Source organism: Thermochromatium tepidum ATCC 43061, assembly GCF_009664085.1.
GTDB classification, from domain to species: domain Bacteria; phylum Pseudomonadota; class Gammaproteobacteria; order Chromatiales; family Chromatiaceae; genus Thermochromatium; species Thermochromatium tepidum.
Map to the genome: position 1 here is coordinate 290281 of NZ_CP039268.1, position 55598 is coordinate 345878.

General features: G+C 61.2%; 55 protein-coding genes, 1 tRNA gene and 2 pseudogenes (2 of these 58 only partly in view). 15 read left to right on the forward strand and 43 right to left on the reverse strand.

Features of this window, described 5'->3' with window-relative positions:
- The 5 genes in view from E6P07_RS01345 to E6P07_RS01365 are tightly spaced (each overlapping or abutting the next) and all read left to right on the forward strand, a layout consistent with a single transcriptional unit that may run on beyond the window.
- Nucleotides 1-831: the 3' portion of a glycosyltransferase family 4 protein gene (locus E6P07_RS01345; protein ID WP_246172882.1), read on the forward strand. 423 nt of this gene lie to the left of the window's left edge; 831 of the gene's 1254 nt are visible here — the last part of the coding sequence; its start codon lies beyond the left edge, outside the window; it ends in the stop codon at nt 829-831.
- A complete protein-coding gene (locus E6P07_RS01350; RefSeq protein ID WP_153973956.1) occupies nt 779-1822 on the forward strand; it encodes an AAA family ATPase in 1044 nt (347 codons plus the stop codon). Before E6P07_RS01345 ends, E6P07_RS01350 begins: the two co-directional genes overlap by 53 nt.
- Nucleotides 1822-2355: a hypothetical protein gene (locus tag E6P07_RS01355; protein ID WP_211363149.1), complete on the forward strand. Its 534-nt coding sequence runs from the start codon at nt 1822-1824 to the stop codon at nt 2353-2355. The genes E6P07_RS01350 and E6P07_RS01355 overlap by 1 nt, the downstream gene beginning before the upstream one ends.
- A complete protein-coding gene (locus E6P07_RS01360; protein ID WP_153973957.1) occupies nt 2342-3397 on the forward strand; it encodes a glycosyltransferase family 4 protein in 1056 nt (351 codons plus the stop codon). Before E6P07_RS01355 ends, E6P07_RS01360 begins: the two co-directional genes overlap by 14 nt.
- Complete coding sequence (locus E6P07_RS01365) at nt 3390-4250, forward strand: glycosyltransferase (protein ID WP_153973958.1); 861 nt, start codon at nt 3390-3392, stop codon at nt 4248-4250. The genes E6P07_RS01360 and E6P07_RS01365 overlap by 8 nt, the downstream gene beginning before the upstream one ends.
- Before the next feature lie 37 nt (nt 4251-4287).
- Here the strand turns inward: E6P07_RS01365 and E6P07_RS01370 are convergent, their stop codons facing one another.
- The 4 genes from E6P07_RS01370 to E6P07_RS14110 all read right to left on the reverse strand — a co-directional run bounded on the left by E6P07_RS01370 (nt 4288) and on the right by E6P07_RS14110 (nt 8739).
- Entirely contained in the window at nt 4288-5334 is a 1047-nt protein-coding gene (locus E6P07_RS01370) for a hypothetical protein (protein ID WP_153973959.1), read from the reverse strand.
- Nucleotides 5331-6437, reverse strand: a complete 1107-nt coding sequence (gene glf / locus E6P07_RS01375) for a UDP-galactopyranose mutase (RefSeq protein WP_153973960.1) — start codon at nt 6435-6437, stop codon at nt 5331-5333. The genes E6P07_RS01370 and glf overlap by 4 nt, the downstream gene beginning before the upstream one ends.
- The gene (locus E6P07_RS01380; protein WP_153973961.1) at nt 6434-7693 is read right to left on the reverse strand and encodes a flippase; all 1260 of its coding nucleotides are present in this window, start codon (nt 7691-7693) and stop codon (nt 6434-6436) included. Before E6P07_RS01380 ends, glf begins: the two co-directional genes overlap by 4 nt.
- Before the next feature lie 794 nt (nt 7694-8487).
- Nucleotides 8488-8739, reverse strand: a complete 252-nt coding sequence (locus E6P07_RS14110) for a DUF5615 family PIN-like protein (protein WP_162008648.1) — start codon at nt 8737-8739, stop codon at nt 8488-8490.
- Between the two features lie 264 nt (nt 8740-9003).
- Here E6P07_RS14110 and E6P07_RS01385 point away from each other — a divergent pair, with 264 nt between their 5' ends.
- On the forward strand, nt 9004-10239 hold the full coding sequence (locus tag E6P07_RS01385; RefSeq protein WP_153973962.1) for an RNA-guided endonuclease InsQ/TnpB family protein: 1236 nt from the start codon (nt 9004-9006) through the stop codon (nt 10237-10239).
- Between the two features lie 27 nt (nt 10240-10266).
- Here E6P07_RS01385 and E6P07_RS01390 read toward each other — a convergent pair.
- The 3 genes and pseudogenes from E6P07_RS01390 to E6P07_RS13790 all read right to left on the reverse strand — a co-directional run.
- Nucleotides 10267-10410 (reverse strand): annotated as a pseudogene (locus tag E6P07_RS01390) (DUF433 domain-containing protein); the annotation flags it as partial.
- Between the two features lie 121 nt (nt 10411-10531).
- Entirely contained in the window at nt 10532-10789 is a 258-nt protein-coding gene (locus tag E6P07_RS01395; RefSeq protein WP_153973963.1) for a hypothetical protein, read from the reverse strand.
- A complete protein-coding gene (locus E6P07_RS13790) occupies nt 10786-11046 on the reverse strand; it encodes a hypothetical protein (RefSeq protein WP_246172883.1) in 261 nt (86 codons plus the stop codon). Before E6P07_RS13790 ends, E6P07_RS01395 begins: the two co-directional genes overlap by 4 nt.
- Before the next feature lie 248 nt (nt 11047-11294).
- Here E6P07_RS13790 and E6P07_RS01405 point away from each other — a divergent pair, with 248 nt between their 5' ends.
- On the forward strand, nt 11295-12083 hold the full coding sequence (locus E6P07_RS01405) for a DUF2189 domain-containing protein (protein WP_153973964.1): 789 nt from the start codon (nt 11295-11297) through the stop codon (nt 12081-12083).
- Nucleotides 12084-12085: 2 nt separating this feature from the next.
- Here the strand turns inward: E6P07_RS01405 and E6P07_RS01410 are convergent, their stop codons facing one another.
- From E6P07_RS01410 to E6P07_RS01490, 17 genes are all read right to left on the reverse strand, one after another.
- Entirely contained in the window at nt 12086-12745 is a 660-nt protein-coding gene (locus E6P07_RS01410) for a sulfotransferase family 2 domain-containing protein (RefSeq protein ID WP_153973965.1), read from the reverse strand.
- Nucleotides 12746-13020: 275 nt separating this feature from the next.
- On the reverse strand, nt 13021-13983 hold the full coding sequence (xerC, locus tag E6P07_RS01415) for a tyrosine recombinase XerC (protein WP_153973966.1): 963 nt from the start codon (nt 13981-13983) through the stop codon (nt 13021-13023).
- A 13-nt stretch (nt 13984-13996) separates the two neighbouring features.
- Nucleotides 13997-14692, reverse strand: a complete 696-nt coding sequence (locus E6P07_RS01420) for a DUF484 family protein (RefSeq protein ID WP_246172884.1) — start codon at nt 14690-14692, stop codon at nt 13997-13999.
- Nucleotides 14693-14702: 10 nt separating this feature from the next.
- A complete protein-coding gene (gene dapF / locus E6P07_RS01425) occupies nt 14703-15539 on the reverse strand; it encodes a diaminopimelate epimerase (protein WP_153973968.1) in 837 nt (278 codons plus the stop codon).
- On the reverse strand, nt 15536-16210 hold the full coding sequence (locus E6P07_RS01430) for a class I SAM-dependent methyltransferase (RefSeq protein ID WP_153973969.1): 675 nt from the start codon (nt 16208-16210) through the stop codon (nt 15536-15538). Before E6P07_RS01430 ends, dapF begins: the two co-directional genes overlap by 4 nt.
- Nucleotides 16207-17478 carry a diaminopimelate decarboxylase gene (gene lysA / locus E6P07_RS01435; protein ID WP_153973970.1) on the reverse strand — a complete coding sequence of 424 codons (1272 nt, stop codon included), beginning with the start codon at nt 17476-17478 and terminating at the stop codon, nt 16207-16209. Before lysA ends, E6P07_RS01430 begins: the two co-directional genes overlap by 4 nt.
- Nucleotides 17479-17506: 28 nt before the next feature.
- Nucleotides 17507-17698, reverse strand: a complete 192-nt coding sequence (lptM, locus tag E6P07_RS01440; RefSeq protein WP_153973971.1) for an LPS translocon maturation chaperone LptM — start codon at nt 17696-17698, stop codon at nt 17507-17509.
- Between the two features lie 133 nt (nt 17699-17831).
- Nucleotides 17832-18143 carry a zinc ribbon domain-containing protein gene (locus tag E6P07_RS14115; protein ID WP_425505140.1) on the reverse strand — a complete coding sequence of 104 codons (312 nt, stop codon included), beginning with the start codon at nt 18141-18143 and terminating at the stop codon, nt 17832-17834.
- Nucleotides 18144-18410: 267 nt separating this feature from the next.
- Nucleotides 18411-19181 carry a bacteriorhodopsin gene (locus E6P07_RS01450; protein WP_153973972.1) on the reverse strand — a complete coding sequence of 257 codons (771 nt, stop codon included), beginning with the start codon at nt 19179-19181 and terminating at the stop codon, nt 18411-18413.
- Nucleotides 19178-19792 (reverse strand): COG4315 family predicted lipoprotein, encoded by a 615-nt coding sequence (locus E6P07_RS01455; RefSeq protein ID WP_153973973.1) that lies wholly within the window; start codon nt 19790-19792, stop codon nt 19178-19180. Before E6P07_RS01455 ends, E6P07_RS01450 begins: the two co-directional genes overlap by 4 nt.
- Entirely contained in the window at nt 19792-23193 is a 3402-nt protein-coding gene (locus tag E6P07_RS01460) for a hybrid sensor histidine kinase/response regulator (RefSeq protein ID WP_153973974.1), read from the reverse strand. Before E6P07_RS01460 ends, E6P07_RS01455 begins: the two co-directional genes overlap by 1 nt.
- Before the next feature lie 85 nt (nt 23194-23278).
- Nucleotides 23279-24550: a methyl-accepting chemotaxis protein gene (locus tag E6P07_RS01465; RefSeq protein WP_153973975.1), complete on the reverse strand. Its 1272-nt coding sequence runs from the start codon at nt 24548-24550 to the stop codon at nt 23279-23281.
- A 53-nt stretch (nt 24551-24603) separates the two neighbouring features.
- Nucleotides 24604-25092 (reverse strand): hypothetical protein, encoded by a 489-nt coding sequence (locus E6P07_RS01470; RefSeq protein WP_153973976.1) that lies wholly within the window; start codon nt 25090-25092, stop codon nt 24604-24606.
- Nucleotides 25089-25658 carry a chemotaxis protein CheW gene (locus E6P07_RS01475; RefSeq protein WP_153973977.1) on the reverse strand — a complete coding sequence of 190 codons (570 nt, stop codon included), beginning with the start codon at nt 25656-25658 and terminating at the stop codon, nt 25089-25091. Before E6P07_RS01475 ends, E6P07_RS01470 begins: the two co-directional genes overlap by 4 nt.
- Nucleotides 25655-26032: a response regulator gene (locus E6P07_RS01480; protein ID WP_153973978.1), complete on the reverse strand. Its 378-nt coding sequence runs from the start codon at nt 26030-26032 to the stop codon at nt 25655-25657. The genes E6P07_RS01475 and E6P07_RS01480 overlap by 4 nt, the downstream gene beginning before the upstream one ends.
- A gap of 22 nt (nt 26033-26054) precedes the next feature.
- The gene (locus E6P07_RS01485) at nt 26055-26873 is read right to left on the reverse strand and encodes a response regulator (protein WP_153973979.1); all 819 of its coding nucleotides are present in this window, start codon (nt 26871-26873) and stop codon (nt 26055-26057) included.
- A 523-nt stretch (nt 26874-27396) separates the two neighbouring features.
- Nucleotides 27397-28290, reverse strand: a complete 894-nt coding sequence (locus E6P07_RS01490) for an META domain-containing protein (RefSeq protein WP_162008586.1) — start codon at nt 28288-28290, stop codon at nt 27397-27399.
- 170 nt (nt 28291-28460) lie between these two features.
- Between E6P07_RS01490 and E6P07_RS01495 the strand changes: the two genes are divergently transcribed.
- Nucleotides 28461-29585, forward strand: a complete 1125-nt coding sequence (locus E6P07_RS01495; protein ID WP_153973981.1) for a DegT/DnrJ/EryC1/StrS family aminotransferase — start codon at nt 28461-28463, stop codon at nt 29583-29585.
- A gap of 82 nt (nt 29586-29667) precedes the next feature.
- On the forward strand, nt 29668-30978 hold the full coding sequence (locus E6P07_RS01500; protein WP_246172885.1) for a GGDEF domain-containing response regulator: 1311 nt from the start codon (nt 29668-29670) through the stop codon (nt 30976-30978).
- Between the two features lie 19 nt (nt 30979-30997).
- Here the strand turns inward: E6P07_RS01500 and hrpA are convergent, their stop codons facing one another.
- Nucleotides 30998-35110 carry an ATP-dependent RNA helicase HrpA gene (gene hrpA, locus E6P07_RS01505; RefSeq protein WP_153973982.1) on the reverse strand — a complete coding sequence of 1371 codons (4113 nt, stop codon included), beginning with the start codon at nt 35108-35110 and terminating at the stop codon, nt 30998-31000.
- A gap of 351 nt (nt 35111-35461) precedes the next feature.
- Here hrpA and E6P07_RS01510 point away from each other — a divergent pair, with 351 nt between their 5' ends.
- The gene (locus tag E6P07_RS01510; RefSeq protein WP_153973983.1) at nt 35462-36451 is read left to right on the forward strand and encodes a bile acid:sodium symporter family protein; all 990 of its coding nucleotides are present in this window, start codon (nt 35462-35464) and stop codon (nt 36449-36451) included.
- A gap of 249 nt (nt 36452-36700) precedes the next feature.
- Here E6P07_RS01510 and E6P07_RS01515 read toward each other — a convergent pair.
- Both E6P07_RS01515 and E6P07_RS01520 read right to left on the reverse strand, forming a co-directional pair.
- A tRNA-Thr gene (locus E6P07_RS01515) sits at nt 36701-36776 on the reverse strand.
- Between the two features lie 83 nt (nt 36777-36859).
- Nucleotides 36860-38689 carry a bifunctional diguanylate cyclase/phosphodiesterase gene (locus E6P07_RS01520; protein ID WP_246172886.1) on the reverse strand — a complete coding sequence of 610 codons (1830 nt, stop codon included), beginning with the start codon at nt 38687-38689 and terminating at the stop codon, nt 36860-36862.
- Between the two features lie 258 nt (nt 38690-38947).
- On the opposite strand from E6P07_RS01520, the gene E6P07_RS01525 reads away from it, so the two are divergent.
- Nucleotides 38948-39970, forward strand: a complete 1023-nt coding sequence (locus E6P07_RS01525) for a glycosyltransferase family 2 protein (protein WP_153973984.1) — start codon at nt 38948-38950, stop codon at nt 39968-39970.
- Between the two features lie 51 nt (nt 39971-40021).
- On the opposite strand, the gene E6P07_RS01530 is transcribed toward E6P07_RS01525, so the two are convergent.
- Genes E6P07_RS01530 through E6P07_RS01545 form a run of 4 tightly spaced genes read right to left on the reverse strand, consistent with a single transcriptional unit; the run spans nt 40022 to nt 42422 of the window.
- Nucleotides 40022-40441 carry a 4Fe-4S binding protein gene (locus E6P07_RS01530; protein ID WP_153973985.1) on the reverse strand — a complete coding sequence of 140 codons (420 nt, stop codon included), beginning with the start codon at nt 40439-40441 and terminating at the stop codon, nt 40022-40024.
- 7 nt (nt 40442-40448) lie between these two features.
- The gene (locus E6P07_RS01535; protein ID WP_153973986.1) at nt 40449-41531 is read right to left on the reverse strand and encodes a hydrogenase large subunit; all 1083 of its coding nucleotides are present in this window, start codon (nt 41529-41531) and stop codon (nt 40449-40451) included.
- 4 nt (nt 41532-41535) lie between these two features.
- Nucleotides 41536-41940: an NADH-quinone oxidoreductase subunit C gene (locus tag E6P07_RS01540; protein ID WP_153973987.1), complete on the reverse strand. Its 405-nt coding sequence runs from the start codon at nt 41938-41940 to the stop codon at nt 41536-41538.
- A complete protein-coding gene (locus E6P07_RS01545) occupies nt 41937-42422 on the reverse strand; it encodes an NADH-quinone oxidoreductase subunit B family protein (RefSeq protein ID WP_153973988.1) in 486 nt (161 codons plus the stop codon). Before E6P07_RS01545 ends, E6P07_RS01540 begins: the two co-directional genes overlap by 4 nt.
- Before the next feature lie 644 nt (nt 42423-43066).
- Here E6P07_RS01545 and E6P07_RS01550 point away from each other — a divergent pair.
- Nucleotides 43067-43705 carry a hypothetical protein gene (locus E6P07_RS01550; RefSeq protein ID WP_153973989.1) on the forward strand — a complete coding sequence of 213 codons (639 nt, stop codon included), beginning with the start codon at nt 43067-43069 and terminating at the stop codon, nt 43703-43705.
- A 182-nt stretch (nt 43706-43887) separates the two neighbouring features.
- Nucleotides 43888-44040, forward strand: a complete 153-nt coding sequence (locus tag E6P07_RS01555; RefSeq protein ID WP_153973990.1) for a Dabb family protein — start codon at nt 43888-43890, stop codon at nt 44038-44040.
- Nucleotides 44041-44409: 369 nt separating this feature from the next.
- Here E6P07_RS01555 and E6P07_RS01560 read toward each other — a convergent pair whose 3' ends face one another.
- From E6P07_RS01560 to ampD, 8 genes are all read right to left on the reverse strand, one after another.
- The gene (locus E6P07_RS01560; RefSeq protein ID WP_153973991.1) at nt 44410-45273 is read right to left on the reverse strand and encodes a respiratory chain complex I subunit 1 family protein; all 864 of its coding nucleotides are present in this window, start codon (nt 45271-45273) and stop codon (nt 44410-44412) included.
- Nucleotides 45270-47204, reverse strand: a complete 1935-nt coding sequence (locus E6P07_RS01565) for a proton-conducting transporter transmembrane domain-containing protein (protein ID WP_153973992.1) — start codon at nt 47202-47204, stop codon at nt 45270-45272. The genes E6P07_RS01560 and E6P07_RS01565 overlap by 4 nt, the downstream gene beginning before the upstream one ends.
- Before the next feature lie 78 nt (nt 47205-47282).
- Complete coding sequence (locus tag E6P07_RS13795; RefSeq protein ID WP_246172887.1) at nt 47283-47744, reverse strand: SLC13 family permease; 462 nt, start codon at nt 47742-47744, stop codon at nt 47283-47285.
- Nucleotides 47741-48544 carry an ArsB/NhaD family transporter gene (locus E6P07_RS13800; RefSeq protein ID WP_246172888.1) on the reverse strand — a complete coding sequence of 268 codons (804 nt, stop codon included), beginning with the start codon at nt 48542-48544 and terminating at the stop codon, nt 47741-47743. Before E6P07_RS13800 ends, E6P07_RS13795 begins: the two co-directional genes overlap by 4 nt.
- Nucleotides 48545-48846: 302 nt before the next feature.
- Nucleotides 48847-49149, reverse strand: coding sequence for a TusE/DsrC/DsvC family sulfur relay protein (locus E6P07_RS01575; protein ID WP_153973993.1), 303 nt, complete (start codon nt 49147-49149; stop codon nt 48847-48849).
- Nucleotides 49150-49229: 80 nt separating this feature from the next.
- Complete coding sequence (locus E6P07_RS01580) at nt 49230-50012, reverse strand: DUF3050 domain-containing protein (RefSeq protein ID WP_153973994.1); 783 nt, start codon at nt 50010-50012, stop codon at nt 49230-49232.
- Nucleotides 50013-50130: 118 nt separating this feature from the next.
- Nucleotides 50131-50685, reverse strand: coding sequence for a pseudouridine synthase (locus E6P07_RS01585; RefSeq protein WP_153973995.1), 555 nt, complete (start codon nt 50683-50685; stop codon nt 50131-50133).
- 52 nt (nt 50686-50737) lie between these two features.
- Nucleotides 50738-51334: a 1,6-anhydro-N-acetylmuramyl-L-alanine amidase AmpD gene (gene ampD / locus E6P07_RS01590; RefSeq protein ID WP_153973996.1), complete on the reverse strand. Its 597-nt coding sequence runs from the start codon at nt 51332-51334 to the stop codon at nt 50738-50740.
- A 15-nt stretch (nt 51335-51349) separates the two neighbouring features.
- Between ampD and nadC the strand changes: the two genes are divergently transcribed.
- The gene (gene nadC, locus E6P07_RS01595) at nt 51350-52228 is read left to right on the forward strand and encodes a carboxylating nicotinate-nucleotide diphosphorylase (protein WP_153973997.1); all 879 of its coding nucleotides are present in this window, start codon (nt 51350-51352) and stop codon (nt 52226-52228) included.
- 99 nt (nt 52229-52327) lie between these two features.
- On the opposite strand, the gene E6P07_RS01600 is transcribed toward nadC, so the two are convergent.
- Together E6P07_RS01600 and E6P07_RS01605 are read right to left on the reverse strand one after the other, a co-directional pair.
- On the reverse strand, nt 52328-53260 hold the full coding sequence (locus E6P07_RS01600) for a DnaJ C-terminal domain-containing protein (protein ID WP_153973998.1): 933 nt from the start codon (nt 53258-53260) through the stop codon (nt 52328-52330).
- A gap of 112 nt (nt 53261-53372) precedes the next feature.
- A complete protein-coding gene (locus E6P07_RS01605) occupies nt 53373-53924 on the reverse strand; it encodes an RNA-guided endonuclease InsQ/TnpB family protein (protein WP_211363151.1) in 552 nt (183 codons plus the stop codon).
- 14 nt (nt 53925-53938) lie between these two features.
- On the opposite strand from E6P07_RS01605, the pseudogene E6P07_RS01610 reads away from it, so the two are divergent.
- A pseudogene (locus E6P07_RS01610) lies at nt 53939-54040 on the forward strand (transposase); the annotation flags it as partial.
- A gap of 27 nt (nt 54041-54067) precedes the next feature.
- Here E6P07_RS01610 and E6P07_RS01615 read toward each other — a convergent pair.
- Both E6P07_RS01615 and E6P07_RS01620 read right to left on the reverse strand, forming a co-directional pair.
- Nucleotides 54068-54988 carry an alpha/beta fold hydrolase gene (locus E6P07_RS01615; RefSeq protein WP_153973999.1) on the reverse strand — a complete coding sequence of 307 codons (921 nt, stop codon included), beginning with the start codon at nt 54986-54988 and terminating at the stop codon, nt 54068-54070.
- Between the two features lie 137 nt (nt 54989-55125).
- Nucleotides 55126-55598 carry the 3' portion of a YMGG-like glycine zipper-containing protein gene (locus tag E6P07_RS01620; RefSeq protein ID WP_153974000.1) on the reverse strand. The gene runs 22 nt beyond the window's last position, so only the last 473 of its 495 coding nucleotides appear in the window; its start codon lies off the right edge, out of view — the gene reads right to left on this strand; it ends in the stop codon at nt 55126-55128.

The following is a 55598-nucleotide window of genomic DNA, read 5'->3' on the forward strand; positions in this document are numbered from 1 at the left end:
GCGCTGCGTCGCATGGACCGGGTGATCGCCAACAGCACGGCCACCGCCGAACTTGCCCGAAAAGCGGGCGTCCGCGACGAACGGCTGAGCATCGTGCATCCGGGCGTGGATATCCCCGTACCGGACCCCAGCGCACGCGCCCGTTTCCGCCAGCGCTGGAACCTGCCCCCGGATGCCCCGGTGCTGCTATCGGTGGGCAGGCTCACCGCGCGCAAGGGCCTGCGCGAGTTTGTGCAAGAGGTTCTGCCCACGGTCGTCAAGGCCCGACCCGACGTGGTGCTCGCAATCGTGGGCAATGCGCCAAAGCAGGCGCTCTACGCGCAGGCGCAAACACCGGAAAGCATCCTTGAGGCCGCTCATGCTCGGGGCATGGCCCCCAACGTCCGCTGGATAGGAACGCTATTCGGCCAAGACCTGACCGACGCCTACTTCGGTGCCGACCTCCACGTCTTCCCGGTGCGCAAGATCCCGGGCGACCCAGAAGGATTTGGCATGGTGGCGGTGGAAGCGGCGGCGCATGGCCTACCGACCGTGGCCTATGCAACCGGCGGCGTGGTCGATGCGGTGCGCGAGGGCCAGTCCGGCCGCCTGATACCCCCGGGCGATGCAGCCGGTTTCGCGCAGGCCGTGCTGGCGACGCTTGCCGCGCCCTTTGCTCCCGAAGGCTGCCGCACGTTTGCCCAGCGGTTTGCGTGGGTTGAGTTCGGGCATCGAATCATGGACGCGCTGCTCGCTGATTCTGAAAGCAATGTTGTCTTTCGATGCCTTGGGAGGAGCCATGAGTGTGATTCAAACCCTCGACATCCAAAATTTCACGACCCTGCCCAATGACACCTGGCGCTTTGCCAGCGGGCTCAATGTGGTCGTGGGAGAAAACGGACTGGGCAAGACCCATCTGCTCAAGCTGCTCTATGCATTGCTCAAAACCCACGCCGACGCCAAGGAACTCACCAAAGGCACCCTCGAGCGCGCCTATGCCGAAAAGTTGATCCGGGTCTTTCGGCCTGAAAGTCTTGGCCGCTTGGTCAAACGGCAACAAGGTCGTAACCGCTGCGAATGGCAGCTGACCCTGCAGCAAGGCACCCACAACGTGACTGGAGCCTTTGCCACCAACGCCAAATCTCAGATCGAACTGCGCCAGTCTCCGAGCGCCCCCTTGGGCAAATCGCCTGCCTACCTACCCACCCGCGAACTCGTGACGCTGTGCCCGTGGTTTCTGCCCCTGTACGAAAACTATCATCTGGAATTCGAGGAAACCTGGCGGGATACCGTGGCACTGCTCGGAAGCCCCCTGCTGCGGGGCCCGAAAGAAAAACGGGTGGCCGAGCTGCTCAAGCCACTGGAAGAGGCGATGGGCGGAAGAGTCGTCGTCGATACCGGGACCGGCCGCTTTTATCTGCACATCCCTGGCGAAGGGAATATGGAGATGCCCCTGGTGGCCGAGGGCTTGCGCAAAATGGCGATGCTCGCGCGCCTCATCAGTTCGGGCACGCTGCTGGAACACGGCTATCTTTTCTGGGACGAGCCGGAGAGCAATCTCAATCCAAAACTGATCAAGGTCATCGCAGCCAGCATCCTCGCCATCGCTGCAAGTGGCGTGCAGGTGTTCCTTGCCACCCATTCCCTGTTCCTGCTGCGCGAGCTGCACCTGCTCTTGCAAGATAAGCGCTACCAAAACCTATCCAGCCGCTGGTTTGCCCTGGCGGTCAGGAATGACGCCATCGTTCTGGAACAAAGCGATCGGCTCGACGACATTCAAACATTGGTCATGCTGGACGAGGAGCTGGCCCAGTCCGACCGCCATCTGGCCGGAGCACAGTAATGAGTGGCTGCAAGCTGACCGAAGGGGCGCTTGCATTCACGTTTGCGCCTGGGGCGATCGCCGGCCATTACGATCGCTGGTCTTTCTATCGCAACCAGTTCCAGAATGGCTGCGCCCAAGACAACATGGCGGTTGACCTCGTGTGCCGGTTCCGGCAAGAAAGCTGGCTGATCGAAGTGAAAGACTATCGCCATCACGCCCGCACCAAGGCGATCGACCTTGCCGACGAAGTCGCCACCAAAGCGCGCGATACGCTGGCCGGACTCGTCGCCGCCCGCTGCAATGCCAATGATGCCAAAGAGCGCGACCTTGCGCGCCGGCTCCTGAGCGCCGAGAGAATTCGCGTGGTCCTTCATCTCGAACAGCCGGTTATCAAAAGCCGCCTTTATCCCCGCGGCATCATCGAGCCAGACAAGCTCACACAGAAACTGCGTTGCAAACTCAAGGCGCTGGACCCGCATCCTATGATCGCGAGCACCCGTAACCCTGCGCCTGGCGCGCCTTGGAATGTTCAGAGAAATGGAGACATCTGACGGCGGCGCTGGCCAAATCCCCCACGGGCTCGGCGTCTGGTTTCCCGCCATCCGCGCCGGCAGCGGTGCGGATGTGTTCACCGAACGGCTGTGCGCGGCGCTGATTGCGCGCGGCGTGCGCGCCGAGATCACTTGGCTGCCGCTGCGCGCCGAGTATGCGCCCTGGTCGGTCGCCGTGCCCCCGCCGCCCGAGTGGGCCACCGTGGCGCACGTCAATTCCTGGCTGCCGCAGCGCTTTTGGCCGCGGGATTTGCAGGTCGTCTGCACAGTGCATCACTCCGTCCACGACCCAGCGCTTGAACCCTTTAAAAGCGCTTTACAACGTCTCTATCACCGCTTTTGGATTTATCGCATCGAACAATCATCACTCAGGCGCGCTCAACGTGTCGTCACGGTCAGCCGCTACACCGCGCAAGCCGTAACCGCGGCTTTCGGTAAGCGTTCCATCGACGTCATTCCGAACGGGGTAGATACCGACTTTTTCACCCCAAGCAACCGCGAACTGCCGAACGAGCCATTTCGGCTGCTTCATGTCGGTAACTGGATCCCACGCAAAGGCGTGGACCTGTTAGCGTCCATCCTGCGCGAACTGGGTGAGGAATTCGAGTTGGTGTATACCGCCGACCGCTCTGGCCAACACCGCCGCTATCCCCTGCCAAGTAATGCGCGCTGCCTGGGCCGGCTTGATGCCGAAGGACTGCGCGCGGCCTATACCCAGGCCGATGCCTTGCTCTTTCCAAGCCGCTTGGAGGGATTCGGGTTGGTCGCCGCCGAGGCAATGGCCTGCGGGCTGCCGGTGATTGCGGCCAGCAGCTCATCGCTTCCCGAAGTCGTGGCCGACGGGGAAACGGGCCTGCTCTGCCCGGTGGACGACGTGGCCGCTTTTGTCGCCGCCGCGCGGCGCTTGCAGGGCGACGTCGGGCTTTGGCGCACGATGCGGCTAGCGGCCAGGGAGCGGGCAGTAGCGCTTTTCGACGAAGCCAAGCAAGTTGAGCGGTACCTTGATCTTTACCGGCAGGTGTGCGCCAACCCCCATGGATAAACCGATCGTCGGTCTTACCCTGAACTATCGCGATGCCGAGCGCACCAGCCGGTGCATCGCGTCGCTCCTGGCGGACGGGGCCGACGGGGTGCTGGTGTGGGACAACTCGGAAGACGACGGCGTATCGGCGCGGTGTTTGCGCCAGCATTGGGCGAGCGAGTCGCGCGTCGTCGTGGAGGTGAGTGAGCGCAACCTCGGGTTCGCCGCGGGCGTCAACCGCGGCATCGAAGCCATCCTTGCCCGCTGGCCGCAGGCCTGGGTGATGCTCCTCAACAACGACGCCGTGCTCCTCCCCGGCGCACTCAACACCTTGGCTAGCGCTTTAGATAGCCAGCCGCAGGCGGTCATTGCCTACCCGCGCGTCGATCATGATGGCCAGGTCATCGGCACGGTCTACTACCAGCGCTGGTTTGCCCTCTTGCGTTTCGACCGCCCGTGGCCGGGAAGCTTTCCCTACCCCAGCGGCAGCGCGCTGTTGATCGCGCCGGAACGCATCGAGCTGCCGCTGTTCGACGAGGACTTTTTCATGTATGGCGAGGACGTGATGCTCGGCTGGCGGCTGGGCGCAGCGCGCATGGTGCATGTGCCGAATGTGCTTGCCTGGCACGAAGGCAGTGCATCGAGCCGCAATGGGTCGATGTTTTACGAATTGCATGTAGCAGCAGGGCATTGGCAGCTGGCGCACAAACTTGCCAGGAATCCGGTGGATTCTGTACTTCTTTTCGCTTGCCGCGGGATTAGCCTAAGCACCCGCGCCTTGATCCGTGCCACGCGGTCCCGCTCGCCCACACCAATACGTGGACTGATCCATGGCTTCCAAAGCACAATCAGTAAGAGATATCTAAAGCCTTAGATCTTACAGCGCTGAGATCGATAGAGAAATGAGCGGATCATAAATAATTTTTGGGCAACTGTGCAATATGCTGAGATACCAAAAAAGAGGGATTAACCTCGCAAATCGCACCAAAAAAATTCTTCACCTGCTCCTTAAAAACAGTCCTCTCTTGCATGATTTTTTCTCGATAGCCAGCCATTTCTTGATGGGCCCAACAAAAATCCGAAAAAATCTTCTGCAAAAGGAGGCCAAATTCCGATATATAGCTTTCGTTATTATCATCAAGCTTAAATTGCTGTGGCAAAGGAACATCAAGATCGTTGTTTGCTGAGCCCTGTCTCCCAGTTATGACACAACAGCCAGCCATTGCCGCCTCTCTTGGAAGGCGATCCTTGCCGGGATGATGACCAAAATCAATATATACTTTTGAACGACAAAGAAGCTCATACACGCCATTACGGGTTAGTCCTTGAATTGGCACAAACGTAAATTCTGGATAGGCGTTTCTTAATCTGTTGGTTTTCTTTAGTCCTTTTTTAGGGTTGTAACAAATGATATTTTGTTTGGTCGAGATGTCGATTGAGAGAGCTCCGTTTAAATATATATCGCTAAGGTAATCTGTCAACATTACACCATCTAAGCCTTTGCACGCCAGAAAATCTCTGGCATACTGGCTTTGAAATAAGTGGATACATCTCTTGATTCCCCAAATTGGCACTCTCCTTTTAGAGAATTTGTGTGGCCTAATAAAACCGATTATGTACATGAATAAATCTCTAATTTTAGACTCGCCTTTTCGATTTAAATAGTTATCGACAGATAGCCACCAAACCGCAACCCGAGCATTTTTGATATACCTAATAATCCAGGTTGCGGTTTCAGGTATAACTATTAACACATTATTTTCATCTATTAGACTCGATTGCGGCGCATCATAGCATCTGTAAGACTCCGGTTTTTGGTGAACCTGGTTAAATGGATAGTAGACGATATAAGCATCATGTCCAATTCTTCGTAGTTCTTCTACAAGCTGATGCAGAAGTTCTGGTCCACCAGTCACTACCGAAGCTGGACAACATACAAGTGTTTTTATGTATTTCATTTTTTTCTTATATTTTCTTGCGTTGTAATCGATGCCTTCAGTGTTGCGCCGACAACTTGATCCATGTTGTAGTACCGATACTGTGCCAATCGCCCTACGAAGGTCACATCCCGGCGCTGTTCTGCCAAGGCTTCATATCGTTTGAATAGTGCTTCATTCTCCGGTCTTGGCACAGGATAGTAAGGCTCACCTTCTGCCTGCGGATACTCACGCACAATGGATGTTCCGCTGTGCTGTTGGCCGGTTAGATGCTTGAACTCTGTGATACGCGTGTAATCGTGGTCGTTGGGATAATTAACAGTACCGACGGCTTGGTATTGCTCGGTGTCGGGCAAGTGCTGATGTTCGAAGCGCAGGCTGCGGTACGGAAGTTTGCCGTAGCAATAATCAAAGAAAGCGTCGATGGGACCGGTAAACACAGTGTGATTGGCCTGGACGCTATCCCGAATGGCGAAGTAGTCTATGTTCAATTGGACGGTGATGTTCGGGTGATCCAGCATGCGGCGGAACATGGCGGTGTAGCCATCTGCGGGCATGAATTGGTAGGTGTCGGTGAAGTAGCGGTCATCGTCGTTGGTACGGGTCGGTATGCGGGCTGCAACGCTGGCGGAGAGTTCAGCCAGGTCTAAACCCCATTGCTTGCGGGTGTAGCCGCGGAAGAATTTATCGCATAGGTCACGGCCCACGCTGTTGAGAACGACATCCTCGCTCGTTCGGATGGGGTCGCGCGGTTCGCGCACTCGTTCCAGCCATGCGGCCACGCCTTCTTCATCAAGGTCCAGCCCGTACAAGCGGTTGATCGTCGTGCGGTTGATCGGGATGGGCAGTAGCTGCCCATCGACGCTCGCCAGCACTCGGTGTTCATAAAACCGCCAATCGGTAAAACGTGATAGCCATTCAATGATACGTTTGGCGTTGGTGTGAAAGATGTGCGGTCCATAAGGGTGAATGAGCACACCGTGCTCATCGACTTTATCGTAGGCGTTGCCCCCAATGTGGTCGCGCTTGTCGATGATGAGCACCTGCCTGCCGGCTTCGGCCAGCACACGGGCGCAAACGGAGCCAGCGAAGCCGGCACCGACGATGAGGACGTCGGTTCTCAAGTGTTCCTCCATTGCAAAGCGGATAGGTAGCCTTTACGCCAGAGCAGCACGGCCATACTGCCGGTTACCCACAGTTCAACCAGCAGCATGGTCTGCGCAGCACCTGGGGCTCCCCAATGTTGCGCCATAGGCCCGATGAGTAGCAGGCTGATGGCTGCCGCAGAGGCGAGAATGAGGTTGAATCCTCGGTTGATGCCGTGCGGGAGCATGATTTGCACACCCAGCACGTTGGATAGACCAATGACGAGCGGCAGCGGTGCCAGCCAGCGCAGCACTTGTGCGGCGGGAGCAAAATCTTGTCCGCCGAGCAGCAAAATCAGCCAATCTGAGAGGGCCCAGAGCGAAAGGCTCGCGCTGCCAGCAATCAACACGACGGCCAGAGCGCTGCGCTTGATAAGGGTGTAGGCCGCCTCACCGTCGTTTTGAACCAGATGACTCATGCGGGGGAAAAGTGCTTGAGACAGCGGAACTAGGAGCGATTGAGCAGCAGAACGCAACTTGTCAGCAAGGTTGAAGTAGGCCAGCGCAACCGGCCCAGCAACCCAACCTAGCACTAGCGGCACGAGGGTAGTATAGAGGCTGATGGATACGCGGGAGCCGAAAAGCGCACCGCCCTCACGCAAGACGCCGCGGATTTCCGGCCAGCGCGGGCGGTACCACGCGACGATGGATTGTCGATGTATCCACCACAAGGACAGGACGCCGGCCAGCATAGCGGCGCCACCCTGGATGATGAGGACCCAGATGGCGTCACTCGGCTGCCGAATCAGCAGAAAGATGGGGATGAGGGCCAAGCCGCGCGTGAGCAGTTGAAGGGCAGCGACCACCTGCAACCGCTCCAGCCCTTGCAGAAACCAAATGGGAAAGAGCGCGGAGGCAATGACGGTGATAAAGGCGGCGGCGTAGAGCGGAGCATCCGGTCGCAGACGGTCGGTGACCATGATAACCCCGGCTGCTATCACCGCAGCAAGCAGCACGAGCAGCCATTGCGCCACCCAGGTGGCGGCAAAGATACGGTTGACTTCCGCAGGGTCGCTTCGATTCGCTGCCACCTTGCGGGTGGCACTCCACGAAAAACCGTAGTCCACCAGCAGCACAAAGTAGGTCATCACGACCTGGGCAAAGGCAACCTTGCCGAAAGCCTCGGCACCCAGTACCCGGGTCAGGTAGGGCAGGGTGATCAGCGGAATGACGTAGTTGCTGATCTGCACCACCCCCATGGCGGCGATGTTGGTGCGTAGGCATGGCGTCGTCATGGCTAGTTTTCCTAAACTAACGCTCCGAGCCGTGCGGTTGCCAAGCAACCGCGAGTCACAACTTCACTTCCCCTCCACCATCTCCCGCGGCAGTACGGACTTGATGTCCTATAGCACCCCCATCGGGCGCAAGCCAGGAACGGATGGTGGGGCCGCGCTCATCTCTGCTCGAGACGGCGCGTTCTGCAATCAGGGCTTTGACCTCGTCCCAGCTCATTTCAGTCGTGGCGGACATCGATGAACTCCTTATGCCTTATGCCTTCTTCCCGCCTTCGAGGCGCCATACACTCGGCGCGTTCACCCAACACGCCGCTCGATCATGATGCCCACGATCCTAGCAGAAGAGCAGGAAGAGGGGTCAGGTCTTGCATTGACACATCCGCTCCCGCTTTCCTTATACCATCCGGGTCCCGGTAAAGGCGGAGCGCAAAGAAACGCATGTAGGAGCGCCTTCAGGCGCGATCGATGCGTTTGCTGTCACACCAACCGCCAAAATCGCGGCTAAAGCCGCTCCTACGGGATGCGTTGGCGGGGTAGGTGCCTTTGGGCGCGATCCACGTCGCGGCCGCGTCATGTCGGCATATTGGCTGGCAGGCTGAACATCGATGCCGACCAGTTCCCCCCTTGTCGCCAAAGTCGAGCACGACACCTTCAGCCACCTCGTCACTTTCTACGCTGGGCCTCTCTAGAAGATATGTTACAGGGAGCCGGTCTGGGGGTCGTATGAGGGCCGCACATCTAATACCGCTTGCAACGGACGGAAGTCGAAGCGGTTGTGCATACCCCCGTACCGATCAGGCAATTTCAATCACCCGCTCACCCCGCTCGATTGCAGCCATGAGCAGTGCAGCGCGCCGTGTGTTGCCAACGCGGACCCAGACAATCTGAGGGCCGCCGGGCTCGCACAGGGCGCGAACGGAAAAATCTTCGTCCTTGGTGAGGATGATTGCTGCGGTGTCGCTTGCCCGCGTCCAGGTTTCGGCGTCTGTTGTGCCGTCCCCGCCAAAATCGAATACGTGCTCGGCATCATGGCCGTTCGCAACCAGCTAGCGTGTCAATGCCGGAGGTAACTGCGCATCGACGATGAAGTGACTCATGCCGCAGCGCGCAGGACCGTGTGGTCGAGGAATTGCGCAGCGAATTCCAGCGCCGCGGTAATGTCCCCTTCTTCGAGGTAGGGGCTCGACCAGTTTCGTTAATAGTTGAACTTTTTTGCGCGAATGTTATAATATCTGCATGTCACGCAAGATGGTCTTGCATCCAAGAGGCCGCCGAGTTCTTAGGGGTGTGTCCTCTGTGGAGGCTGCGCAATGCTGATTGCCCACCGCATCGCGCTCGATCCAAACAACGTGCAGGCGACGTATTTCGCTCGCGCCGCTGGCACAGCCCGCTCTGCCTACAACTGGGCGCTGGCCGAGTGGAAGCGCCAGTACGAGGCATGGAAAGCCGACAATAGCCTACCCAAGCCTTCGCAAGCTGCGCTGCGGCGGCAATTGAACGCCATCAAGCGCGAGCAGTTCCCTTGGATGCTCGAAGTCACGAAGAATGCGCCGCAGATGGCAATCATCCAGTTGGGTCAGGCGTTCCAGAACTTCTTCGCTGGCCGTGCCCGCTATCCGCAGTTTCGCAAGAAGGGCGTGCACGACCGCTTCACGCTCACCAACGACCAGTTCGAAATCGACGGTTCGCGCATTCGCATCCCCCATCTTGGCTGGGTGCGCATGCGCGAGCCGTTGCGTTTTGCTGGCAAGCTCATGTCGGCCACCGTCTCCCGTGTGGCCGACCGCTGGTTCGTCAGCATCACCGTGGACACGCCCGACACCTCGCACCTGCCCAAGGCCGAAAACCAAGGCGCGGCAGGCGTTGATCTGGGCGTGTCGGCGCTGGCAACGCTCTCGACGGGAGAGACTATCCCAGGTCCAAAACCCCACAAGGCGCTGCTGGACCGATTGCGCAGGCTCTCGCGCAGCCTAAGTCGCAAGCAAAAAGGTTCGGCCAACCGCAAGAAGGCCAGGGCCAGACTGGCAAAGCTGCACGCCAGGATCGCCAACATCCGCTCGGATGCGCTGCACAAGCTCACGACAGACCTCACGCGCCGGTTTCATACCATCGCCATCGAGGATCTGAACGTGCGCGGCATGATGAAGAACCGCCATCTGGCGCGCTCCATCGCCGACATGAGCTTCTTCGAGTTCCGCCGTCAGTTGGAGTACAAGGCGGCGATGAGCGGCGGGCAGGTGGTGGTGGCCGATCGCTTCTTTGCGAGCAGCAAGACATGCTTGGCGTGTGGGCACAAGCTTGTTGATTTGCCGTTGTCGGCGCGCCGGTGGACGTGCCCGGACTGCGGAAGTATCCACGACCGCGATGCGAACGCGGCGATCAATCTGAAAAAGGTGGCCGAGAGTTCGGCTGGCGGCTGCCAGCCCTTTCAGCGACACGCTGATTGCTCGGTGACAGCCTGTGGAGAGGCGGGCTCTGGTCTTGGGCGCACGCTCAAGACGAAACCGGCCTCTGGGAAGCAGGAAGTCAGCTTTGTTCCTGTGTGAGCAGGAATGAGTAAGTCTGATGGAACGGTAATCCGCGAGAATCTCTTCACGCGCAGCTCCGGCCGCCAACAGGTCAAGCACATCCTTGACCCTGACCCTCGTCCCACGAATACAGGGCCGCCCCCCGCATACTTCGGGGTTGACCGTAATCCTGCGCAGTTCAGTTGTCATGCTCGCTTGCTCCTTGGCTCATTGCGAGCGGTGCATCCATGATTCAGACGCATCCGCCTGGGCATGTTGGCTTTACTCGTGGTTGTCCATGGCATTGTAGCCGTGCTGCTTGATGAGTTCATCACAAGAAGGAGAGGGTCAGGTCTTGCATTGACACATCCGCTTCCCCTGTACCCGCCACCACGCCCGCCTGCTGTTTTGCACTTGCCGGTGGTTCATGCCGTGTCACGTGGCGATGGCCGTGAGTATGGCGATGCATCAATGCAAGACCTGACCCCGGCTGTGTGAGTTCTTCCATAATGGTCGTCGATGCGGACGATGTCGTCAGCCGCGTGCCCGAGCCGCCTGCGAGGATGATGGGGACGATGGCGGGATTCACGGTTGCAACCCCACTCCACGACGCTTTGGCGCTTTTCGTGCGCGTGCGCTGTGCCATTCGTTTCGCAGCTTCGCAATGCGCTTGAGCTTGATGTCGAAGCCCAAGACGGGGTGGCGCTTGCCAAATTCGACGAAGCTCAGCAGCACGTGCGCGGGTTTGCCACGGTCGGTGATGATGACCGGACCGCGGCACGCCGCTCTTTTGGCGCGCGTGACGTCCTGGTTGAGCGCCCGGCTGGACAGGGTCGTGATGGTCACGGGGGATCCCCTTCGCCAAAAGAGTGTAGTTATGTTACTACTCGGCCGATTGTTGGTGTGGCGCACCGCGGTATGCGGGTAGTTTTGCATCATGCTCAGGCGGGCAGAACATCCCAGCCCAGGTCGCGCGTTGAAATCCGTTCAAGTCGCCCCATTGGGAATAACGCGCCTGATCTGTGCTCGCAATGGCACCTTGCCTGATCCAGGCGCGTTGCATAACGATTAAAACACCCTGGAGGAGTCTGCCAATGCCACATGTCATGACGGCCGATCGTTACGACGGCCAAATGGGTCTTCGCGTCGCGACCATCGATTTCAGTCACCCCTGGGAGTGGCTGCGCAAGGGCTGGTCCGATATTCGGGCTGCGCCCGGCTACAGCCTGACCTATGGCACCGGGATCGTGCTGCTCAGTCTGCTCATCACCACGCTGATGATCCTCGGCAAGCTGACCTTTCTGGTGCCCTTCCTGGTGGCGGGGTTCTTTTTGATGGCGCCGATGCTGTCGATCGGGCTCTATCAGATGAGCGCCCATCTGGAACGCGGCGAGTCGCTGAAATCCTGTCAGGCCCTAGAGGCCTTCCGACGCAATCAGGGACAGTTGGGGATGGTCTCGGCCTTTCTGTTCGTGACCCTGCAGGCCTGGCTGGTGGTCTCACTGGTGTCGATCGCCCTGTTGTTCGACGATCCCTTCCCGACGCTCGATCACTTCCTGCCGGTCATATTCTTCTCGGGTGAGCATCTGTTGCTGCTGGCAACCATCACCGTCATCGGCGCCGGCTTCGCGGCCGTCGTCTTCGGGATCATGGTCATCACCGTACCCTTGCTGACGGATCGGCATATCGATGCCCTGACCGCGATGCGCACCAGTGCGCGCGCCGTGAGGCAAAATCCGGGCCCTATGCTGCTCTGGGCCGGGTTGATCGTGCTGATCGTGGGCGCGGGGCTGGCGACCTTCTATCTGGGGCTCTTCATCGCCATCCCGCTGGTGGGGCATGCCAGCTGGCATGCCTATCGCGATCTGGTGCCCAGTCCCTGAGATCAGGGATCAAAACGGTAATCGAGCATCTGGATGTCGCGCGCAAAGTGGCGCGCGACCAGTTCGGCGGTCTCGTCGCTGTAATAGCTCCGGTAGTCGTGCCTCCGATCCCGGGCCTGGCGCTCGTGGGGGAGGGGGGGAGTGGGGATGCCGATGCGTGTGCAGATGGTCGCAAAGTCCTCAGGCAACCGCTCGTAGCGCCCGATGAAATCGACGATGATCTTGCCGCTGAGGTCGATCAGATAATCGGTCTGGAGGGCGATCGAGGTATCGATGTGGTACTGATAAGGTCGCTCTGGATCGAGCTTCCAGCGCAGAAAATCCTCGAACGTCTCACGCCCGCCGAGATACTGCGGGCGTTCGCGCCGAATGTGGTGAAAGGAGCTGACCTGGAGATCCCAGGGATTGCGCACGAAGGCAAACTTAAACAGGCTGTCGAAATACTCCTTGGGCAATAGCTCTTTGGCCGCGATCACCTTGGCGTGACGTGGCAGCTTGGTCGCGATCCTGTGTCCGCTCAGATGGCTGAAGCGACTGCACAGGAACATCGGGTAGTACCAGGGGTCGCGCCAGCGGAGCCCGGCGAGTGCGGCGCGCACGCTGGTGCCGCCGGTCTTGGCGATATGGATGAATAGGAAGCGGTATTTGGGCGACAGGAGCATGGTGTGGGATGGTCGCGTGGATTAGTGAAACGCTGAATGACTCCCTCCTTCTGGGAGAGAGTGGGGGTGAGTGAAATAAGCACATGATTTCATTAGCCCCCTCACCCGCCTCTCCCCCGCACGCGGGGGAGAGGGGCCTTCATCGTGTCCATCACCGGCTATTGACCGGCCGCCCCCCCGCACGCGGGGGAGAGGGCCTGGAGGCGGAGGCGCGGCGCAAGGGGGCCGAGCCGCCCCCCCGCACGCGGGGGAGAGGGGATTGAATCAGCATTTCCTTAGGGCTGCTCATCTGGCTTCGAGCCTTTCTTGCGTGCACGCGGATGGGCCTGATCATAGACCTGGGCCAGATGCTGGAAGTCGAGATGGGTATAGATCTGGGTCGTACCGATGTTGGCGTGTCCGAGCAGTTCCTGCACGGCGCGCAGGTCACCCGAAGACTCCAGCAGATGGGTGGCGAAGCTGTGTCTGAGCAGGTGCGGGTGTAGGTGTTGGCCGGCGCCCCGCTCGAGCGCCCAGCGTTCGAGCCGTTTTTCGACCGTGCGCGGATGGATCCGCCCGCCGCGCAGGCTGACAAACAGCGCCCGCTCATCCCGGTTGGCGAGTGTCGGACGCACCGCCAGCCAGCGTTCGATCGCCGCACGTGCCTTCCGTCCGACCGGGACGCGCCGCCCCTTCGACCCCTTGCCGATCACGCCCAGTTCGCCTTCGGACAGATCGAGGTCGCCCAGATCCAGGCTCACCAGCTCGGCCAGACGCAGACCGGACGAATAGAACAACTCGACCATGGCCGTGTCGCGGATCCCGAGCGGGTCGTCGTCCACTGGCTCGAGCAGGGCGCCGAGCTGATCGGCGTCGAGGGTATGCGGCAGGGTGCGCGGGCTCTTGGGCGCGCGGATACCGACGGCCGGATTGGCCAGGGCCTGGTTCTCCCGCACCAGCCAGCGGTAGAACCCGCGCAGGCTGGAGAGTTCGCGCTGGAGGGTCTGGCCCGAGACGCCTTGACGATGGCGCCAGGCGGTATAGCGCCGGATACCGGCCTCATCGAGCCGCTCGATCGAGCGCACCTCGCGCTGGTCTTGGGCGGCAAGCCAGGTCGCGATCTGGAGCAGGTCGTGCCGATAGGCGCGGGCCGTATGCTCAGAGAGCCGTCGCTCGTGCGTCAGGTGTGCGATGAAGCGCTCGATCAGGGCAATATCCTGAGCGCGCGGTACGGTCGGTTCGTCTGGGTGTTTGGGCATGATCCAGGCCCGATCAGGTCGATTCGCAGTGGCCGAGACGTACCGTCCTGAGCTTTTGACTGATGATTTCACCGAGTCGGTTCAGGAAGTCGGTCCCCATCTCGGGGCTAAAGCGGGTGGCATCCGCGCTGCCGATGGCGAGGATACCGGACTGACCCTCGGTCTGGATCGGGACGATGGCGGCCGAGTGGATCCCCATGCCTGCCGCGCCGAAGAGGGTGCGTGCGCGTTCGGGGCTCAGGGGGCCGCAGAGGGCGTTGCGACGGTCCATGAAGTCGGCAAAGGCATTGACCAGTGGATCGTGTGGACGGCGGTCGAGGCTGGCATGCGCAAAGAGCTTGAACGCCAGCGCCTCGGCATTGAAATCGCGCAGCAGGGTCTCGCGCAGCAGGTGGCAGAGATGTGCGGAGTCATTGACCACCATGAGCTGGAGGAACAGCCGATGCAGCCGGATCACCAGGGCCTCGTTCTCGCGCGCGCGTGCGATGAGATGAGCCAGCCGGTTGCGCTCGACCGCCAGCTGGCGGCGCAGGAGACGGACCTGATACTCGATCAATGAGACCGCGCCCTGGATGCCGTGTGGCACCTCGATGGCGCCCAGCACCTCGGGGTGTCGGGTCAGGAAATCGGGATGGGCGATGAGATACTCGGCGACCTGGCGTTCCTGGTCGAACGCCTCGTCTTGGCTGGGTTTGGCCTGGTGCATCATGCAGGTTCCCTCATCGTTCGATCTCGCCCTCGAAGACCCGGACCGCCGGCCCCGTCATCCAGACGGGATGCCCTGGACCCGCCCACTCGACCATCAGCTCACCGCCCGGAAGTGCGACCCGCACCCGCTCAGAAAGCCATCCGCGTCGGCGCCCGCTGACCACGGCGGCACAGGCGCCAGTGCCGCAGGCGAGGGTCTCGCCCACGCCGCGCTCATAGACCCTCAGCCGGATCTCAGTCGGACTCAGGACCTGCATGAAACCCACATTGACCCGTGCCGGGAAGTCCGGATGCCGCTCGATCAGCGGACCCAGGTGGGCCACGGGTGCCGAGTCGATCTCCTCGACGATCAGAACGGCGTGCGGATTGCCCATCGAGAGGGCGCCGATGGTCAGCGTCTGGCCCTCGACCGCCAGCGGATAGGTCGCGTCCGCGGTCTCGGACGCGGCCCGAAACGGGATGTGCGCTGGTCTGAACTCGGGCATGCCCATGTCGACCCGGACCTGACCGTCCGGCTCCAGATAGAGCCGGATCGCGCCCGCCGCCGTGCCGACCGGGATCTCATCGCGATCGGTCAGCCCCTGATCACGCACGAAACGGGCGAAGCAGCGTGCACCATTGCCGCACTGCTCGACCTCGGAGCCGTCGGCATTGAAGATGCGATAGTGGAAGTCGGTCCCGGGCAGACGCGGCGGCTCGACCAAGAGGATCTGATCGCAGCCGACGCCAAAACGTCGATCGGCCAGACGGCGCGCGAACGCCGCATCCAGATCGATCTGCTGACGCACGGCGTCGAAGACCACGAAGTCGTTGCCCAGCCCCTGCATCTTGGTGAAACGCAGCTTCATGCCGGCAGGAACCCCATGACGGCGAGATGCCGATCGCTGACCACGGCGACCTCCAGACAGTCCAGACCAGCGGCGGCGAGTTGCGCACTCACCTCCGCCGGCTCGAAGGCGGCGTAGAGTGAATTGCGAAAATCGGTGCGTAGGATCTCGGGTTCGGTGGCGGCATAGGCCTCGACCAGGGCCTCGACCCAGCCGGGCGAGGCCGGGCGCATCAGGTCCATGACCAGCACGGGCGCACCCGGCTTGGCGGTCTCACGCAGCGTCTGCCAGAGCACGGCCGGGTCGGGCAGGTGATGCAACAGGCTGTTGGAGAGCACCAGATCATAATGCCCGCGCGCCAACCGGTCGGACGGGATGACGTCGTGCAGCAATCGGACGCGCGCGGCCAGCTCGGGACAAGCCGCAAGCGCGTTCCGGGCCAGCTCCAGCATCGGACGTGAACCGTCGAGCGCATCGCAGGTCGCACCCGGATAGGCCTCGAGAAAGCGGATCACGATGTCCGCCGGCCCGCATCCGAGATCGAGCACCCGGGCGCCGATCAGGGGCCCCGGCACCAGTCGGCGCAAAAGCTCGATGAAGAGTGTGTTAGAGGCGGTGAAATCGGCCTGGGCATAGGCCCGTGCCTGGGCCTCGCCCTCCATCAATTCCTCAGGTTCAGGGCGGCGTTTCATACGGTAGTCTTGGACATTTCGGACGGCAACAGGTGCTCGCCCGCGTAGAGGTCGGCGACCTGCTCGCGCTCGCGCACCAGATAGGCCAGGTCGCCATCGACCATGACCTCGGCGGCGCGTGGGCGGCTGTTGTAATTGGAGCTCATGGTGAAGCCATAGGCCCCAGCACCGCGCACCGCGAGCAGATCGCCCTCCTCCAGGGCCAGGAGGCGGTCCTTGCCGAGAAAGTCCGCCGTCTCGCACACTGGACCGACCAGATCGTAACGGCACGGATCGGCGTCCGTCTCCTGGACCACGCGGACGATCTCGTGACCGGCTTGATAGAGCGCCGGGCGCAGCAGGTCATTCATAGCGGCGTCGAGGATGGCAAAATGGTGGTGCGACCCGCGTTTGAGATACTCGACCCGCGTCAGCAGCACCCCGGCATTGCCGACGATGGCGCGTCCCGGTTCCAGGATCACTTCATACGGGCGATCGGCCAGCAGATGGCGGATGGCGGCGGCATAGGCGGCTGGCTCGGGCGGATGCTCCTCGCGATAGCGGATGCCGAGTCCGCCGCCCAGATCCAGATGTTCGATGGCGATCCCAGCGTCACACAGCCGGTCAGCCAGTGCCAGCACCCGCCCCAGGGCGTCGATGAAGGGCGCCAGGTCCGTCAGTTGCGAGCCGATATGACAGTCGATGCCGACGACCTTGAGGTTCGGCATCGCGGCGGCCAGGGCATAGACCGACTCGGCCTCCTGGATGGCGAGGCCGAACTTGTTCTCCTTCAGACCGGTGGCGATGTAGGGATGGGTCTGGGGATCGACATCCGGGTTGACGCGCAGGGACACCGGTGCACGAAACCCGAGTTCGCCGGCGATCCGGTCGATGCGGCTCAGCTCGGACTCGGACTCGACGTTGAAGCAGCGGATGCCGACCTCAAGTGCGCGCCGGATCTCGTCAGCGCGCTTGCCCACGCCCGAAAAGACGATCTTAGAAGGATCGCCTCCGGCAGCCAGCACCCGTTCTAGCTCGCCGACCGAGACGATGTCAAAGCCCGACCCCAGGCGCGCAAGCAGGTTCAGGACCGCAAGATTGGAATTGGACTTGACCGAGAAACAGATCAGGTGCGGATGGGCGCGCAAGGCGCGGTCGAAGGCGTGCCAGTGGCGTTCAAGCGTGGCGCGCGAATAGACATAGCAGGGTGTGCCGAAGCGCTCGGCGATCGCGGTGAGCGGCACCCCCTCGGCGTAGAGGAGTCCATCGCGGTCATTGAAGTGATCCATGCGGTCTGTGTCGAGGAATCTGAGTGTTTTAGGGTTGAGCGGTATCCGTCCTGGACCTGGGCGGGCTCGGGACATCGGCACCCGGCGGCGTGCCGGATCTGGAACCGGACGCCGGCTCAGGCAGGTAAAGATCGCCCTTCTGACCGCAGGCACCGAGCATGGCAAGCAGACCCAGCACGACGACGATCACGATGAAGAGATTATTCGCCCAGCAGCGCATGAACGGCTCCGATCTGTAAGGCGTGGTTTGAAGAGTTTGAAGAGACGAGATACCCGGAACGCCGTTCCATCAGAATTACTCATTTCTACTCAGTCAGCCACGAAGCTGAAGTCTTGCCTCACCGAGGCTGGTTTCACCGCACCCTTGCGGGTGCGTCCAGCGCCTTCCTCTCCACGGCTTCAAATCCAGCGAAACGCGCTGAAGGGCCGTCGAAGACGACCAGACCAGCCGCCAGGAGGGTCCTGGCCGCCTTCAGATCTCGATCGTGGCTCGTACCGCAGACCGGACAGGCCCATGCGCGCACCGACAACGGCAGTTTCTCCTGCACCTTGCCACAGGCCGAGCAGGTCTTGCGGCTTGCGAAGGACCGATCTGCAACCACAACCTGACCACCGCGCTTTGTATTCCAACGGCCGACAAAGCTCGAAGAAGCCCCTGTCGGCAATGGAGCATGCCAGACGGCGATTCGTCAACATCCTGCGAACGTTCAGGTCCTCGATCACGATCGTGTGGAACCGCCGGGTGAGGTTGGATTCAGGCACACCGACAGTGAGTGTACCCCCAGGTCTTTACGCAGGTTTGGGTGTTGGCCCTGTGGTACTGGTGTTGATCCTGCGCAAAAGAAATGTTCGCACCATTGACACACCATCTCAAGCTGACCAGATCTTTGAGGAAAGCGTCGTACTGTACCCTTGAACGGTATTGGTTAGGGCTATTGCTTCAATGCAGCATCTAAACGGTTTGCCTTGACAATCTCGCGCGCGGCATAGACGACCAAGACACCCCACATCACTTTGTTGACGATATCGCCGATGTTGACTGTGAGTTCACGTAGAACGACACCAACACTGGTTTCGAAGACGATGGCGTAGAAGAATCCAGCCGGAAAGATTGCCCAACCAATGAGAAAGAAGAAAAACATGTAGACGAGCGCATCGCGCTGGGCTGGAATTAGCCGTTCGCTCGGCAGGCGACGTAAAACCCAGAAGATCGAAACCGTCATAGCGAGCCACAATAGGCCGCTCACGGTGAACCAAGCGAAAGTATCCCATGGAATCCCATCCACATCCTGTGCTGAATATTCACCGAGATAACCAGTCATAATCATGCACGCATCGATCAGCACCAACCACAGGGCAAAGCGGGAACCGACATGTTCCGGTCCAATCAGCAATGGGAACATGACGATCAACAGCGCTGTGGTCCCCAACCAATACCCATAACGAACGATCAGTGGAAGCTCACGGATGGCCGCAGCCATCTCGGTGATGCTCGGTGAGGCGTTCGCGAGGATTTGGAGACGAGTAAAGAAATACAGATGCAACACACAGGAAACAGTACAAATAACGATATTGAGAATTGCCAAGATACGCAGCCGCCCTTGCAGATGCGGTATCTGGGTCAGGAAATAGAAGACTGCGAGCGCGGCAGCCAATCCACAGATCAGGAATGAAAAATACGTCAAATTGAACAGTATGCTCATGGTGTCGTTTCCCGATCCAAATCAAGGGTAGAAATTCGCACGGCGTGCCAGAGACCATCGAGTCCGTCTCCAGTGACATCTCCTTTTTGTGTATCACCAAACCAGAGATAAAGCGGATGTCCAGCATAGCCCCATTGTCTGGAACCATCCGGGCATTGAATGGATTCGAAGGGCGGAGCAGGCTGGTCGGAATCCGTCAGTAAAAACGGACGCCACAGTGAACTTGATTCGTCTACACAGGTCGCAACACCATCGGAATCCAGGCTCGAACGATAGAGAGTCAACCCCTGGTTGTTCGTCAGCACCGGCCCGAGACGGCTCTCCGCCAGACCAAAAGCTGCCGGTGTCCCGTCCGGGAGTTGAACAAGCGCCGCTTTTTCAGTCACGGTGGGAGTGGCCGTGGTACCCTGGGGTGGCGTGACCTTGGTGGCGGGACTTGGTGACGGATAGATATAGGGCGCGTATCCGCCATAATAAAATGGCACCTGCGGGTAATAATAGCCCGGTCTCTGCGCTGGTGACGCATTCTGAGCCGCTGCAGCGAATGGATAGCTCAGACAGGTGAGCTGGATCAGGCAACCCGCTAAACCGATGCGTATCGTTGAAAACATTAAGACACCTTTGCGAGCTTTTGCTGAATAAATTCAATCACATCGTCATCGCGATAGGGCTTGACGAAATAGCGGTCGATGCCAACTTGAGCCGCTTGGTGCTGATGTTTCTCGCTCGAGCGCGAGGTGATCATGCCGATCGGCAGGGTCTGCGTATCAGGTTGCGAGCGCAGATGGGCACTCAACTCCAATCCATTCATACGCGGCATCTCCATGTCGACCAGGAGTAGATCGACCCGCTCGCGTCCCAGTATCTGAAGTGCATCCATTCCATTGGAGGCGGTGAGTGCGCGATATCCAGCGTCGATGACCAGTTGCGACAGTAGACGCCGCATGGAGATCGAATCGTCCACGACTAAAACCGTGGGAAGCGGTTTGGTGAAATCTGCTTCCTCGTGCCAAGACACCATCTTTAGATCACCGGATTCGACGACGCGCAAAATCGTCCTCATATCGAGGATGGGAACAACCGTTCCATCGCCCAAGACAGAGACCGCCATCAGGCCTGGCACCTTTGGGACCGTGGACCCCGGCTTCATGACCACGAGTTCGCGGCCTTCCAAGAGAGCATCGATTAATATGGCTTGATCGGCGCGATCGGAGGATAAGATCAAGACACTCCGTCCCCGGCGTTCCGGTGTGCCCGGTGATCTACCGAACAGAGGGTCGAGTTGACGAAGTGGATACCAGTGTCCTTCATGACAGAACTGCCACCCCTCTGGCGTTTCCACGCACTCTCCCTCTTCGATAAGCAAGGCCGATCGCACCTCATTGGCTGGAACAGCAAGCAGATGATCGCCATGGCGCAGCAACAAGCAGTAGAGCGTCAATCGCGACGCCGGCAGACGCAATTGAATCCGATAGCCTGCTCCTGGCTGGGATTCGATCGCGAGCGTGCCATTGAGCGTGTGAACGATCGTAGCGACTACGTCCATGCCTACACCACGTCCGGAAATTTGCGTCACGACTTCTCGAGTCGAGAAACCGGGTTGTAAGGTGAGGAGCATGAGTTCTTGGTCGGTTGGCATAGCTGAGGCGGCGAGCAGGCCGGCACTGATGGCTTTGGCTCGGATACGCTCTAGATCGAGTCCACGGCCGTCATCGCTGCAGGTCACCACGATCTGATCGCCTGCGGGCGCAAACCGTATCTCGATGCGGCCAACACGCGGCTTGCCGAGTTGCTCGCGCTGATCGGGTAGCTCGATGCCGTGGTCGATGGCATTGCGCACCAAATGCATCAGGGCTGGCATGATCCGATCCAGGACTTCTCCATCGACCTGCGTTTCGCTACCCATGACATGCAATTCTGCTTCTTTCCCGGTCGCTCGGCAGGTTTGACGCACGGCGCGCTGAAGCCGGGGCACGATCGAATCTACCTGTACCAGACGGGTCTCCATAGCCAGCCGCCGGATCAAGCGCTGGAGTCTGGCTTGATGCTGGATCGCCTCGCCGAGTTCATGCAATGTGCTATTCAGGGTTCGCCCTAGTTCATACGTATCGCTGACCCCCTCGTTAATCCAGCGGGTCACCTCATACATTTCATTGTATTGTTCCAGTTCGAGCGGATCGAAGGCCGATGGCGATCTCGAGTACGTGTTGCTCTGAAGGCCGAGTCCACGCAAATCAACTAAATTATCGAGTTCGGCGATTTGCAGCAATGTGCGATGTGCGATCTCGCCGGATTCACTGAGTAGAAGCCGCGCTCGACTTAGCTGTTCCTCGGCCCGGGACAATGCAACCGAAAGCTCTCCGACAAACCGCAGCAGGTCATCCATGGTCCGGGTGGAAACCTGTAGATAGGTGTCTTCCCGTTCAATGGGTTCGTCCTGTGACTTGGGTGGAGAGGGTGCGACTGGAATCTCTGTGTCGACCGGTGACTCGGTTCGCGGAGGGCTCCATGGCTTCGCACCTTCTGCAGCCGGCAACAAGGCATCGGCACCCTCGCGATCGATGCGATTAGCCCAATCTAAGACCTCCTGCATGACACCGCGTAGTCTGTCAGGGTCTGAGGTCTCGACACCGTTGAACATATCGAACATAAGCGCAAGCGTATCCGCGCCAGCGGCCAGCGTGTCACCGAGCGCCTGACTGGGCCTCAGACCCTGGATGGTCAGGAATTCCAACAAATCTTCGAGATAATGGCTCAGGACCGCGATGGCATTTACGCCACAGATGTTTGCCGATCCCTTGATGGTGTGCGCCCAACGTTGCGCTTGATGCAACGTCTCCTCATCGCCACCCCCGGTGACAAGGGACTGGATAACGTTAACCAATTTGAAAGCAAGATCTGGACCTTCCCGACGGAAACTTGCGAGTACGATCGGATCGATGTCTGCAGCCGGGGCAAGCGATAGGTCCTTGTCCTCGATCGCGACTGGATGACTCGGACCCGAATCCGCTTCTAGTAGAAGCGGATCCTCTTTTAGTTTATAGGCGAGGCTCTCTGCATTAGCGGTCGATAGTGGATCGATCCAATGTGGTTTCTGTAATATTTCGACTAGTCCACAACAGATATCGACATCCAGTGGCCGTTCCAGATAAGCCAGCATCCGCTGAGGCAACTGCATCAGGGCGTCGATCAGCTCCGCAGGCCACTTGGCCTCGGCTGACATAGCCGCGATCTGAAAGCCCAAGCTCGCACATAGCGTCGAGAATGCAACTAATCCTGCCTGAGCCGAGGCCGTCGCAAAGCGATTGAGGATCTCTTGGCAGGATTGGGCAGCGAAAGTCCGGGCATCGGCATCAGATGTCGCAGCCATCTCTGCGATTCGAGTCAGAAACTCTTCCTGGCCCTCGCTGATAGCCATGGCCAGGATAGCAAGTAGCTCGGATGCCTCAGCGCTCAGTTTTGGTGTGTGCTCATCCTCGGTCTCAGCCGTGACTACAGCAGTCGAAGTGGATTCCTCGATAAAGACGTTATCAACTCCAGATGCCAACTCCACCTCGGTAAGTTCATCCTGGCTTTCGGATCGACGTTCATCACGATCAGCGGATTCGACATTTTGGGACCACGCGACGATGGTCTCCGGTGGCAGCGGTGGATCGAAGATCTCCAAAGAGGCCATTTCGAGCAGTGCCGACACGATCTCCTCGTCATCGGGTGTGCTGAGGTGCGCCTCAAGCAGTGCCATGAGCTCGATAATCTGGATAGCGGCCATCTCATCGCCGCGCGCAGCCCGCTCGGGGAGTGCACCGATATTGGCTTCCAGGAACTCCAGAAACTCGCACAGATAGGGTTTGGATTCCAGCAACGGCCAAAGATCGGCCAAACATTCGCTGAACGCGGCGACCGCCGCTAATTGTTCCTCGGGGTCGGCCGTCGAATCGCCCGCCGTCCGAACGGCCTGCTGCAAACTAGGCAGGGTGGCAGAAAAGAGCTCACTCAAACCGACTTGGCTCATGGTCGCACCCAGTCGCCTGGATCAGGCGCGATCGTCGCTGTCGATCGGTTCGTTGGCATAGGGGACAGACATCGATTCCCTAAGACTAAGCCAGAATCGATCGGATCGGTTCGGACGGCCCGGGGAGACGAAACAATTGAATCGTTTCGAGTAATTCTCTCGAATAGTTAACCAGGTTGCTTGTCACCTGTGTCTGGTGAGTGATCTGATCCATAGTCTCGAGGGTACTTGCGCGCATCGACTCGACCCGTTCTATCAAGGCGCGGTTTGAGTCGACCTGTGACCGAGCGCGCTCGTCGATACCCGCCACTGTCTCGGCCAAGCTAGCAACCGTCTGCTGGGTCTCGAGCATGAGGGCGCCTGCACCTTCGATGGTGTGGGATTCGTTGGTCACGGCTTCGGTCGCCTGGTTCACAGTCTGCACGCTGTCCTGGGTCTCGATCTGAATGTTGGCGATCAGCGTCTCGATCTGGGTGGTCGCGTTGCGCGAGCTATCGGCGAGTCGCTGCACCTCTTGGGCCACCACGGCAAAACCACGTCCAGCTTCGCCGGCGGTCGCCGCTTGCATCGCCGCATTGATCGCCAGAACATGGGTTCGCTCGGAAAAACTTTTGATGATGTCGACGATGCCGCCGATCTCTTGTGAGCGCTCACCGAGACGCTTGATGCGCTTACCCGTTTCCTGGATAGCGGAGCGAATCTGGCTCATACCCTCGACGGCTTGCTTAACGGATGCCAGAGCCCGATTGGTCAAGTCCGTAGCCGTCGCAGCCTCTTCGCGACAGAAGCGGGCCAGTTCGGCGATTCCCTCGACAGCCTCGACAGCCATCATGAGGCCGCTCGTAGTACGCTCGATCTGAATGCGTTCGGCATCGGCGACCTCAGCGACCCGTTCCCCCTGGGACTGGACTTGAAGCGAGGATTGGCCGACGCGCTCGGCAATCTCGCGGACCTGGACCAGGACACGCGCGCTTTCGGAGGTGATCTGGTTGAGTGCATCGCGCAGAGGACCCGTGATGTCCTCTTTGACCGGGACCCTAATCGTTAGATCGCGTGTCTGACTGATCTCGTTGCCGATCTGTAGCATCTCGATGATCGAATCGTTTAATGCCTCGTTCTGACGCTCGAGGAAGTCGATGCCACGATTGAAGGCTGCGACTGTGCGTCCGAGCTCGTCGTCTGCGCCAGGTGCAAGGCGCTCGGAGAAGTCACGGCGCCGTTCCATACCCGCGAGCGCGTTGCGGATGCGCTCGGCTGGCTTCAGGATGAAACGCCTGGATAGACCCGAGATTGTGAGGTAGATGACGAAACCGGCGATCAAGGCACTTAACAGCAAGAGTCCGATCACCAGGGCCATGGTGCCTTCGCGTTGCGACTGGGTATCGGCTAGTGTCGCGGCGAGACGTTTGTCTAGAAATGCTCAGCGGCAGATTGGAAACCATGCGCCAAAGTGATGATCACGTGACCCAGTACTTGGCCGTCGCGCTCGATTGGGAACTCCCGGAAGGTTTCCGACGACTCGCGCATCTTATTATTACCCAGGCGATTCGTGCCATCAGGATTACGGAGGCTAACGGCAGCGATCTCGGGATCGCGTTCCACCAGTGCGATCAGCTCAATCAGGCGGCGCTCAGTCTCCGCGTTCCGCGCCTGGGCAGCGAGTTCTGCGAGCAGGGCACCAGCGATTTCGAGTGAACGCACAGTTTTTTCTCGCAATACGCCGGCGAGCGGTGTGTTGGTTTCTGTCCGCAGCTCTTGTTCTAATTGTTGGCGCTCTAGATAGATTTCATTCAAGCCCCAGAGGATGGCACCGGAAACACCCAGTAAAACGAATAATACGAGTGCTGTGGTCGCCATCGTGAGTTTGGCAGAAATCGTGAGATCTGCAACTTTCATCATTCACCACACAAAGGATCGTTTGCACCAAACAGAAGCGCCTGTTTGGCGAGTATCTCCAGAAGTTCGGTAAAATCAACCTCGACAAAGAACGTCCCTTCAAACCGAATACCGCGGCAATCAAAGTCTTCTGGAAAGTGACGCATTGGATAGAGAGGGACGAAGTGCGCCTCCTTCGGAATCCTGATCGACCGAATCTCATCGATACAAAGTCCGGTGCGTGCCTCGCGCTGGCCAAGTATGAGGAAATAACGGCCGTCACCCTGACCCCGTTCTTCCTCGATCATCGCTCCTAGGTCATAGACGGGAACTAAATCTCCACGATGATTTGTGAGACCCAAGCACCAGATCTGAGTAAAGGGGAGACGACTGCATGTTTGCCGCGGAATGACCTCAGCCTGACGGTCCAGTGGAACGAGAAACCACCAGGCTCCGATACGACAAGCATAGCGTGACTCGCCTGATTCCTGATTGGCATCCTCGACATCGAGTGAACCGAAGAACCTGCTCCCGCCGACCTCGTCCACGTCGATCGGCTTCTGGAGTGTGTCTCGTCCCAGCGTGCTCATGGATGAGAGCGTCTGGAGAGAAGTGAGTCGATATGGGCCAAAATCGCTTCGGCGCTCGCCGGTTTGACGACGTACCCCTTAGCACCTTGAAGTTGCGCCCACATCTTATCTGCCTTTTGATTTTTGCTGCTGACGACCACTACGGGGACATGCGTGGTCTTGGGATCCTCTCGCAGTGAACGCATGGCGTGATAACCGTCCCCGTCCTCCATGACAATGTCCATGAAGACCAGATCCGGCGGGTCGCGGCGAGCCATGTCCACGGCTTCATGCCCGGAAGCGGCCACTAACACCGAGTGCCCCGCCTTTTGGAGCAGATCACGTAGATAATCACGATCGGTCGCAGAATCCTCGACAACCAACACTTTAGCCATTCCTAAGTCCTCGCTTGAATTCTCAAGACAGGAAGCGCCGTAGCGTCTGCTCCAAGCCGTCCATCGTTAGTGGTTTAGTGAGATAGGCATCGGCCGAGGCGAGTGCCCCTTTGAGCTTGTCGATCCTGGACGATTTGCTGGTCAAAATCACTACAGGTGATTTTATACGAAAATCGCGTTTCAAATGGCGTGCAACGTCATAACCGCTGATACCGGGTAGCATTACATCGAGAAAGATCAGATCATAGCTCTGCTGGCCTGCCTTCATCAGACCCTCTTCACCACTCACAGCGAAATCGACCACATATCCCTTCTTGGTGAGCTTCAATTCAATCAACTTGCGCACTGACTCGCTGTCATCTACGACTAGGATGCGCTTGCGCGAACCGGAAAACAATGGGGGAATTGGTTTAGAAATTGTATCGGACTTGGTCAGGATTACGTTATCGTGGATGACGAGATCCGGCGTGAAATTGTAGACTTCGCTCACCAGATCGTCGAGCGTCTTGAGGATACGGCTGGCAAGGATTGGTCTTTTGAAGAAGATCTGCTTTCGTCCGTTATAAAACTCCGCAGAAGTCTCTGAGATTCCAATTCGAATCACTGGTAAGTCATGGTCGCCAAGGTCCTGACACAGGGCTGCCCACTCCCGCGCGCCGGCGGCGAGATCCTCGTTCACCATGTAGAGATGCGGGCGCCCCTGGCCTTGTTCCCAGAGTTGATAACGTTGGGGACGGATCTGCGACAAACTAAACGCCCGACCAAGCACCTTGCGTTCATTATCGGAAAAGCCACACAAGGCCACTATGAACGTTCTACTTGTCACATCCCGGCCGCTCATGGGGTCTTCGATGAAACAACTCGAGGTTGGAATTGAACCATTGTTTCAGGGCCTGGAAAGGAGATTTGCCACCCAAGGCCATGGCTTTGAAGGTCATGATTTGTAACCGGACGAAGGCTTTTCATTCCGTGCTCTCAGTCGGCTATCACCGTGGTCGTGCGACCTGCAGGTTTCAGGTTAGCCCCAGACAATCCAGGGCATGGGCTAGATCACTTTTGCCTTCAAAGGCACATAGCCCAGATGGATCAAACCATGAGCATTCCCGAGCCACTGCAACACATTCGGGCCGCACTAAACGCGACGGCGCTCGTTTACATCGCCACCGGGCGGCTCATGTCATCGTTTTGTACTCGGCTTTCCTGAAATTCCCAGATCTTTAAATATACATACTAAGATAAAAAATGGTTACCAGATTTAGAAATGCTAGAACTGCATCACAGATTCAGAAAATTCATCAAGTGGATGTTCACAGTGGAACATTCTCGACCCTCGCCCGTCGCGGGAGACCAGCTGTATTCTCAGATCAATTGGTGGCTATCGCCCGCAAGCGCACCAGGAGCGCACCCCTGGCATCCAGCAGGAGCAGATGCCCGTCCTCGATCCGATAGGCACTGACCCGCCCGAGCAGCCCGGCATAGGTCCGCGCCTGCTCGGCCCGGCCATCGGTGGCGGTACAGGCCATCTGGGTGGTGGCGATCGGCCCGAATGACAGCGAGGACGGCGTGCGCATAAAGCCGCTCAGATAGCGATTACAGCCGTCCGAGCCGCTGATCCGACCGCGCGGGTCGAAGCTCAGGTCGATCCTGGTGCCGGGAAGCGGGGGGCTCAGGATCCCCGGGGTCGCGGCCAGGGCCTCGACCACCCAGGTGCGTCCTTCTAGCGCCTGGGTCGGGTCCTCTGTTACACCCGTGGTCGCGCCGATCCGGGTGAAGCTCAGCACGGTCTCGCCCCGATCATCGGTCAGTTCCAGACGATCCACCCCCTGGCGGTAACCTGTTACCCTTTGGAGCGCCTTGAAGATCACCGTTTCCTGCTTCATCAAGGGCTCGGGACAGGCCATGCGGGTCGCGGCCAGGCCATCGCCGAGACGCAAGGTGTCACCCTCAACCGCATAGCCACCTTGAACCCGATTGCAGCCGGTGCTGCCCGAGAACCGACCGGCCTCGAAGCGAAACTCGGTCGGGCGCGAGCGGGGCGTGACACTGATGATTGGACCTGATTCGTCTCGGTAGGCCGTTAGACGCCAATCGATGCCCTCGAATGGAACCTGAGCCTGCGCCTCCTCGGGATTGGGTTCCCGCTGGTCAGAGGTAGATGGGGCGGGTGCGGACGCGGGGGCCTCGGTCTGGGCCTGAAGCGTCCCTGTCAACATCAACAGCAATCCACAGACCACGAGTGTACGTAAGGGGACAGACATGTTTAGGCTTCCGCATTTTGGCATTGCGACAAAATCTCGGTCCAGGTCTCGGGCAGCGACCCTATATAATCCCGGATTCTCTATGCCCTAAACGACATAGGCAAGAGGCGCGCCGGCCAGGGGCTGTTGTTCAATCGAGAGATGGCGAGAAACTCGTCGAGGCGATCCGAATGCAATTCATCGACCTAAAGACCCAGTACGCACGCATCGAACCTGAGCTGAAGGTCCGCATCCAGGCGGTGCTCGAACATGGTCAGTTCATCCTGGGACCAGAGGTCCAGGAACTGGAGGCGCGTCTGGCCGAGTTCGTCGGGGTGCGTCACTGTATCGGGATGTCGAGCGGCACAGATGCGCTGCTTGCAGCCATGATGGCGCTCGAGATCGGTCGCGGCGATGAGGTCATCACCACGCCTTTCACCTTCATCGCCACCGCCGAGACGATCGCCCTCTTGGGTGCGCGTCCGGTGTTTGTCGACATCGATCCAGTCACCTACAACCTCGACCCGGCCAAGATCGAGGCGGCCATCACCGGGCGCACCCGCGCCATCCTACCGGTCTCGCTCTATGGTCAGTGCGCCGACATGGACGCCATCAATGCCATCGCGGCTCGTCATCGGCTGCCGGTGATCGAGGACGCGGCCCAGAGCTTTGGCGCTAGCTACCGCGGTCGCCGCTCCTGCGCCCTGTCACGGATTGGCTGCACCTCGTTTTTCCCGGCCAAGCCGCTCGGCGCCTATGGCGACGCCGGCGCCTGTTTCACTGACGACGACGCACTCGCCCAGGCCCTGCGTGAGATCCGCAATCATGGTCAGGATCGGCGCTATCACCATCTGCGTTTGGGGCTAAACGCGCGTCTGGACACCCTGCAGGCGGCCATCCTGCTTGCCAAGATGGAGATCTTTCCCGAGGAGGTCGAGTCCCGCGCCCGTATCGGCGCGCGCTATACCGAACTGTTCCAGGCGCGCGGCGCGCTCGGCACGGATGTCGGCGGCGCCCCGGTGCTCACGCCCTATGTCCATCCGCACAATCTTTCGGTCTATGCCCAATACACCCTCCAGGTTGAAGATCGTGAGGCGGTCGCCGCCAAGCTCGGCGAACAGGGAATACCGACGGCCGTCCATTACCCGATCCCGGTCAGCGAGCAGCCGGTGTTCCATGGCGGTCTGCTGGGCGCGGACTATCCGGTCAGTGCCGCCGTCGCTCGCCGGGTGCTGAGTCTGCCGATGCATCCCTATCTGGACGAGGCGACCCAGGAGCGGATCGTCGCCGCGGTGGCCAAGGCCGCCGGACTCTAGCCAACTGCACCGGGCGTACAGGACGCCGAACCAGACCCTGAAACCACGCCGAAGCCCCCTCGCCTTTGGAGATGCCCCAGACATGATGCCTAGGCCACCCGATTGCAGTCCATCCGCCACCGACCCCCAGGTCAGAGGCGAGCGTGTATTGCTGATCGACGACAGCCAGGCGATCAACCAGCTACTGCGCGCGCGTTGCGAGGATCTGGCCGGCGTCGAGTCCGAGAGCGCCGGTTCGCTGGCCGAGGCCAAGGCGCTCTTGGCTCAGGACCCAGGACGGTTCTTCGCGGCCGTGGTCGATCTCAATCTCCCGGATTCATCCGAGGGCGAGGCGATCGATCTGGTCCAGGCGCATGGCATCCCGGCGATCGTGCTCACGGCCCACTTCGATGAGGCGCTCCGTGAGCGCATCCTGGCCAAGGAGGTGATCGATTGTCTGCTCAAGACCAGCCCGCACGAGATCGACCATGTGGCGAGCCTGGTGCGGCGCATCCATCGCAATCAGAACGTCAAGGTGCTGGCGGTCGATGATTCGCGCGCCTTTCTCAGCTATCTGGTCAAGCTGCTGCAACTGCACCGGTTCAGGGTGTTTGGGGCCGAAACTGGACGCAAGGCGCTGGAGATCCTGAACGCGGAGCCTGGGATCGATCTGGTCATCACAGATTACAATATGCCCGAGATGGATGGGATTGCGCTCATCACCGCGCTGCGTCAGCAGCGTCCACGCTCGGATCTCGCCATCATCGGTCTGTCCGAGGTGGGCGCTGCGACACTCCCGGTACGGCTGCTCAAGAGCGGCGCCAACGACTTTCTCCCTAAGCCGTTCTTGGTCGAGGAGTTTTATTGTCGTGTCATCCAGAACATCGAGCAGATCGAGCTGGTGCGCGCCATCCGCGAGTCTGCAGTCCGCGACTCGCTCACCGGACTCTACAACCGCCGCTATTTCTTCGAGATGGCCGAAAAGCTGCACGCCACGGCGCAGCGCCGTCAGATCACCCTGGCCGCCGTCATGCTCGACATCGACCATTTCAAACGGGTCAATGATACCTATGGTCACCTTGCCGGCGATCGGGTCATCAGATCGGTGGCGAACACCCTGGCCTGCGGGATACGTCAGGTCGATCTGCTCGGGCGCTATGGCGGAGAGGAGTTCTGTATCCTGCTGACTGGGTTCGACCGAGACCACCTGGCCGTGGTCCTAGAGCGACTGCGGTCTGCTGTCGAATCCACACCCATCGCGCACGAGGGGCGGTCGATCTCGGTCACCATCAGCCTGGGTGCGACCCTGGTCCTGACCGAGGGGGTGCAGTCCATGCTCGATCGCGCCGATGCCTGTCTGTATCGTGCCAAGCACGAGGGGCGCAATCGGTTCGTGATCGAGACCGCGGAATGATCGCCCCAGGCCAGGGACGTCACAGACCCAATTCCTTCCAGCGTGCCTCGATGCGCTTGATCGAGACCGGACAGGCGGTCCCCAGCGTCTGGGCGAAGAGCGAGACGCGCAGTTCTTCCAGCAACCAGCGGATCTCGTCCAGACGCGGATCCCGGCGCCCAGCCGCACGCGCCGCCAGCGCGCGTTCGCGCCAGCGCGACTGAATCCCGGCCATCTCGCCCATCCAGCGCCGATCGCGATCCGGTGCATGGGCGAGGCGCTCGATCCGATAGGCGATCGCCTTGAGATAGCGTGGATATTGCTTGAGTGGGGCGTAGGAGATGGTGGATAGAAAGCCCTGGAACACCAACCCGTCGAGCTGCTCACGGATATCCTGCACCGCCGGCATCCAGTTGACCTGCGTGATCTCGGCTAGCTGGGTGCGCAGCGACTGATAGTCGTCCAGGATCGTTCCGATCAGCCGGCAAACCGCCTGGGCCGTCGGAAAGAGCTGGGGCCTCCCCTCGGCTAGACGCTGCTCGAACATCGCCTGGGTACGAAGCGGCGGTTGGTCTTCGATGAAGGTCAGGTCCAGGATGAGGGCGATCAGCTCATCGGCCAGCTCGGACGCCTTGGGGGTCGGTCCCTGAGCGGTGGATGCGTCCCCCAGTCCAGGCACAGGAGAGGGGTAGGTGGGCGACGTCGGTACCGGCGCCTTGGCATACTGCAACCGCATCCGATCCAGATCCGGCAGTTGCTTGCGCAGTTGGCGGATGTCCGCACCTAGATGCAGCATGATCAGCCGCCGTAGCCCTGCCCGATGGGCCAAGGCCGCGTTCTCTGTCGAGTCGAGCACCCGGATCGCCACGCTCGCGCCCTGATCGACCAGGGCCGGATAGCCGCGCAGCCTGATCCCGGCGCGGGTCAGATCCACCGACTCGGGTAGGTCGCCGAAGGTCCAGCGCGTCACCCCGCTGCGCTCGAGTGCGAGCTCGGTGTCCGAGATCCGGGTGAATCCCTGAGCCCCCTGCGCCGCAAACCGCTGCTTGAGCGCCAGCGGATCGTCGCTCACCGCGAGCGCCTGCCCGGACTCATCGACCAGCCGGATCTTCATGCGCAGATGGGGTGGAATCGCCGATGGATCCCAAGCGTCCTCTGGGATCTGGACCCCGCTCATGGCCCGGATCTCCTCGGCCAGCGCCTGGATCAGGGGTCGATCGGAGGGCGTCAAGCGCGCGGCCAGGCGCTTGGCCGTGTCCGGGATCGGGACCAGGCTGATGCGCAGCGGCTTGGGGAGTGTGCGCAGCAGGGCCGTGATCCGCTCCTCGATCAGCCCGGGCACCAGCCACTCGAGCCGTTCAGACACGACCTGATTGATCAGTGGCAGAGGCACCACCAAGGTCACCCCGTCCTCGGGCGCACCAGGCTCGAAACGGTATTCGAGCGGCAGGGCGGTCGCCCCGACCTGGAACTGATCGGGGAAGTCCTGGACCCGGATCTCGCGCGCCGCGCGGCGCATCAGGTCTGCAAGCCGCATGTGCAGGATCCTGGGGTTGTCGCGTGTGACCTGACGCAGCCAGCGCTCGAACTGGGGTTTTGAATAGATCCCCGGGGGCAGGCGCTCGGCATAAAAGGCGTAGATGGCCTCTTCATCGACCAGGAGGTCACGCCGCCGCGACTTAGACTCCAGGTGCCGGACGTAGGCGATCAGCTCGCGGTTGTGACGCCAGAAGGGGGCTCGGGTCTCAAAATCGCCTTCGGTGAGGGCAGATCGCAGAAAGATCTCGCGCGCCTCAGCGGGATTGATCGGGCCATAGTTGACCCGCCGCTTGGGCACCAGGGTGACGCCGAAGAGTGTGACCTTCTCGAAGGCGGCGACCTGACCGGACTTGGCCTGCCAGTGTGGCTCGGAATAACTGCGCTGGAGCAGATGAGCGGCGACGCGCTCGATCCAGCCCGGCTGGATGGCGGCGGCGATCCGTCCGTATTGGCGCCTGGTCTCGACCCGTTCGGCCACCATCACCCATTTCGGTGGCTTGGCGAAGAGCACCGAGCTGGGATGGATCAGGAAGCGGCTGTTGCGTGCGCCCTGGAACTCGCGCTCGGACTCGCGGAAGCCGATGTTGCCGAGGAGCCCGGCGAGCAGGGCGCGGTGGATCTTTTCGTAGCCGGCGGCATCGAGCGATGGGGCTTGGGATGTGGTCGCAGCCGACTCCCTAAACCCCATCTCCAGCATCTGTTCGCGCAACTGGGCATGGATGTCGCGCCATTCCTGGACCCGGTTCCAGGACAGGAAATGGCGCTGACACAGCTTGACAAACTGGTTGCGCGAGAGACGGCGGCGCTCCTGTTCGAGAAAGTGCCAAAGGTTGAGAAAGGCGATGAAGTCTGACTCGGGGTGACTAAAGCTGGCATGGATCTCGTCGGCGGATTGCTGTCTGTCATGCGGCCGCTCGCGCGGATCCTGTACGCTGAGCGCAGCGGCAATCACCAGCACCTCGGCCAGACACTGCTCCTCGGTGGCGGCGAGCAGCATCCGTCCGAGGCGCGGATCGACCGGCAGGCGCGCCAGCTGGTGCCCGAGCGCGGTCAGCTCGCCCTGATCGTCGAGCGCCCCGAGCTCCTCCAGGGTGCGATAGCCGTCGTTGATGAGTCGCGGATCCGGCTTGTCGACGAAGGGGAAGTGCTCGATGGCGCCAAAGCCGAGCCGCTTCATCTGTAGGATGACGGCGGCCAGGTTGGCGCGCGCGATCTCGGGTTCGGTGAACTCGGCGCGGGACTGGAAGTTGTCCTCGCTATAGAGCCGAATGCAGACACCGGCGACCACGCGCCCGCAACGCCCCTTGCGTTGATTGGCACTGGCCTGGGAGATGCGTTCGACCGGAAGACGCTGGACCTTGGTGCGATGGCTATAGCGGCTGATGCGCGCGAAGCCCGGATCCACGACATAGTGGATACCCGGCACCGTGAGCGAGGTCTCGGCGACATTGGTGGCCAGGATCACCCGGCGCGTGCCGTGCGGCTGGAAGAGGCGCGCCTGCTCCTGCGGCCCCTGACGGGCGAACAGGGGCAGGATCTCGGTCGAGGGCGGATGATGTCTGCGCAGTGTCTCGGCAGTGGTGCGGATCTCGCGCTCGCCCGAGAGGAACACCAGGATGTCGCCGGGGCCAGTCCGGGCCAGCTCATCGATCGCCGCGACGATCGCCTGTTGCATCGCCTCATCGCACTCGGCGGCACTCTCGTCCTCCGGCGGTCGGTAGCGGACCTCGACCGGATAGGTCCGGCCCGAGAGCTCGATGATGGGCGCGGGCCGGTGCTCGCGGTCGGCGAAATGGTGCGCGAAGCGCTCGGGGTCGAGGGTCGCCGAGGTGATGATCAGCTTGAGATCGGGCCGGCGCGGCAAGAGCCCCTTGAGATAGCCGAGCAGGAAGTCGATGTTGAGCCCGCGCTCGTGGGCCTCGTCGAGGATGAGGGTGTCATAGTCGGTAAGCAGGGGGTCGTGCTGGATCTCCGCGAGCAGGATGCCGTCGGTCATCAGCTTGATCGCGGTCTCGGGACGGACCCGGTCGTGGAAGCGGACCTTATAGCCGACCAGTCCACCGATCTCGACCCCCAGTTCCTGCGCCACGCGACTGGCCAGGGTGCGTGCGGCAAGCCGGCGCGGTTGGGTGTGGCCGATGCGCCCGAAGCGTCCGCGTCCCAGCTCCAGACACAGCTTGGGCAACTGGGTCGACTTGCCCGAGCCGGTCTCGCCACAGAGCACGATGACTTGATGGCGTTCAATCAGCGCCGCGACCTCGTCGCGCCGTTCGCTGACCGGCAGGTCCGGATACTCGATCCGGGGGACCAGTGCCTGACGCTGGGCGACCACGGCCTGGGAGGCCCGGATACAGTCCCAGAGCTTGGCTAGGCCCTCGTCAAAGGGCTGACCGGCGCGCGCGCGCCGGCGTAGATGACGCAGACGCGAGCGGATGGAGTGACGATCACGGATCAGACAGCCGGCGAGGTCCTGGTCGGTGGGGAGATCCAGGACACCGCTTCCCGGATGACCCGATTCCTGAGTGCACACCCGAGCACCTGTCTCCTGTCCTTGATCCGACTGGTCAAGACCTGTGTCACGGCGCCAACAGGTGGCGACGATCTCGTTGTTCATTCAGTGCCCGAGCGCGGATATTCGGTTCTACAGAAAACCGCCAGGACGGCGGGGGTCAGGATTCGCATCAGATTGAACGTGCACATCACAGTATCCCGGTCAGAATTGACCTCGACCCGCACGGCCCCAAGCCTGGAGTCACGGATTTCGGGCGCAGTCTAGTCAAGATGAGTTGGCGCGTCATTATTCCGAAACCCTGTGCCCCGTGGTTGGGGTGGCGCTTGCGACAAAATCACATCCAGCGTGCAATTACGTGCTGCCCCTGAGTCACAGGCCTGTCGTGATTGCGACGATGCGCGGCAGCTCAGCGCGCACACCCCTTTAGTACAGACACCGACGGTGACCTGATCCATGGCGACCCCATCCAACCCAAAAAAGACAATCGCTGACGAACATCCAGCGGCCCCGGGATCCATCCTGACCCGTCTGTTCCCGCTCTGGGCGCTGTTGGCGGGACTCATCGGCTTCAGCATCCCCGAGACGCTGTCGGGGTGGCGTGCGGCGGTGATGCCCTTGCTGGGGGTGGTGATGTTCGGCATGGGCGCCACCTTGCGTGCGGACGATTTCCTAGCCATCGCCCGGCGACCGGCACTCATCGGTCTGGGTATGTGTCTGCAATTCGGCCTAATGCCGCTGATTGGCTGGATCGTGGCGCAGGTGCTGGCACTACCGCCCGAACTCCTGGTGGGGATGGTGCTGGTCGGCGCCGCCCCCGGTGGCACGGCCTCAAACGTCATCTGCTATCTGGCGCGCGGCGATGTCGCGCTCTCGATCAGTCTGACCGCTACCTCGACCCTGCTGGCCGTCGTGCTCACACCCTGGCTGACCTGGCTCTATGCCGACGCCTGGGTGGCGGTTCCGGTGGGGGAGATGCTGCGCTCCATCGCCCTGGTCGTGCTGTTGCCGGTCATCACCGGGGTGGCGGTCAACCGCCTCGCTGGACGTTGGCTCAGGCGCGTCCAGTCCTGGATGCCAAGCCTGTCGGTGCTGGCGATCCTGACCATCATCGCCATCGTTGTCGCGCTCAATGCCGGGCGACTGGCCGGGGTCGGTTTGGGGCTGGTGGCGGCCGTAATGCTTCACAACGGATTGGGACTGACGCTGGGCTATTGGGGCGCGCGGGTGTTTGGACAGGACGAGATCCGCGCCCGGACCCTGGCCATCGAGGTCGGGATGCAGAACTCAGGATTGGCCGTCGCCCTGGCGCTCAAGTCCTTTCCCGTGGCCGCCGCTCTCCCAGGGGCGCTGTTTTCTGTCTGGCACAACCTGTCTGGAGCCATGCTGGCGACCTGGTGGTCAGGGCGAGTGCCTACCCAGGCCGGATCTAATGCGCGTCCTTAGAACGACCAGAGGTCCTTAACCCTGTCCCGGCAGCAAGCTGGGCTGCTTTCACTAGCTTGCCGACTGGCCGTTTGGCTAGAACCGTCGCCGACGGTCGGCTGTTCCGGTACGATCAGCGCCGACCTGCGCGCCTTTCTCGACCCTGGCCTCGAGATCAGGCGATGTGGATTGGGTGACACCGCAGGACGCTTTATTAGGCGATTTAAGGCGACTCAACGCGCATCCATGCGACGCAAGTCATGGAATTTATGGAGCCGATGAGCGGATTCGAACCGCTGACCCACGCATTACGAATGCGTTGCTCTACCGGCTGAGCTACATCGGCAAGCGGGGGAGGGATAGTATCCGAAGCGATCCTGCGTATCAAGCACTCGGCCTGTTTGAAGAACAGGCGGTTGGCAACCTGGTTCATCGCGCGTCTGACCCGGCCGGGGCAGGATTCGGCATGGCGTGCACAGGGCCGTTCGGCTCGTGCTGGAACACCAATCCGGAAGGACTCTGCTTAGCCGCGTGCTTGAGCTCGGCGATGGTGCGTCCAAGCTCGTCGCCATCGCTATAGTCGTCGCCCGGGCGGATCTCCAGGAGTGCCAGGCTACAGCGCATCAGCGGCATCTCGCGGAGCTGACCATAGCGGTCCTTGGCCAGGAGATGGCCGCGCTCGCGATCCGCGGAGTCATAGAGACTCTGGACATCGATCCGGAACTTCTCGACGAGCCTCTGGAGCTGCTCCAGGACATTGACCAAGGACAGGTCTTGGATCCCGGCGAAGAAATCATCCCCCCCGATGTGTCCGACGAACCAGCCATGCCGTTCCAGCTCGGTGCGCAGTAGATCGGCGAAGAGCTGGATGGCGCGATCCCCGCGCCGAAAGCCGTAGTAATCGTTGAACGCCTTGAAATTGTCGAAATCGATATAGGCCAGATACCACCTATGATCGCGCTCGCTCAGCGCCTGGGAGACATAGCGATGGATCGGATTGTTGCCCGGGAGCTTGGTCAATGGGTTCTGATCGCGCGCGATGGCCAGGTTCTTCTGTTGGACAAGCTTGAGCAGCGAGGTCGCAGAGATGAACCCCTGGTAGCGCCCGTCGCGGGTGATGAGGACACCGGCAGTCTCGGAGACCATCGTATAGGCCTGCAGCAGGCGATCGATGGACTCGTGGATATCGACCTGGGGGCAGGGGCGGACGAAATCACCGATCTGACGGGCAAAGGCACGATTGACGATGAGGTCGCGCCCATAGGTCGAGTAGATATAGTCCTTGATGTCTGCCTCATGCACCAATCCCAACGGACGGTCGGCCTGATCGAGCACCGGGACGACATGATGTTCCTTGTCGCGCCGTAACGCCTCAAATAGCCGAGCAATGCCGTCGTCGATGCGGACTGGCGGGATGGGCTCGAGGGAGGATTCGATCAACCTCTGATCGCTGGACTGTTCGCGCTGGCTACAGCGGTGGATCTCGGCGACCAGGGTATAATCGGGGAGCAGTGAGTCTAAATCGATCTTGGGTGGGGCGATCAGATAGCCCTGGGCGAGGTCGCAACCGATCTCGCGGCAGGTCACGAGCTCGCCCTCGGTCTCGATCCCCTTGGCGATGACCTGGATGTTGAGCTGATGCGCCAACTGGACCGCATTGGCGACGATCGAGCGTTTGCGACGATCGGTGTCGATGCCCTGGATGAGAAAGCGATCGAGCTTGACGTGATCGGGCAGATACTCGTAGAGACGGCGCAATCCGGAGTGACCGTCGCCGAAGTCGTCGATGACGAGATGCAGCCGCTCGCGACGATAGCCGGCGATCATGGAACCAAGCGCAGGGTGAAGGCTGTGGTCGACAGATTTGGAAAGTTCCAGGCAGAGATTATCTGGCCTTAGCCCAGCCTGCCTGATCCAATCGAGTACCTGCTGGCCATGATGACTGTCGATCAGATGTGGATCCAGATTGAAAAACAGACGATAGCGATACGTGTTCGGCAGGGCGGCGAAGCGACTGACTGCCAGGGTGCCGAGTATGTCGTCCAGCGCGGACGAGAGATTCAGTCTCTGTGCCTGATGGAGCAGGGAATGGATACTGGCGAATCCCAACCCTTCCCAACCACGCAGCAAGGCTTCGTAACCAAAGACGCTGCCGGTGTGGATATTGACGATGGGTTGCAGGGCATAGGTCAGGGTGTCGCGAGCCTGTCTAATGAACGATTTGGCATCATCGAGCTTGGGTGGGTGTGGTGCGTGCATGATAGCCGGCAACTATGGTCTTTTATTGGCTAACCGCTTATTGGCTAACCGCTGACAACAGGCGTGAACCGATCTGAGTCAGCCTGAGTCAATTTCGTCAATTCCGCTCCGACACCCGAGAGTAAAGCAGAGCCGTGTGAAGAATTGATGAACGCTCGGCCTGTGTGTGAACACCTTCACCCAGGTTGAATTTTCGCGCCGAACCCTTTAGCGTGCCCGCGCTGGTGTTGCCCCGAATCCATAAGGTTCGTCCATCCGATGTCCATTTCCACTGCCACGCCAGAGCGCGCTAAACGGCATCCCCGGCTCTCAATCGTCATCCCGCTCTATCAGGAGCTCGACAACCTGGAACCGCTGCTGACACGGGTGCACGAGGGTCTGGCGGCTTATCGCGGCGACTGGGAGCTGATCTGTGTCGATGACGGTAGCCGCGACGGCACGGGTGCGCGTCTGCGGGAGCTCGCCGCAGACTGGGGTCCGCACGTGCGGGTCATCCAGTTGCGACGCAACTTCGGTCAGACCGCGGCCATGCAGGCCGGGCTCGATGCGGCGCGCGGCGAGCTGATCGCCACACTCGATGGCGACCTGCAAAACGATCCGGCCGACATCCCGCGCATGGTCGATGAGCTGCTAGAACGCGACCTAGATCTGCTCCAAGGCTGGAGACGCCGGCGTCAGGATGCCCTGCTGCTGCGCCGCATCCCCTCGCGTCTGGCCAATGCACTCATCGGGCGGGTGACGGGCGTGGCGCTGCATGACTATGGATGCAGTCTCAAGATCTATCGCGCCGAGGTCATCCACGAGGTGCGGCTGCTCGGCGAGATGCACCGTTTCATCCCAGTGTGGGTCGCGTCCGTGACCGACCCGGAGCGGATCGGCGAGACCGAGGTCCACCATCAGCCACGTCGGTTCGGTGCGTCCAAGTATGGGATCTCGCGCACCTTCCGGGTGCTGCTCGATCTGCTGGCGGCCTTCTTCTTCTTGCGTTTCGGCGCGCGTCCAGGGCACTTCTTCGGCTCGATCGGTCTCTTTTTTGGCCTGCTCGGCGGCTCGATGATGGCCCACCTGCTGGTGGTCAAGTTCGTCCTGGGCGAGTCGATTGGGCAGCGTCCGCTGCTATTTACGGCGATCCTGTTCCTCGTGGTCGCGATCCAATTCCTGACGACAGGTGTGCTGGCTGAGCTGATGATGCGAACCTTCTATGCCACAGGCACGCATAGTCCCCATCGTATCCGCTGGCAGTCCGACCCCGAGTCCGCCCGCTGGCGACCGCCGCGATAGCGGCAGGCATCGAGCCCATCTGTCTCCTGACAAGCCGATCGGTCAGGGCGGTCAAGGCGAGCGGTCGAATTCGGTGCTGGATGACGGAGGCGCCACCGCGACAGTCTCGCGCGCAGGCGGCGGGGTGTGCTCCTGACGGAAGCTCAGCACCTCCTTGGCGCGCATGGGCGGGCAGGGGAAGGGGCTGAGGGTGATACAGCCTGCACGGCAGTCCTCGACGCAGAGACCGCACAGGATGCAGCGACCGTGGTCGATGGCCCAGGTCTTGTCCTGCTTGTGGACCTGGATGGCCTGTGTCGGGCATTTATGGGCACAGATCGTGCAAAAGCTACAGTCGTCGACCCTGAATTCGATATGACCGCGTGTCCGGGCATAGGGCGGGCGACGCTCGAACGGATAGAGCCGGGTGGCCGGCCTGGTGAGTGCGCTGCGCGTCACCAGGGACGAGATGGGGCCTATGGACCAGGACATATACGCATCACCTCTCGTTGCAGCTCACACAGGGATCGATGGTCAGCACGATGACCGGTACCTGGGCCAGCTCGCAGCCCCTGAGCATGTGGACGAGGGGCGCGATGTTGGCGAAGGTCGGGGTGCGCACCCGGAAGCGGTCCAGGTTCTTATGGCCGCTGGCGCTCATGTAATAACAGACCTCGCCGCGCGGCTGTTCGAGTCGGAACATCGCCTCGCCCTTGGGTCGCTTGCCCTTGACCGAGACCTCGACCTCGCCTGCCGGCATCCGGTCGAGACACTGGATGATGAGGTCGAACGACTGATCGATCTCGCGCACCCGCACCAGACAGCGGGCATAGCAGTCGCCGTCCTGCTCGACGACCGGCTCCCAGTCCAGCTCGCCATAGGCAGCATAGCCGAGTCGGCGCGTGTCTTGCGCTACACCGCTGGCGCGCAGCACTGGACCCACGGCCCCGAGCGCGCGCGCCTCTTCCGCGCTCAGGAGTCCGACCCCAACGGTGCGCCGCTTGACCGTCGGATCTTGGCGCACGATGGTGGCGATCTCATCAAAGGCCGCCCGGATCTCGGGGATACGACGCCGCACGCCACGCAGCGTCTCGTCATCGACGTCCTTGCGGATCCCGCCGACCTTGCACACCCCAAAGATGACCCGTCCCCCGGTGGTCTCCTCGATGATGTCGAGCATCTGCTCGCGGATGCGCCAGGTATGCTGAAACAGGCTCTCATAGCCGAGCGCGTCGGCGGCCAGTCCCAGCCACAACAGATGGCTCTGGATGCGCGAGATCTCGGCCCAGACCGTGCGCAGATAGACGGCGCGCGGCGGTACCTCGATCCCCATCAATTGCTCGATGCCCTGGCAATAGCCCTGGCCGTGGATGAAGCTACAGATGCCGCAGATCCGCTCGGCGACCTGGGCCATCTCGACGACATCGTAGCGTTCGGCAAGTAGCTCGAGACCGCGATGCACATAGCCGATCGAGGGCAGGGCACGCACGACGCGCTCGTCGTCGAGCTCCAGGTCCAGATGGATCGGCTCGGGCAGAACCGGGTGCTGCGGACCAAAGGGGACGATGGTGGTATTGGACATAGCTTTAGGTCTCTGGGGCAGACTTGGCCGCCGGCTTCGCAGGTTCCTTCTTGAGCGTCACTGCACCCGAAAATGGAAGCTTGACCTTGGTGCGAAGGAAGTTTCCGCCATAGTCGACCGTTAATCCAGCAAAACTCAGACCGAATAGATCCTTAAGCTCGTTCTCGTAGGTGAAGGCGGCAGGAAAGATGGCGCTCAGGCTGGGGAGTTCGGGCCGCGGGTCGCGCGGGAGCAGGACCCGGTAGTGGGTACAGCGCCCGTCTCGCTCATAGCTGATCAGGATCTCGAAGTGATCGGGGCGTGCGGTGCCCATCATCTGCACCAGCCGGAAGCCATCGCGCCTGTGCTGCTCAGCGGTCGACACCCATTGATCGAGTGTCAGTTCCTTGAAGGGCTCCCCAAGGCTCATGGATCGACCACCTGTTGTACGAGGTTGCCGTGATCCCGGCACACCCTCTTGCGTTGACCTTTACGCGCCTTGGCGCGCTGCTCCAGGATGTCGAGCGCCTGGACGATGCCGTCGATGATGCTCTCGGGACGCGCCGCACAGCCGGGGACATAGACATCGACCGGGATCACCTGATCGATGCCACCATAGACATTGTAGGCGTCGCGGAAGATGCCGCCGCTCAGGGCGCAGGCACCGATGGCGACCACGACCTTGGGGTCGGGCATCTGGGCATAGAGGTTTTCGACCACCTGGCGCGATTCCTCGTTGACCGAGCCGGTCACGAGCAAGAGATCGGCCTGTTTGGGGTTACCGGTGTTGATGATGCCGAAGCGCTCGACGTCATAGGTCGGCGTCAGACAGGCCAGCAGCTCGATGTCGCACCCATTACAGCTTGTGGCCGCGTAATGGAGCACCCAGGGGGATTTCTTCAGAAAGGTCATGGATTCCGGCTCTTGGGCTTTGAGTCACAGGGGCGGGAGGTCGAGTGGACCCCTGGCCCCTCTACGCAACGCGATCTGTCGCACCGCCGATTTGATTGCCTTCTATACATGGATCCATGTAAGTTGGGCGGCAATGCTCGCCGGTAGGATATGCGGCCGTCAAGGCTACATTTCGTGTGGCAGATTGGCCGGAAGGGGTCTGCATGTAGTGTTCAGTGTGAGGTCGGTGCCGCGCCGGAGTTATCCCTTGTTCCTCGCCCGGGGGTCTGCAGCGACTCGCCATCGAGCAGCCCCTCATCCAGCACCCTAGCCCACAGGCCAGCGGGATGATCGCGCGCCTCGACGGGCAAATGTCAGAGTCTTGACCGCCCCGCGCTGCGACTCCACCGAGGCGTCGGCCCTGACGATCGAGCGCTTTGCTGGGGTTTCCAACCAACGCCCGCACCGAAGGCCCTCGGACCTATCGCCCCGATTGATTAACCAGGTCCTTAAACAGGCCGGGTTCACCCGGGACAAGGGTGCCCCGGCGCGGCCATAAGTCGCTTAAAACCCAGGCCGGGCCTGGACCGGCCTGGGGCGTTGCCCCAAAAGACCAAGGGAGGTACTTTGGGGCCGGATTAATAAAACACATTTGGGAGAGGCAAATGGTGTCGCATCCAGCCAAGGTCCTGCCTGCTATTGAGGCGGCGCTTACCAACCTGAAGGAGGACATCCGTAGCTGGGGAGAAATGCGCGGGAGGCTCAAAGCCGGGCAAGATCTCATCAGCTTCAATCCGCATGTATCCGGACCTGGGGCAGAGGATCTGCCGGATTCGCCGGCAGGGTTTCGCTTCTGGGAGATGGAAGACGAGGACTCCTATAGCACCTTTATGGAGAACCTTGCCATTCAACTCGACATGCTGGAACTATCACCAGAAGAGTACCAAAAGCTTCCCCCGGGCTACGGCGTAGTCCGCTACGTCTTGCGGTTCGAGACGCATTGCAAATTCAGTTCTTGGTTGGCGCTCGAGAATGTCGGGCCGGATGACATGGCCCTGGTACGTCAGAATTACCGTAAGGTCGGATTGGAGTCCGAGGCTGAGGCACTGGAGAGGGCTGAGACTGCATGGTATGCCGCAAATGGGCATGAGGGTTCGGGTTATGAGGCCGCCAGTGAGGCTTACAACTCCGGCGATAACGCATTCAGGGACGAAGACGAGAGATGGTTTCGCCTGCTCGATATCCTTCGTAACGAATCGTGGTGGCTGGATCGGGAGGTGCCGAATCCCTCGGTGCGGCCCTAGGTGTAGTGTCCCGGATGATCCTATCGACAGGCGGTGGTCTCCGTCATTCTTCGCCCGCGATGTTCTGAGGACATTGGTTGCGACTCTGGAGGCGGAGGACGCAGTGGTGCCTCGGGAGGGGAGGGAGGCCCTGTTGATGGCCCTGCTTAAGCAAGCGCGGACCATACCGTCGGTGCGCGCCGATGCCCGCTAACCCGCGCGCCTGGCTGATCCGTTTCACCCACGAAGCGGTCATCGACCACTACCGCGATCACCCGGCGCATGTCGCCTTCGCTGACCAGCATTTCCGGCCGCTGGCGCCGGATCGGCTGACCACCGATTACCGCCTCGAATAATGTGCCTCGCCCGCCGCAACGACCGGCCAGCGACTGGATAGCAAGGGCTGAAAGCCCAGTGACGCAGCCATTCACCGTATCGGCTCCAAGGGCAGGGCGGCAAGACCAAAGCGAGAAAGACGCGCCCCGCAAATGAAAAACGGCTCTTGGTGAAATCGAGCGGGTCATACCGCCCAAGATGGCCAGTGATCCGCAAGGTCCATTTGCGGCCCTAAAAGAGCGCCAAGAGGAGCGATTGCTTTGTGGGAACGCCTGTTGTAGAGACAAGGAGCGCCTTCAGGCACGATCACTGTGGCTTCGCCCCAGGGGGGATGCGCCGCAAGCGGCGCGTCCCTGAGCTTGAACGTTAGGCCGCAAAGGCCCGTTGCTTCAAACCACTAGCGGCAACACCATCAGATTGGTCACACCCACCAGCAGCGTTGTCCACCAGGTGGCCTTGAGCGTGCTCGACCAGGTCAGACGCGCATGGGTGTTGTCGACCAGCACCTCGACGAAGAACAGCGTACAGGCGATCGGCAGCGCCAGCCAGGGCCCCCAGGGCGCGAAGAACAGATACAGCCAGCCGAGCAGGATCACGTTCTCATACCAGTGCGCGATCTCGACTAAGGCCAGATCACTGCCCGAAAAATCCGTGGTCAGCCCCTTGACCAGCTCCTGATGCCCGTGATGCGAGGAACTAAGATCGAACGGTGACTTGCGCAGCTTGATCGTCAGCACGAACAGAAAGCCGACCAGGATGCCGGAGAGTTGCAGCACCTGCCAGGGACTGCCGGCGACGATGTCTTCGACCCGGAAGCTATCCGTGACCAAATAGAATCCGAGCGGCACCAAGATCAGCATCGGTTCATCGGCCATCATCAGCATCAGCTCGCGCGAGGCGCCGATGTGGCTGTAAGGCGAGTTGGTCGAATAGGCCGCCAGACACAGAAAGATCCCGGACACGGTCAGGGCGAACAGACTGAGGAGCAGATCGCTGCCCAAAAACAGGATGAACCCGGAGACGATCATGAAGAACAAAAACAACCACAGATAGAGCGTCTGCAACCGGGTCACGACCAGGGTGTCCTTCTCCAACAGCTTGAGCACGTCATAGATGGGTTGCAGGAGCGGCGGGCCCTGACGCGACTGCATCCGCGCCGTCAGCCGGCGATCGATGCCGGCGAGCAGGGCGCCGACCAATGGACCCAGCACGACAAAGGCGCCGGCGAGCCACCAGGTGTAAGGACCGTTCATAGCGCCGCCCCCCCGATCATGAGCGCGATCAGCATCGCCGTGCCCAGGCCGCCATACCGCAGTAGGGCCGGCTCATGGATGAGGCCTGTCAGGTAATAGCCCCGACTCTCGACCAGCCGCTCGATCCCCATCGCCCCTCGATAGGAGGCGCCGCCATCGACATTGGCCCCGCTCAGATAGCCGCTGACCTCGGCGAACCGGGGCGGTCGCCACCAGAAGAGCAGCGGCAGCCCAAACAACACGCCGAGCATCAGGGTCATGAGCCAGACGGTCTCCCAGGGGATTATGGCCTGCACGTCCGGGATCAGGCCCAGCACCGCCAGATAATGGGTATAGGGGATGACAAACACCGTATCAGCCAGCGGAAAGAGGGCGCAGGCGATAGAGGTGATGACCGTCAGTGACCCCAACACCAGCCACTCGTCACGCGCGATCGGTTCGGTGCTCGGGCGCGGCCGGTGCGGCATGGCCACTAGCTTGCCCATCCACTTGCTCCAGAAAAACAGCGTCGGCGCACTGCCGAAGGCCAGGATCACCGCCAGCATCAGCCCGTCGCCGAGCATCACATCCATGTTCAGGAACGCCTGGAAGGTGGTGTACTTGCCAAGCAGCATCCCGAAGGGAGCCAGGAACATGCCGAGGATCCCGACCAGAACCATCGCTGCCAGCTCGGGGCGACGGTAGACCAGGCCCTCCATGTCCTCAATGTCGCGGCTGCCGATCAGGTGCTCGGTGGTCCCCACGGCCAGGAACAACAGCGCTTTGGCCACCGCATGGAACAGGATCAAAAGGATCGCCGCCCAGAGCGCCGCTGCCGTGCCCACGCCGGCGCACATCACGATCAGACCCAGATTGGCGATGGTCGAATAGGCCAGCACCCGCTTGGCGTTGCGTTGATTGACCGCGACCAGCGAGGCGATGAGGAAGGTGATGCCGCCGATGAGCGACAACAGCAGCCCAGCGAGGCTCCCGTGAAAGACTGGCGCGAGCTCGACCAGCAGGAAGACCCCAGCCTTGACCATGGTGCTTGAATGGAGCAGCGCCGAGACCGGGGTTGGGGCGACCATGGCCCCGAGCAGCCAGGATGAAAAGGGCAGTTGCGCCGACTTGGCCAGTCCCGCGACCGCGATCAGCACCGCCGGGATCAGGGCCAGGCTCTGGCCCGCCGCGACCAGCTGGTCCAGCTCCCAGGTGCGAAGACCAGGACCAGAGGTCAGCCAGAGGATCGCCGCCGCGAAGGCGACCCCGCCGATCAGGTTCAGCCCGAGCGCCTGAAAGCCATTGCGGATCGCCTCATCCGTCCCCGCGTAGGAGATCAGCCAGAACGAGCACAGTGTCGTCACCTCCCAGAATATAAATAGCCAACCGAGATGGTTGGTGAAGACGAGGCCGAACATGGCCGAGAGAAAGAGCAAGATCACGAAATAGAACGCCGGTTGGCGATCCGGGACCTCTGGGTCATGGGCATGGTAGTCGCGCATATAGGGCAGGGCGTGCAGACAGATCAGACCGCCGACTACCCCGACGATGAGTGCCATCATCAACCTGAAATGGTCGATGGCGAATGGATGCACGACCTCGGGATGGGTGGGTGCGAGTTCGGCATCCAGCATCAGGCCGGCCTGAAGCAGGATCAAGACCGGGATATACCACTCGCGCACCAGGATGCGCCGGCAGAAATAAAGCAGCACCAGGGCCAGCGCCACACCCGTGAGCATGAAGAACCGATCGAGCGTCCAGAGCAGCCAGCCGGGGAGTGAATAGAACTCAGGCCCCAGACCCAGATGCACCAGGGTCAACAGGGGGGTCGCCAGCACCAGGGTCCAAGCCGACCAACGGATCCGCTGGGCCAGGATCCGGCTGTCTGGCGCGCGGAGTACGGCGACGCCCGCCAGGAGCGGAACGAGGATGAGCAGAGCGATCATGATCATGAAATCCTATCCTTCTTGGTGAGGATTCAAGCCCAGGGCGGACCGAGGCGGCATGGTACGCCGTGGCGCCCAGATCGCCTAGCCCTGGAGAAGCCCTAACCACAGTGCGGCGATGGCGAGCGTGGTCAGGGTGACCGGGATGCCGACCCGCGCCTGGGCGTGCCAGTCGATCCTCACCCCATGCTGCGCCGCGGTCTGGACGACGATGATATTGGCGATGCTGCTGACAATCAGTAGATTGCCGGCCAGCGTGCTGGAGAGCGCTAGGACCGGTCCGCTCAGCGGGTCGGTCGCCGCTGGCAGCAGGAGCATCACCGCCGGCACATTGGAGACCAGGTTGCTCAAGACGGCGCTGGCGACAAACAGCGGTCCAGGGTCATGCAGATCCATCCCCAGACCGGCAAGGATTGCGATCGCTTGTGCCGGCAGCCCGGTCTCCTGGAGCGCATGGTTGACGATGAAGAGCCCGATGAAGAGCACCAACAGTTGCCAATCGACCAGACCCAGCATCCGGTGCGAATGCAGACGGCGACTCGTCAACGCAGCCCGGCCCCAGCCAGCGCGAGCAAGTCGCGCGGCCAGGGGGCGAACAGGAAGGCACACAGCAGGATCCCAGTCACCCCCAGACCCTTGACCGTCTGCCAGCGGTCGAGTCCGGGCGCTTGATCCTCGGCGCGTTGCCGGTGGCTCGTCGCTTCGCTGTCAAGTTCCGGGTTCGCCGCCACGGGCGCGGCCAAATGCCAGCGTCGGCGCGAGAGTCCGAGCAGGATCAGCCAGGTCACCGCCAACCCGAGCCCGACCGGGGCGATGGCCTGGACCAGATAGCCGCCGAAATCCAGCCCCAGCCGCTCGCCGATCAGCATGTTCTGCGGATTGCCGATCAGGGTCGCCGCCGAACCGAGATTCGCGGCGCAGGCGAGCGCAAGCAGGAAGGGGACCGGGGCGAGACGGCGCGCACGGCAGGTGTCGGCCAACACCGGTGCCATCGCCAGACAGACGATGTCGTTGCTGAACACCGCCGAAAGCAGCGCCGAAGCCAGGATCACCGCGCCCAATAGGAACACGGGCGGCAGAGCGGAGCGATCGAGCCGCCATACCACCCAGTCATAGAACCCGCTCAGACGCAGCTGGGCCGAGATGACCATGAAAGCGAACAGCAGGGCCAGAGTCGGCAGATGTATGGCCTGCCACACCTGATCCATCTCGATGACATCGGTCGCCAGCAGCAAGATCGCGCCGAGCAACGCCACCCCAGTGCGATCCAATTGCAGGGAGGGCAGGCCGCCGAGAAAGAGCCCGAGATAGACCAGGAGGAAGACGAGGACAATAAGCGCAGTCAAGACAAGCAGGCCCTATCGGTTGGCGTCGGGTGGGTTGAGGGGCGCGGCGGAGCTAGATAAAGCCAGACGCGAACCCGCAGGGTCAACCGGGGCGCACGTGCATGGGCCAGGGGCGCATGCGATCCGAACGGGACAGGGCGACATCCATACCTCTTGCACAGCCGACCTCTCGCTTAGGGAAACGCTGAATAAATCGCGCGCCTCTCGATCGCGGCTGAAGCCGCTCCTACAAAATCAATGGGTTACTTGAGATGGTTTTGCCACGAATGGAATAAATCAGCGTTTCCTTAGCCGAGTGGACTTCAGACGCACCCGGTTGGTTTGGGCAGGCCACCCCATTTACAGATGAGCTTCATCGGGCCCTTCTTGAAGATGTCGTAGAGCGCCTTGGTCGAGACCCCCTGCTTCTTGGCGAAGATCCGGATCGGTGGAACCACGCCATCTGCCTCATACATGGCGCGTGCCGCACGGATGAACTCCATCACCTGCTCGGTCATTTCGAAGCCGTCGTTGTGGGCCAGCTCGACTGCGATCTCCTCGTTCCAGTCGTCGCGGTTGAGCAGGAATCCTTCGTTGTCCAGGGCTAGGCTCAGGGTCGTGCTCATGGTCAGTCTCCGGAGGTTTCGGGAATCTTCGGTCGGTATCGCGCAGATGGCGCCGGATCATGACTTATCAAGCCGATCGGTTATGGCGCACTGTGTCCCGACTCGATCGCCTCCAGCACACCGTCCCAGAAACGGATACGCGCGCACAGGGCCTCTTCGGCGGCGGTCTCGGCCTCCTCGATCCGTGCTGGATCATCGCCGCACAGGGTCTCGAGCAGGCGCAGTGCGAGCGGACCGTGGAAGTCCTCGTCGAGGTGGATATGACGCCTGAGATAGGCATAGAAGATCGGCGCCTGGTCCTCGGTGATCGCCATCTGGTCGAGGAAACGGCGGAACATGGTCGGGATCAGGGTCTCGCGTCCCAGGGCCAGCGCGGCAGCGACCAGATGCGGCCTGTCCTCGCGGATGAAGCAAAAGGTGGTCTCGCTGAAATAGCGTGCCGGCAGCGGGACCAGGTGAGAGTAGAGCGCCCGGTCGAGTCCCTGTTCGGCGACGAGCCCAAGAAAACGCCTGGGGGAGGCGCTGTCGGCCCCGACCTCGTCCATGGCCCGGCAATAGAGCTCGAAATGGCTCGCGTACAGCACCTCGCCCGAGCCGAGCGGGACAGCGTCTGATTCCTCTTCTTGGACCAGCTGGTTGATGAAATAACGCAGACTCGGGTCCGAGGTCGGCTGCCAGGGCACGGCGACCGGGGCGATTGCACCTTGCAGATACTTGATCAGCGACATGAAGTCCCAGACCGAGAAGACATGGTGCTGCATGAAGATCCGTAGATCCTCGCTGCGACGAATGGCGCCATAGATGGGGTGTCCTGCGAGTTGAGCCTGCAGGGGATTGAGATGATCGAGATTGAGCGCTGCCATGGGGTCGAGTCCTCGCCGAGCCGATCGCCAATGAATATTTTATTGGATGCTGAAGCGCGGTGGTCTCCAGGTCAAGCGCACTGAGTGCGGTCGATTGTTCATGCCAGGTGGGGGCGTATCAATGCTTTGAACGCGTTGGCAAGACCACCCGGTATTCGCCTGGCTTTAGACCCTCAAGCCGCCAATCACCGATGGCCACCCGCACCAGGCGCAGCGTTGGCAGGCCCACGGCGGCGGTCATGCGCCGTACCTGACGGTTGCGCCCCTCATGGATGGCGATCTCGATCCAGGCGGTCGGGATGTGGCGACGGAAGCGGATCGGCGGGTCGCGCGGCCAGAGATCGGGTTCGGGGAGCGACCGGACCCGGGCCGGTCGGGTCGGGCCGTCGTTCAGGATCACGCCGCGTCTCAGCCGTTCGAGCTGATCCTCACTCGGCTGACCCTCGATCTGGACCCAATAGGTCTTCCAGGACTTATGGCGCGGATGGCTGAGACGATGCTGGAGTCGGCCATCGTCGGTCAGGATGAGCAGCCCCTCGCTGTCCTTGTCGAGCCGACCGGCCGCATAGACGCCGCGTAGCGGGATGAAGTCGCGCAGGGTCGTAGCCGTCCCAAGCGGGTCGCGACTGAACTGACTGAGCACACCATAGGGTTTGTTGAAGAGTACCAGCATGGAATGGATCGGCACAGTGCGGTCGAGGATCTGTTACAGCCCCGGGCGCCGTCTAGGCGAGGGACTGGACGTCGTGTCGATAGCGGGCCCAGTCGAAGCTCGGACCAGGGTCGGTCTTGCGTCCGGGCGCGATGTCGGCATGACCGACGATCCGGTCGAGGGTGATGGCCGGATAACGCTGCTGGATCCGCCGGGTACAGACGGCGAGCCGGGCGTATTGGGACTCAGTGAAGGGGGTCTCATCGGTCCCTTCGAGCTCGATCCCGATCGAATAATCGTTGCAACGCGCGCGCCCCTGGAAACTGGAGACCCCGGCATGCCAGGCACGGCACTCATAAGGGACATATTGGATCAGCCGGCCATCGCGCCGGATCAGGAGATGCGCCGAGACGCGCACCGTGGCGATGGGTGCGAAATAAGGATGCGCATTCGGGTCGAGCCGGTTGTGAAAGAGCGCATCGATCCAGTCGCCGCCGAACTCGCCTGGCGGTAGACTGATGGCATGGATCACCAGCAGGTCGATCACCGTCCCAGGTGGCCGCCGATCCTGATTCGGCGAGGGGCGGCGCTCGGCCTCCGCCAGCCAACCCTCGGCATCGAGGTCGGGGGCGGATCCAGATCCTGACTTGATTTCGATCTTCTCATCCATCGTCAGTCTTATACCATGTCCCACGTGATATCGCCGTCCCCAGACCGCTTCGATCCAATCCGCGAGCGGCCCGATCCGGATCGGGTCGAGGTCCAGGCGCGCGCCGCCCTGGACGAGGATGTGGGGGAGGGCGATCTGACCGCCGCGCTCCTGCCCCAGGATTGTTTTGCGCATGCCGAGCTCATCACCCGTGAATCGGCGATCCTTTGCGGCACCCCTTGGTTCGAGGCGGTCTTTCGCGTGCTCGATCCGCGGATCCGGATTCAGTGGGACGTCAAAGATGGCGAACAGGTTGCGCCCGGTGCGCGCCTGTGCCAACTGGAGGGACCGGCGCGCGCCCTACTGACCGGCGAGCGCACCGCGCTCAACTATCTTCAGACCCTCTCGGGCACCGCGACCCTGACGCATCGCTATGTCGAGGCCGTCGCTGGACTGGATGTCCAGATCTTGGATACCCGCAAGACCATCCCGGGTCTGCGCTGGCCGCAAAAATATGCCGTGCGCTGCGGTGGTGGTCACAATCATCGTCTCGGTCTGTTCGATGCCATCCTGATCAAGGAAAACCACATCCTGGCCGCAGGTTCCATCCCAGCGGCCTTGGCGGCTGCACGCACCCTGTATCCGGGCGTCCCGCTCGAAATCGAGGTCGAGTCGCTGGACGAGCTGAGGATCGCGCTCGATGCCGGCGCCCCCCGCATCCTGCTCGACAACTTTGGGCTCGCTGAGCTGCGGCGTGCGGTCGCGATCACCGCCCGTCGCGCCCAACTGGAGGCCTCGGGCGGGATCAGCCTAAAGACCGTCCGTGCCGTGGCCGAGACTGGCGTGGATCAGATCTCGGTCGGGGCCCTGACCAAGGACGTGCGCGCCGTCGATCTCTCGATGCGCCTGGTCTAAGCGAGGCGCAATCGGAATCCGGTGCAAGTGCGGCTTCGAGCATCGAGCATGGCGTCCTTGAGAATTGCTCGGGCGGTTTCAAGGGGACTGACTCGACTGTCAGACGTCCAGGTGGGCGCGTGGATCGAAAGGGAGCTGTTCGGCCATGCGCCGATAGAGCTCGCGGGCGGCCTCGGTCTCGGCAGGGGGGGTCAGGATCTCCAGCTCGACGATCTCGTCGCCCGGCGGCGTACCTGGCAGACCCCGCCCCTTGAGCCGCAATTTGCGCCCAGTCTGGGAGCCGGGGGGGATCTTGAGTTTGACCGGGCCATCCAGGGTCGGAACCTGGACGGTGGCCCCGAGCGCCGCCTCCCAGGGCGTGACCGGCAGACGGAGCTGGATATCGCGCCCATCGGGGACGAAGAGTCGATGCGGGTTGAACTCGATCTCCAGATAGAGATCCCCAGCCGGACCGCCGTTGCGTCCAGGCTCACCCTGGCCTGCGAGCCGGATCTTACCCCCCTGGGTGACGCCAGCCGGGATGCGCACATTGAAGGTTTTGGAGCGAGTTGTCGTCTGGCCACCAGGTCCGATCTCGGGCAGATCGAGCGTGATCTGCCGGGTTGCCCCTTGATGTGCATCCTCCAGGTCGATGGCGAGCCGGATGGTCTGATCCTGACCGCGCTGGCGCCTGGTGCCAGACGCCTCGGAACGAAAGGCGCGACCAAAGATACTAGAAAAGAATTCGCTGTAGTCGCCGGACGTGCCGCCGGTTTTGAACTCGAAGTCTTGCCAGGCGCCAGCACCGGGCGGCGGGCGGAATTCTTCGCCGGCGCGCCAGCCGCTGCCGAGCGTGTCATAGGTGGCGCGCTTGTCTGGATCCTTCAGAACCTCATAGGCCTCGTTGATCGCCTTAAAGCGTGCCTCGGCATTGGGTTCCTTGCTGACGTCCGGGTGATATTGGCGCGCCAGCTTGCGATAGGCACGCTTGATTTCTTCCTGCGAGGCGGTGCGCGATACGCCAAGGGTCTTGTAGTAATCCTTGTATTGCATCGAGGGGTCTCAACGGAAGGCGGTGCGAATCGGGTTTGATCTTCGATCATTAGGGGCGAGCCTTGATTGTTGACATCCTCCCACGCCTAAAGCCGGGGGATTCCTAAGGCGCTCATCCCGGCATCGAGCCCGGATGGGTCGCTTCGGTGGGTTCCTGCTGCTGGCGGCATGACTGCACCTGCCCGCGCCTTGCGCAGGCATGTCTCATGACGTTCTTCACCGTACCCAGCACGTCCCGGCTGTTGCGATAGCGCAGCCAGCCCAGTTTGGGCAGGGAGATGCGGCTGTTCACTTGATCGAGCTCGATCTGTTTCGGGTCGGGATAGCGGAAGCTGTCGTGCCGACCCTTCTTCTTGAAGCGCGGGAAGTCGGCCCGTTTGGCGAAGAAGTTCGCATAGGCCCGCTCCAGATCCTCAATCGTCTGTTGCAACGGATGCACGGGCGCATCGGCCAGCCAGGCTGTCTCTGGGCTATTGCGCCACTCGGTGAGCCACTTGCACAGCCCGGCGTAGCCGAGCCTCTTTGCGCCTTGTTCGTCGTGTTCCATCTGCAACGCGAGCGCCTTGTCGTAGACAAATCGGCACGAGCCAGTAAAACGGCGCATCTGCCGTTCCTGTTGCCCGTCTGGCGGCAATTCGTACTCGAAGGCTTGAAGGCGTTGCATATCGCGCTACTGGAAAAGGCGCCCTGTGGTCGCCGTCTTACTTCGCCTCATCCTGTGGTGGTGCCCCGATCTCCATCGTGCGTCAGTACATCAAACAGCAGCAGACACCACACTGAACCCCAAGGACGGCTATGCCGTCCGCCCTATCCATCCCCGTCCTGAAGGCCGAGGCTTGTCGTGCACCGGGTCAGAAAGCCGTCGATGGCGGCCAGGAAGGACTCAGGGCATTCCTCCTGCGGCAGGTGGCCGGCATCGGCGATGACCCGGAACTCGGCCCCGGCGATGGCCTGGGCCAGACGTGCGCTCTCCTCGGGCTTGACGGCCCGGTCATGCGCGCCGGTCAAGACCAGGACTGGACGATTCAGCGATCCAAGGCGGGACTCCAGATCCAAGCGTCGGGTGGCAAGAAAGAGCTCCATGAACGCCCTATCCCAGGGGCCGAGCATGAAATCCCGTTTGAGCTCAGCGAGCCGCTCGTCGCTCAGCCGATCTTGGCGGTACCAGAACTTGCGGATCGCCTTCTCATAGAGCCGATCGATCATGAGGCGCATGAGCCGGCTGAAGGCCGGCTTCAGCGTGCGCATCATCGCCCGCACAGGCGGCGGAACCTCGCTGGTGGCATAGCCGCTATAGACCATGGCATCGACCAGGATCAGGCCCTGGACGCACTCGGGATGGGCAAGCGCCGTCAGGAGTGCGATGGTGCCGCCGGTGGAGCTGCCGACCAGGATGGCGCGCTCGAAGCCCAGCGCAGCGATCAGGGCGGCGACCAGCTCGGCCTGGGACTTAGCGCCGTAGAGCCCAAAACCCGACGCGCCGCGCTTGGGCAGTGGGCGCGAGGTCAGGCCGCACACCGGGCGATCGAAGGCCACCACTGTGGCCCGTTCGGCCAGGGGGGTCATGATGGCGGACCAAGACTTGAGGCTCAGGAAGCTGCCGTGCAGCAATAGGATCAGGGTTTCACCCGATCCCTGGCGTTTGTAGTGCAACCGGAAATCGCCGACCTCGATGAACCGGCTATCCGGATCGGCACGCTGGATCTGGTAGGACTCGAGGGTATCCATGGCGCGAGGATCACCATCTTTGAAATAGACATAGATGTTGGCGATATTGGCGCGGTGACCCCGGATCGCCTTGTCGTATCGAGGTTTGGAGACGCGCGATGCCCCGGCGACAGGGCATCGCGCGCTGCGTTCGGGCGCTAGCGATAGGCGCGATAGCGCTCGATGCAATTGTTATAGGTGATGTCATAGACTTGCTGGGTATCTTGCAGCGTACCCTGACTGATGGCCGCCCCCGTAGCCGCACCGGCCAGGGCGCCTGGTCCAGCCAGGTCATGGGTCTTGGGCCGACCCGGAGGGCCGCCGGGCCCAGGGCCACCGGGCCCAGGGCCAGGAGGCGGACCATGGCGACTGGGTGCCTCGATTTGATTGCCGATCACGGCGCCAGCGATGGTCCCGATGGCCGTGAAGGCGACCTCCTTGTTGACGTTGTCCTGCTTGGCCTTCTCAGCCGCTTGATATGCCTGTTGCCGGCACAGATTGTCGGTCTCGATCGAGACCCCGCCCCGTCCGCCGATCTGGGCGGGGTAGGTCGGCATCATGGGTGTGGGCTGCATGCTTGAGCAGCCGGTCAGGATGGACAGCCCCATCGCTGAGGCGATCAGGCGGTGCC

What these genes read in the sequence shown, in the direction of transcription:
- xerC (WP_153973966.1), bottom strand. Translation starts at nt 13,983, where the DNA reads ATGCCCAAACACCCAGACGAACCGACCGTACCGCGCGCTCAGGATATT.
- E6P07_RS01370 (WP_153973959.1), bottom strand. Translation starts at nt 5,334, where the DNA reads ATGAAATACATAAAAACACTTGTATGTTGTCCAGCTTCGGTAGTGACT.
- E6P07_RS01565 (WP_153973992.1), bottom strand. Translation starts at nt 47,204, where the DNA reads ATGATCATGATCGCTCTGCTCATCCTCGTTCCGCTCCTGGCGGGCGTC.
- E6P07_RS01470 (WP_153973976.1), bottom strand. Translation starts at nt 25,092, where the DNA reads ATGATGAAAGTTGCAGATCTCACGATTTCTGCCAAACTCACGATGGCG.
- E6P07_RS01550 (WP_153973989.1), top strand. Translation starts at nt 43,067, where the DNA reads ATGGTGTCGCATCCAGCCAAGGTCCTGCCTGCTATTGAGGCGGCGCTT.
- E6P07_RS01500 (WP_246172885.1), top strand. Translation starts at nt 29,668, where the DNA reads ATGATGCCTAGGCCACCCGATTGCAGTCCATCCGCCACCGACCCCCAG.
- nadC (WP_153973997.1), top strand. Translation starts at nt 51,350, where the DNA reads ATGTCCCACGTGATATCGCCGTCCCCAGACCGCTTCGATCCAATCCGC.
- E6P07_RS01410 (WP_153973965.1), bottom strand. Translation starts at nt 12,745, where the DNA reads ATGCTCCTGTCGCCCAAATACCGCTTCCTATTCATCCATATCGCCAAG.
- E6P07_RS01430 (WP_153973969.1), bottom strand. Translation starts at nt 16,210, where the DNA reads ATGAAACGCCGCCCTGAACCTGAGGAATTGATGGAGGGCGAGGCCCAG.
- dapF (WP_153973968.1), bottom strand. Translation starts at nt 15,539, where the DNA reads ATGAAGCTGCGTTTCACCAAGATGCAGGGGCTGGGCAACGACTTCGTG.
- E6P07_RS01460 (WP_153973974.1), bottom strand. Translation starts at nt 23,193, where the DNA reads ATGAGCCAAGTCGGTTTGAGTGAGCTCTTTTCTGCCACCCTGCCTAGT.
- E6P07_RS01555 (WP_153973990.1), top strand. Translation starts at nt 43,888, where the DNA reads ATGCCCGCTAACCCGCGCGCCTGGCTGATCCGTTTCACCCACGAAGCG.
- E6P07_RS01545 (WP_153973988.1), bottom strand. Translation starts at nt 42,422, where the DNA reads ATGACCTTTCTGAAGAAATCCCCCTGGGTGCTCCATTACGCGGCCACA.
- lysA (WP_153973970.1), bottom strand. Translation starts at nt 17,478, where the DNA reads ATGGATCACTTCAATGACCGCGATGGACTCCTCTACGCCGAGGGGGTG.
- lptM (WP_153973971.1), bottom strand. Translation starts at nt 17,698, where the DNA reads ATGCGCTGCTGGGCGAATAATCTCTTCATCGTGATCGTCGTCGTGCTG.
- E6P07_RS01530 (WP_153973985.1), bottom strand. Translation starts at nt 40,441, where the DNA reads ATGTCCTGGTCCATAGGCCCCATCTCGTCCCTGGTGACGCGCAGCGCA.
- E6P07_RS01525 (WP_153973984.1), top strand. Translation starts at nt 38,948, where the DNA reads ATGTCCATTTCCACTGCCACGCCAGAGCGCGCTAAACGGCATCCCCGG.
- E6P07_RS01465 (WP_153973975.1), bottom strand. Translation starts at nt 24,550, where the DNA reads ATGGCCCTGGTGATCGGACTCTTGCTGTTAAGTGCCTTGATCGCCGGT.
- E6P07_RS01580 (WP_153973994.1), bottom strand. Translation starts at nt 50,012, where the DNA reads ATGGCAGCGCTCAATCTCGATCATCTCAATCCCCTGCAGGCTCAACTC.
- E6P07_RS01480 (WP_153973978.1), bottom strand. Translation starts at nt 26,032, where the DNA reads ATGGCTAAAGTGTTGGTTGTCGAGGATTCTGCGACCGATCGTGATTAT.
- E6P07_RS01360 (WP_153973957.1), top strand. Translation starts at nt 2,342, where the DNA reads ATGGAGACATCTGACGGCGGCGCTGGCCAAATCCCCCACGGGCTCGGC.
- E6P07_RS01535 (WP_153973986.1), bottom strand. Translation starts at nt 41,531, where the DNA reads ATGTCCAATACCACCATCGTCCCCTTTGGTCCGCAGCACCCGGTTCTG.
- E6P07_RS01605 (WP_211363151.1), bottom strand. Translation starts at nt 53,924, where the DNA reads ATGCAACGCCTTCAAGCCTTCGAGTACGAATTGCCGCCAGACGGGCAA.
- E6P07_RS01475 (WP_153973977.1), bottom strand. Translation starts at nt 25,658, where the DNA reads ATGAGCACGCTGGGACGAGACACACTCCAGAAGCCGATCGACGTGGAC.
- E6P07_RS01405 (WP_153973964.1), top strand. Translation starts at nt 11,295, where the DNA reads ATGCCACATGTCATGACGGCCGATCGTTACGACGGCCAAATGGGTCTT.
- E6P07_RS01585 (WP_153973995.1), bottom strand. Translation starts at nt 50,685, where the DNA reads ATGCTGGTACTCTTCAACAAACCCTATGGTGTGCTCAGTCAGTTCAGT.
- E6P07_RS01420 (WP_246172884.1), bottom strand. Translation starts at nt 14,692, where the DNA reads ATGATGCACCAGGCCAAACCCAGCCAAGACGAGGCGTTCGACCAGGAA.
- E6P07_RS01450 (WP_153973972.1), bottom strand. Translation starts at nt 19,181, where the DNA reads ATGAGCATACTGTTCAATTTGACGTATTTTTCATTCCTGATCTGTGGA.
- E6P07_RS01520 (WP_246172886.1), bottom strand. Translation starts at nt 38,689, where the DNA reads ATGCACGCACCACACCCACCCAAGCTCGATGATGCCAAATCGTTCATT.
- E6P07_RS01365 (WP_153973958.1), top strand. Translation starts at nt 3,390, where the DNA reads ATGGATAAACCGATCGTCGGTCTTACCCTGAACTATCGCGATGCCGAG.
- E6P07_RS01575 (WP_153973993.1), bottom strand. Translation starts at nt 49,149, where the DNA reads ATGAGCACGACCCTGAGCCTAGCCCTGGACAACGAAGGATTCCTGCTC.
- E6P07_RS01455 (WP_153973973.1), bottom strand. Translation starts at nt 19,792, where the DNA reads ATGTTTTCAACGATACGCATCGGTTTAGCGGGTTGCCTGATCCAGCTC.
- E6P07_RS01510 (WP_153973983.1), top strand. Translation starts at nt 35,462, where the DNA reads ATGGCGACCCCATCCAACCCAAAAAAGACAATCGCTGACGAACATCCA.
- E6P07_RS01380 (WP_153973961.1), bottom strand. Translation starts at nt 7,693, where the DNA reads ATGACGACGCCATGCCTACGCACCAACATCGCCGCCATGGGGGTGGTG.
- E6P07_RS01355 (WP_211363149.1), top strand. Translation starts at nt 1,822, where the DNA reads ATGAGTGGCTGCAAGCTGACCGAAGGGGCGCTTGCATTCACGTTTGCG.
- E6P07_RS01385 (WP_153973962.1), top strand. Translation starts at nt 9,004, where the DNA reads ATGCTGATTGCCCACCGCATCGCGCTCGATCCAAACAACGTGCAGGCG.
- E6P07_RS01540 (WP_153973987.1), bottom strand. Translation starts at nt 41,940, where the DNA reads ATGAGCCTTGGGGAGCCCTTCAAGGAACTGACACTCGATCAATGGGTG.
- E6P07_RS01495 (WP_153973981.1), top strand. Translation starts at nt 28,461, where the DNA reads ATGCAATTCATCGACCTAAAGACCCAGTACGCACGCATCGAACCTGAG.
- E6P07_RS01615 (WP_153973999.1), bottom strand. Translation starts at nt 54,988, where the DNA reads ATGGATACCCTCGAGTCCTACCAGATCCAGCGTGCCGATCCGGATAGC.
- E6P07_RS01350 (WP_153973956.1), top strand. Translation starts at nt 779, where the DNA reads ATGAGTGTGATTCAAACCCTCGACATCCAAAATTTCACGACCCTGCCC.
- hrpA (WP_153973982.1), bottom strand. Translation starts at nt 35,110, where the DNA reads ATGAACAACGAGATCGTCGCCACCTGTTGGCGCCGTGACACAGGTCTT.
- E6P07_RS01490 (WP_162008586.1), bottom strand. Translation starts at nt 28,290, where the DNA reads ATGTCTGTCCCCTTACGTACACTCGTGGTCTGTGGATTGCTGTTGATG.
- ampD (WP_153973996.1), bottom strand. Translation starts at nt 51,334, where the DNA reads ATGGATGAGAAGATCGAAATCAAGTCAGGATCTGGATCCGCCCCCGAC.
- E6P07_RS01600 (WP_153973998.1), bottom strand. Translation starts at nt 53,260, where the DNA reads ATGCAATACAAGGATTACTACAAGACCCTTGGCGTATCGCGCACCGCC.
- E6P07_RS01560 (WP_153973991.1), bottom strand. Translation starts at nt 45,273, where the DNA reads ATGAACGGTCCTTACACCTGGTGGCTCGCCGGCGCCTTTGTCGTGCTG.
- E6P07_RS01485 (WP_153973979.1), bottom strand. Translation starts at nt 26,873, where the DNA reads ATGAGCGGCCGGGATGTGACAAGTAGAACGTTCATAGTGGCCTTGTGT.